The 43381-nt window shown below is 69.5% G+C and carries 44 protein-coding genes; 21 read left to right on the top strand and 23 right to left on the bottom strand.

The window, feature by feature from the left end:
• Window positions 1–255 (top strand): hypothetical protein (locus C2L58_RS51195; RefSeq protein WP_233226337.1); only part of this gene is annotated, 255 nt, incomplete at its 5' end.
• A gap of 109 nt (window positions 256–364) precedes the next feature.
• On the opposite strand, the gene C2L58_RS47300 is transcribed toward C2L58_RS51195, so the two are convergent.
• The gene (locus tag C2L58_RS47300) at window positions 365–1432 is read right to left on the bottom strand and encodes a hypothetical protein (protein ID WP_146073851.1); all 1068 of its coding nucleotides are present in this window, start codon (window positions 1430–1432) and stop codon (window positions 365–367) included.
• Window positions 1433–1775: 343 nt separating this feature from the next.
• Between C2L58_RS47300 and C2L58_RS47295 the strand changes: the two genes are divergently transcribed.
• The 8 genes from C2L58_RS47295 to C2L58_RS47260 all read left to right on the top strand — a co-directional run bounded on the left by C2L58_RS47295 (window position 1776) and on the right by C2L58_RS47260 (window position 10933).
• On the top strand, window positions 1776–2036 hold the full coding sequence (locus tag C2L58_RS47295; protein ID WP_103344165.1) for a helix-turn-helix domain-containing protein: 261 nt from the start codon (window positions 1776–1778) through the stop codon (window positions 2034–2036).
• Between the two features lie 197 nt (window positions 2037–2233).
• The gene (locus C2L58_RS47290; protein WP_103344164.1) at window positions 2234–3205 is read left to right on the top strand and encodes an SMODS domain-containing nucleotidyltransferase; all 972 of its coding nucleotides are present in this window, start codon (window positions 2234–2236) and stop codon (window positions 3203–3205) included.
• 207 nt (window positions 3206–3412) lie between these two features.
• The gene (locus tag C2L58_RS50175) at window positions 3413–3754 is read left to right on the top strand and encodes a hypothetical protein (protein WP_233226336.1); all 342 of its coding nucleotides are present in this window, start codon (window positions 3413–3415) and stop codon (window positions 3752–3754) included.
• Window positions 3751–5034, top strand: coding sequence for a ThiF family adenylyltransferase (locus C2L58_RS47280; protein WP_103344162.1), 1284 nt, complete (start codon window positions 3751–3753; stop codon window positions 5032–5034). Before C2L58_RS50175 ends, C2L58_RS47280 begins: the two co-directional genes overlap by 4 nt.
• Entirely contained in the window at window positions 5019–5552 is a 534-nt protein-coding gene (locus C2L58_RS47275) for a Mov34/MPN/PAD-1 family protein (protein ID WP_199191771.1), read from the top strand. Before C2L58_RS47280 ends, C2L58_RS47275 begins: the two co-directional genes overlap by 16 nt.
• A 41-nt stretch (window positions 5553–5593) precedes the next feature.
• On the top strand, window positions 5594–7021 hold the full coding sequence (locus tag C2L58_RS49115) for an SAVED domain-containing protein (RefSeq protein ID WP_158264265.1): 1428 nt from the start codon (window positions 5594–5596) through the stop codon (window positions 7019–7021).
• An 86-nt stretch (window positions 7022–7107) separates the two neighbouring features.
• Complete coding sequence (locus C2L58_RS47265) at window positions 7108–8280, top strand: protein kinase family protein (RefSeq protein ID WP_199191770.1); 1173 nt, start codon at window positions 7108–7110, stop codon at window positions 8278–8280.
• A gap of 688 nt (window positions 8281–8968) precedes the next feature.
• Window positions 8969–10933, top strand: coding sequence for a right-handed parallel beta-helix repeat-containing protein (locus C2L58_RS47260; RefSeq protein ID WP_103344160.1), 1965 nt, complete (start codon window positions 8969–8971; stop codon window positions 10931–10933).
• Window positions 10934–10958: 25 nt separating this feature from the next.
• On the opposite strand, the gene C2L58_RS47255 is transcribed toward C2L58_RS47260, so the two are convergent.
• The 9 genes from C2L58_RS47255 to C2L58_RS47215 form a co-directional block, all read right to left on the bottom strand.
• Window positions 10959–12071, bottom strand: coding sequence for an MSMEG_0565 family glycosyltransferase (locus tag C2L58_RS47255; protein WP_233226335.1), 1113 nt, complete (start codon window positions 12069–12071; stop codon window positions 10959–10961).
• Complete coding sequence (locus tag C2L58_RS47250; protein ID WP_103344159.1) at window positions 12071–12901, bottom strand: carbon-nitrogen hydrolase family protein; 831 nt, start codon at window positions 12899–12901, stop codon at window positions 12071–12073. Before C2L58_RS47250 ends, C2L58_RS47255 begins: the two co-directional genes overlap by 1 nt.
• A complete protein-coding gene (locus C2L58_RS47245) occupies window positions 12883–13731 on the bottom strand; it encodes a carbon-nitrogen hydrolase family protein (RefSeq protein ID WP_103344158.1) in 849 nt (282 codons plus the stop codon). The genes C2L58_RS47250 and C2L58_RS47245 overlap by 19 nt, the downstream gene beginning before the upstream one ends.
• Window positions 13728–15098, bottom strand: a complete 1371-nt coding sequence (locus C2L58_RS47240) for an MSMEG_0567/sll0787 family protein (RefSeq protein WP_103344157.1) — start codon at window positions 15096–15098, stop codon at window positions 13728–13730. Before C2L58_RS47240 ends, C2L58_RS47245 begins: the two co-directional genes overlap by 4 nt.
• Window position 15099: 1 nt before the next feature.
• On the bottom strand, window positions 15100–16170 hold the full coding sequence (locus C2L58_RS47235; RefSeq protein WP_103344156.1) for an MSMEG_0568 family radical SAM protein: 1071 nt from the start codon (window positions 16168–16170) through the stop codon (window positions 15100–15102).
• Between the two features lie 9 nt (window positions 16171–16179).
• Window positions 16180–16692 carry an MSMEG_0572/Sll0783 family nitrogen starvation response protein gene (locus tag C2L58_RS47230; protein ID WP_086864132.1) on the bottom strand — a complete coding sequence of 171 codons (513 nt, stop codon included), beginning with the start codon at window positions 16690–16692 and terminating at the stop codon, window positions 16180–16182.
• A 4-nt stretch (window positions 16693–16696) separates the two neighbouring features.
• Window positions 16697–17533: an amidohydrolase family protein gene (locus tag C2L58_RS47225; RefSeq protein WP_103344155.1), complete on the bottom strand. Its 837-nt coding sequence runs from the start codon at window positions 17531–17533 to the stop codon at window positions 16697–16699.
• Window positions 17533–18855, bottom strand: coding sequence for an MSMEG_0569 family flavin-dependent oxidoreductase (locus C2L58_RS47220; RefSeq protein WP_103344154.1), 1323 nt, complete (start codon window positions 18853–18855; stop codon window positions 17533–17535). Before C2L58_RS47220 ends, C2L58_RS47225 begins: the two co-directional genes overlap by 1 nt.
• Before the next feature lie 179 nt (window positions 18856–19034).
• A complete protein-coding gene (locus tag C2L58_RS47215; protein WP_103344153.1) occupies window positions 19035–19955 on the bottom strand; it encodes an NADP-dependent oxidoreductase in 921 nt (306 codons plus the stop codon).
• Window positions 19956–20059: 104 nt separating this feature from the next.
• On the opposite strand from C2L58_RS47215, the gene C2L58_RS47210 reads away from it, so the two are divergent.
• Window positions 20060–20986, top strand: coding sequence for an AraC family transcriptional regulator (locus C2L58_RS47210; protein ID WP_103344152.1), 927 nt, complete (start codon window positions 20060–20062; stop codon window positions 20984–20986).
• A 180-nt stretch (window positions 20987–21166) separates the two neighbouring features.
• Here C2L58_RS47210 and C2L58_RS47205 read toward each other — a convergent pair whose 3' ends face one another.
• A complete protein-coding gene (locus C2L58_RS47205) occupies window positions 21167–21703 on the bottom strand; it encodes a hypothetical protein (protein ID WP_146073849.1) in 537 nt (178 codons plus the stop codon).
• A gap of 188 nt (window positions 21704–21891) precedes the next feature.
• Here C2L58_RS47205 and C2L58_RS47200 point away from each other — a divergent pair, with 188 nt between their 5' ends.
• The 3 genes from C2L58_RS47200 to C2L58_RS47190 are packed head-to-tail and all read left to right on the top strand — an operon-like array spanning window position 21892 to window position 23978.
• A complete protein-coding gene (locus tag C2L58_RS47200; RefSeq protein WP_103344150.1) occupies window positions 21892–22323 on the top strand; it encodes a helix-turn-helix transcriptional regulator in 432 nt (143 codons plus the stop codon).
• Window positions 22324–22329: 6 nt separating this feature from the next.
• The gene (locus C2L58_RS47195; RefSeq protein ID WP_199191769.1) at window positions 22330–22818 is read left to right on the top strand and encodes a hypothetical protein; all 489 of its coding nucleotides are present in this window, start codon (window positions 22330–22332) and stop codon (window positions 22816–22818) included.
• On the top strand, window positions 22815–23978 hold the full coding sequence (locus C2L58_RS47190; protein ID WP_103344149.1) for an MAB_1171c family putative transporter: 1164 nt from the start codon (window positions 22815–22817) through the stop codon (window positions 23976–23978). The genes C2L58_RS47195 and C2L58_RS47190 overlap by 4 nt, the downstream gene beginning before the upstream one ends.
• 29 nt (window positions 23979–24007) lie before the next feature.
• On the opposite strand, the gene C2L58_RS47185 is transcribed toward C2L58_RS47190, so the two are convergent.
• Window positions 24008–24616: a TetR/AcrR family transcriptional regulator gene (locus C2L58_RS47185; RefSeq protein WP_233226334.1), complete on the bottom strand. Its 609-nt coding sequence runs from the start codon at window positions 24614–24616 to the stop codon at window positions 24008–24010.
• Window positions 24617–24679: 63 nt separating this feature from the next.
• Between C2L58_RS47185 and C2L58_RS47180 the strand changes: the two genes are divergently transcribed.
• Together C2L58_RS47180 and C2L58_RS47175 are read left to right on the top strand one after the other, a co-directional pair.
• A complete protein-coding gene (locus C2L58_RS47180) occupies window positions 24680–26440 on the top strand; it encodes an acyclic terpene utilization AtuA family protein (RefSeq protein WP_199191768.1) in 1761 nt (586 codons plus the stop codon).
• Between the two features lie 14 nt (window positions 26441–26454).
• Window positions 26455–27999 (top strand): CoA transferase, encoded by a 1545-nt coding sequence (locus C2L58_RS47175; protein ID WP_103344147.1) that lies wholly within the window; start codon window positions 26455–26457, stop codon window positions 27997–27999.
• A gap of 8 nt (window positions 28000–28007) precedes the next feature.
• On the opposite strand, the gene C2L58_RS47170 is transcribed toward C2L58_RS47175, so the two are convergent.
• Window positions 28008–28931 carry a quinone oxidoreductase family protein gene (locus C2L58_RS47170; protein WP_103344146.1) on the bottom strand — a complete coding sequence of 308 codons (924 nt, stop codon included), beginning with the start codon at window positions 28929–28931 and terminating at the stop codon, window positions 28008–28010.
• 142 nt (window positions 28932–29073) lie between these two features.
• Here C2L58_RS47170 and C2L58_RS47165 point away from each other — a divergent pair, with 142 nt between their 5' ends.
• Window positions 29074–30108, top strand: a complete 1035-nt coding sequence (locus C2L58_RS47165; protein WP_103344145.1) for an epoxide hydrolase family protein — start codon at window positions 29074–29076, stop codon at window positions 30106–30108.
• 19 nt (window positions 30109–30127) lie between these two features.
• Here C2L58_RS47165 and C2L58_RS47160 read toward each other — a convergent pair whose 3' ends face one another.
• The gene (locus C2L58_RS47160) at window positions 30128–30934 is read right to left on the bottom strand and encodes a helix-turn-helix domain-containing protein (protein WP_103344144.1); all 807 of its coding nucleotides are present in this window, start codon (window positions 30932–30934) and stop codon (window positions 30128–30130) included.
• On the bottom strand, window positions 30927–31496 hold the full coding sequence (locus tag C2L58_RS47155) for a carboxymuconolactone decarboxylase family protein (RefSeq protein ID WP_103344143.1): 570 nt from the start codon (window positions 31494–31496) through the stop codon (window positions 30927–30929). Before C2L58_RS47155 ends, C2L58_RS47160 begins: the two co-directional genes overlap by 8 nt.
• Before the next feature lie 92 nt (window positions 31497–31588).
• On the opposite strand from C2L58_RS47155, the gene C2L58_RS47150 reads away from it, so the two are divergent.
• Complete coding sequence (locus C2L58_RS47150) at window positions 31589–32491, top strand: alpha/beta fold hydrolase (protein ID WP_103344142.1); 903 nt, start codon at window positions 31589–31591, stop codon at window positions 32489–32491.
• Here the strand turns inward: C2L58_RS47150 and C2L58_RS47145 are convergent.
• From C2L58_RS47145 to C2L58_RS47120, 6 genes are all read right to left on the bottom strand, one after another.
• On the bottom strand, window positions 32475–32684 hold the full coding sequence (locus C2L58_RS47145) for a hypothetical protein (protein WP_199191767.1): 210 nt from the start codon (window positions 32682–32684) through the stop codon (window positions 32475–32477). The two genes, C2L58_RS47150 and C2L58_RS47145, sit on opposite strands and share 17 nt — an antisense overlap.
• 52 nt (window positions 32685–32736) lie before the next feature.
• Window positions 32737–33432 carry an alpha/beta fold hydrolase gene (locus C2L58_RS47140; RefSeq protein WP_103344141.1) on the bottom strand — a complete coding sequence of 232 codons (696 nt, stop codon included), beginning with the start codon at window positions 33430–33432 and terminating at the stop codon, window positions 32737–32739.
• 78 nt (window positions 33433–33510) lie between these two features.
• Window positions 33511–34461: a GlxA family transcriptional regulator gene (locus tag C2L58_RS47135; protein WP_233226333.1), complete on the bottom strand. Its 951-nt coding sequence runs from the start codon at window positions 34459–34461 to the stop codon at window positions 33511–33513.
• Window positions 34458–35588 (bottom strand): epoxide hydrolase family protein, encoded by a 1131-nt coding sequence (locus C2L58_RS47130; protein ID WP_233226332.1) that lies wholly within the window; start codon window positions 35586–35588, stop codon window positions 34458–34460. Before C2L58_RS47130 ends, C2L58_RS47135 begins: the two co-directional genes overlap by 4 nt.
• A gap of 16 nt (window positions 35589–35604) precedes the next feature.
• Window positions 35605–36201, bottom strand: coding sequence for a TetR/AcrR family transcriptional regulator (locus C2L58_RS47125; RefSeq protein WP_103344139.1), 597 nt, complete (start codon window positions 36199–36201; stop codon window positions 35605–35607).
• The gene (locus C2L58_RS47120) at window positions 36146–37102 is read right to left on the bottom strand and encodes an SDR family NAD(P)-dependent oxidoreductase (protein WP_103344138.1); all 957 of its coding nucleotides are present in this window, start codon (window positions 37100–37102) and stop codon (window positions 36146–36148) included. The genes C2L58_RS47125 and C2L58_RS47120 overlap by 56 nt, the downstream gene beginning before the upstream one ends.
• A 100-nt stretch (window positions 37103–37202) precedes the next feature.
• On the opposite strand from C2L58_RS47120, the gene C2L58_RS47115 reads away from it, so the two are divergent.
• Window positions 37203–38063 carry a helix-turn-helix transcriptional regulator gene (locus tag C2L58_RS47115; protein WP_103344137.1) on the top strand — a complete coding sequence of 287 codons (861 nt, stop codon included), beginning with the start codon at window positions 37203–37205 and terminating at the stop codon, window positions 38061–38063.
• On the opposite strand, the gene C2L58_RS47110 is transcribed toward C2L58_RS47115, so the two are convergent.
• A complete protein-coding gene (locus C2L58_RS47110; protein ID WP_146073848.1) occupies window positions 38044–39255 on the bottom strand; it encodes an MFS transporter in 1212 nt (403 codons plus the stop codon). The two genes, C2L58_RS47115 and C2L58_RS47110, sit on opposite strands and share 20 nt — an antisense overlap.
• Before the next feature lie 362 nt (window positions 39256–39617).
• Between C2L58_RS47110 and C2L58_RS47105 the strand changes: the two genes are divergently transcribed.
• Complete coding sequence (locus C2L58_RS47105; protein WP_103344135.1) at window positions 39618–39830, top strand: hypothetical protein; 213 nt, start codon at window positions 39618–39620, stop codon at window positions 39828–39830.
• Between the two features lie 120 nt (window positions 39831–39950).
• Here C2L58_RS47105 and C2L58_RS47100 read toward each other — a convergent pair whose 3' ends face one another.
• A complete protein-coding gene (locus C2L58_RS47100; RefSeq protein WP_233226331.1) occupies window positions 39951–41468 on the bottom strand; it encodes a family 43 glycosylhydrolase in 1518 nt (505 codons plus the stop codon).
• Between the two features lie 303 nt (window positions 41469–41771).
• Between C2L58_RS47100 and C2L58_RS47095 the strand changes: the two genes are divergently transcribed.
• Window positions 41772–42695 carry an alpha/beta fold hydrolase gene (locus C2L58_RS47095; protein ID WP_103344134.1) on the top strand — a complete coding sequence of 308 codons (924 nt, stop codon included), beginning with the start codon at window positions 41772–41774 and terminating at the stop codon, window positions 42693–42695.
• 104 nt (window positions 42696–42799) lie between these two features.
• Window positions 42800–43381, top strand: a 582-nt coding sequence (locus tag C2L58_RS47090) for a GAF domain-containing protein (protein ID WP_103344167.1), incomplete at its 3' end; no start/stop codon positions are given.

Below are 43381 nucleotides of genomic sequence, written 5' to 3'. Positions count from 1 at the left end.
GATCAGCGCCCACAACTCGTCCGGCACCAACCGCAGCGACAACCGATCAACCACAACCAACATCATCGCTCACCAGCGACCGATCACCACGTAAGACACGCTCTAAACCCCAATCCGAATCCGGGCAACGCCGACCAGTTCGCCAAACGATTCAACGGCTTTGATTACTACGAGCAGCAGGACGAGCCATTCCCCACACCTCAGACTCACAACAGTGGAACGTTCTACGTCGACGGAAACGGCGAATACCGATAGCTGATTCGCTGGCCGAGATCGAGCAGATTCACGCAGTGCGCTTCGCGTGTGTCCACGGCTCAGCAGTGGTCGACTTCCACGGCCTCGCCTCAGGCAGCCGCTCTACTTGTCAAAGCATCACTTCGCGGTCGAGTGTCCAGGTGAAGGCCACTCCGGTGGCCCAGGCGTTGGCGCCGAATTCGAGACGAATTGTCTGATTGGCGGCGTCGGCTGGGCTGCGTTCGATGCGCGGCTGTCGCGGGCCGGTGCTGTAGGGCAACACGTTGACATACCGTATGTCACAGTTGGGCGTGTAGGTGAAGTCCAGGCGAAGACCCTTGGTGGCGAGGAAGTCGACATATAGCAGGTGGCCGTGTTGTGTCGCATAGGTTTTGTGCGTGTAGGACACGTCGAAATCGCCAGTGTCTTTGTTGGCCTGTTGGTTTCGGGCGACGCCGAACAGCAGGCCGGCGTCGGTGGCTTGTCGTTCGATGGTTTGCGGGATTCCGTTGATGACGCATTGCAGTAGCTCCAGCGGTTCGTGGTCGACCTCGACTCCCGGCGCCGGGGGCTCGGTTAGCCATGTCTCGATGGAGGACGGATCGTTGAGAAGTGCCCTGTAGGTGCGATGGTCGGACACTGCGGAAAATCGCATGATCTCGGGTAGGCTCGGCGTCCGGTATCGCCCGGTGGTCATCACCTCGAAGAGTGAACCCAGTCCCGTGGAAGGTCCGTGCTTTGCGGGTGTCAGGCTGACGGTGATGTGCGCGTCGTAGCGCCGGGGCCGCAGTGTTTGGCTGATCTGCCATTCCAAATGGCCGGACAGGTCGGTGGCGAGTTCTGCGTCGTTGACGTCGGCGGCAATGCAGTTGCGCACGACCTGAGTACGCACCTGCGGAGCGAGGGATTGCGCCCGTTGCGGCGATCCGGCGAGGCCGTCCAGTACCGCTGCTGCCAGCACCGAGGCTTTGGCGTCGATCGCGGCGGAGAGCCGTTCATCGTTGTCTTTGGAAACATAGAATTCGATTATGATCGGCAAGATGCCTAGGCCGGCGAGCCCGGCGCCTACTTCGATAAACGAAATTGTGCCCCAGCCCCGTAGCGCCGCAATAGTCAGCATGATGACGCCAATGGAAGTCGAAATGCTTGCTATCAGCATGAGTTTGGTTTTGTAGAGACGCTGAAGCACACTCGGCATAGATCAACAATACGCAACGCATTCCAAGGGTGTGCAATATCCACTTTGCGCCGGCTCGAAGGTCTTCTAACATGAGAGTGCCCCGGACCTGATTGACGCAGGTCCGGGGCACCTTCACTCGATCGGCCTAGTAGCCGCCGCGGCCACCACCGCCCCCGCTGCCGCCGCCACCGCCGGCAAAGAGCCTGGTCATAGGTGTCCACCTCCCTCATGTCCTGGATCTACATGCTCCCGGCCGGTCGACCGAGACGGCCGATAATAAGACCCCGTGGAGTAGTACGTCTAGTCTCTATACGCCTAGTCTCTGGATCATCAGTCTCTGGACAGATGAAGTTGAGCCAACATGGCTCCTCCACCTCTCTCGACAGCCACCGCGGCCTTCGGTGCGCGCATCCGCGCCCACCGCCAGCAGCTCGGCTACACCCAAGAGCTGCTCGCCCACCACGCCGGCCTGCACTGGACCTTCATTGGCCAAGTCGAACGGGGCCGACGCAACGTCACCCTCCACAACATCCTCAAGCTGGCGGCTGCCCTCAAGGTCAACCCCGCTGTCCTCGTTGACGGGCTCGAACCACCACCCTCCACCGCCGCAGGGACCGAGTAAGCGGCTCAGTCCACAACTGCGTAGCGACCCCGATACGCTTCGAGCTGGTGTCCGATTCCGGCCCCGTCGGGCGCTGTTTTGTCGGTGGGCGCGCCTATCGTGGGTTCAGCGGTGCGGTGTGAGCCACTCATCCTCGGACTGGAGTCCTGAGTCGCGGCGTACAGCTCCGAAGGTGTTGATCACATACGAGGTGTGGCATGGACTTGAACGCAGCGTTCGATGATTACCAGAAGACCGTGGACGCCGACCCCGAGCAGGTCGCCCTTGCTCGGGAGCGGCGGGACGTATTCAGCGATGCGCTCCGCGCGGAAGGTGACGTCGTAGAGGTCTTCGGCTCGGGGTCGCTGCGCCGTAGCACCCAGCTCAAGCCGGTCCATGATGTCGATCTCATCGTCGTCTTCGACCAGGAGCAGCACACCGACTGGGGCTCGCCGGGTACCTCGTCTCAGGACGCCCTCGATCATGTGCGCAAGCGGGTTAACACGCTGTTGGGGGCGACCAACGGCAGCGTGGACCAGCTGGTCCGGCTGGGCCGGACCCGGGACCGGGCGGTGAAATGCTTCATCGACCCGCCCGAGCAGGACGACGCTTTCACGGTCGACGTCATGCCGGCCCTGCGGCAGCCCGACAACACTCTGCAAGTGCCGAGCACTCGGCAGGGTGAGTGGAACACGGCCGATCCTGAGTACCTGATCCGCGAGGTGCAGCTCCGTCAGGAGAAGTGGTCATACTTCCGGCCGATGGTTCGTGTGCTCAAGCTGTGGCGGCATGGCGTACCGACCAAGGTCAAGTCACTGGTCATCGAGGTGCTCGCGCTCGAGTGCCTGCCTGTGGATAAGAACCGGCCCGAGGCGTTGAAGGCGTTCTTCACCGCAGCAGCTGTGGAGATCGGCTACGGCGTCGAAGATCCGGCCGGGCATTGCGGCGATATACAGCCCGACCTCGACGTGGCTGCCTTGCGCTCTTCCCTGGAGAGTGCACGTGATTTGGCCAAGCGGGCGTGTGCTGCTGCCGCGGACGGCGACACCGACGGTGCGGCGAAGGTCTGGCGGGAGCTGTTCGGTGAGGACTTCCCGGTTCCGGAGGAGAAGAAGACAACCCAGGCAGCAGCGGTGGTCGGTCCCACGTTGCTGCGGCCCCGCCCGATCAAGGACGCGCCGCAAGGCTGACGCATGCCTCTAAATGACGATCAGCCGGTGACTTGGTGGGCGTGTGAGCCGAGACGGCTCGCACGCGACCAAGCAGAGGTCACAGAGCGCTTCCCAGACCTGATCTGGGTCCCAGACGGGCCGGGGCACTGGGAGGGACGGCTGCCGCCGTGGCCGTTCGACCGGACGGAACCGGCCCGTCTGCGGCAGCTGATCGGTGACGCCGGCATGCCAGTCGAAGTCAAGTATGGGCATGCTTACCCGATGGTGCCGCCCGCCATTTACCCCCTCGATCCGGTCCCTGAACCTGTCGAGTACACCCAGGCCCGGTTTCATGTCATGGGCGACGGCAGCCTGTGCCTGCTACAAGATGCAGCGACGTGGACTGGTCGTGACTCGATCACCGACCTGCTGCTGAAGGCCGCAGGGTGGCGAATCGAGTACACACTCCTCAAAGCCGGCGTAATCGAAGCGATGACGATAAACGGAATCGTGACTGACGCCAGCCACGATCACCTGATCGATGAAGCCCTCGCACAGTCGCCACCATCGGATGAGGAGAACGCATGACCGACCTCCTCGTCCTTGTCCCAAACTCTGCCGCGCAACGCATCCGAGACGGTGGGCAGTGGGGTCAGATCACCTACAAAGCTTCCGACACCGACAATGTCGGAGCGGTCATAGCGGTATCGCACGGCAACGATCCGATCCTGCCGGCCGCAATTCAACCCAAGACCCACTTCCTCAGCTCAGCTGATTCCCGTGCCGGCCACCGGTGGTACCGAGTCCCGCCCGAGTTGCATCTTCTTTGGTGGCACCTCCGCAAAATACGAGGTGGTCTGAAGCTTGATGGATTCAAATCTTCCATCGACGCGGGATGGATGAGCCCCGGCGGGGGCAGCTACCTAGCGCTGACGGTTTCCGCCGACGTCCACACCTCCTATCCGGAAGTGGATATTCCAGACATTGCCGCCTGGTACGTTACCCCGACCGCCGTGGAACCCGTGGATCTCGACGTTCAGGCCCCCGACCAGGGTATTCAGCAACTTGCCGGACATTGGCCCGTTGCTGACCTCGCCATGACGTCGGTGCTCGTAGTGGGTGCTGGCAGCATCGGAGGTGCTGCGGCCCATGCGCTGGCTACCTATGGATTAGGGCGTCTGATCCTGCTCGATCCCGACCGACTACTGGGACGCAACCTCGTCCGTCACCTCGGCGACGCCCGGTACGTCGGCCAGCGCAAAGTCGACGTGCTCAAGCGGCAACTCAGCGATCTTCGCCCGGACACCACAGTCGAGGCGCTTCCGCTCGACGTCATTGGTGACGCCGACCGTGTACGAGCCCTTCTGCGACGTGTACACCTCGTGCTGTGTGCGGCCGACGGCGTTGCGCCCCGCCGAGTCGTCAGCCACCTCGCCCGCCGCGCCAACCGCGATGCCGTGCTTGCCTGCGTCCTGGAGGACGGGGGACTTGGTGAGATCATCCGCCTGAGGCCGTGGCTGGATCGTGGATGCCTCGTTTGTCAACGCGAGGCACTGGTCGAAGACGGTGCCATCGATCCCGAACCTGCTTTGGACGCCGACTACGGCACGGGAACAACCCACCGCCCTATGACTGCTGTCGGGTCAGATCTACACCTCGTCGGGCAACTCGCCGCGAAGGTCAGCGTAGCGACGCTATTGGAACGTCGCGGCCATCCCGACCAGACACTTGCTGGGGAACACGGTGTGATCGGGCTGCGGCCCCAGCCGGGTTTAGCGCCACCGTTTGACGTGGAAGGTAGCGCCGCTATTCGCTGGTTGCCGGCGAAACCGCCTCGACCAGGCTGCCCCACATGCGAGCCGGCATGACCCACGCGGGATTGGGGACGATTCGACAGGTCCGGCTCGCCGACGTGGCGGCCCGAACAATCGTCCGCGAGGTCGGCGCTGCCAGCGATGGTCGGGAGACCGGAGGAATTCTGCTCGGCGACATCAGCACAGACGGCGTCGCCGACGTTCGTCACGCCGGCGACCCCGGCCCCGCCGCAGTGCGCACACCCGCCTCCTTCCTGCGTGATCGCGCCCATGCCCAGCAGCTGGCAGATACCGCATTTGAGGCAGACGGCAGTATCTGGATCGGCGAATGGCACACCCACCCGACCACCGAACCTGTTCCCAGCAAGACCGACATCGAGACCTACTGCAGCCTGCTCGCAGACCCAGAACTCCAATTCACCGTGATCCTGTCCATCATCATCGGACCTTTGCCGTCACCCCACGTACCCGACATCGTCATGATCGCCTGGGCCTGTACCTCCAGCACCATCACGGCCATACCGGTCGGCCCCACCGACCACGTTGACGGACAAGGACTCCTGCCGACATGACCCACCCCACCCCTTCCGCAGGACTCCCGTCACGGAGTGGCGTGCGCCGCAGCGGAGACCATTACCAAGATCTCATCGCCTGGGGTGCTGCCCTGCGCGTCATACAGCCACACAACGAGATCACTCAGCTTGAACTCGAGATCAACGGAGCCGGCAACGTCGATGACGTCGTGCTCCGTAGGCCGACACTTGGACACCGATACACGCAGGTGAAGTGGGCAACCACCACAGCCTCGATGATCAATGACAAATACCTCACCGACCGGCCACGCCGCGGAAAATCGGTCCTCGAAAAGCTGTACAACAGCTACCAACTTCTTCGCAATGACGACCAACCGCCAACACTGGAGCTACTCAGCAACCGCGTCCTCGACCCCGAAGACCCCCTGCTGAGCCGAGTCGACGGCAGAACCGAACTCCTCACACCCTTCGCTCGACTCGCCCTGCCGGATTCCGCTGCCGGTCTTCAAGTAGCAGCCTGGGCCGAACACGTCGGCTCCTCCCGCGACGACCTCATCAACATGCTCGACCACCTCACCTTCCGCACCGGCCTGACCGTCGCCAGCGAACGCGACCGCGCGCAAGTACTGATGCTCGCCGCCGGCCTGCGCCACGACGAGGACGCACTCGAGACAGGGATCTTCGCCGCAGCTGAATGGATCCGTGGCGGAAAGCGGATACTCACAGCCCACGACATCCACGACCAGATCGACGAACTCAGACTCAGAGCCGCCAAACCTCGCGCAATTCTCCTCATCCAAGCGATCGACCGCGATCCGCACCCCGAAGACGCCACTGAAACCCTCGACTGGGTCGACCTCTACCACGGCGACAGCCCCATGACCCGCGCGCGACCCACTGATCCTGCCAATTGGGCTGCCATGGCCCGCGACCTCAACGACGCAGTCAACCGCCTCAAAAGTGCCGGTGCCCAAGACATCTTGGTCCGGGGTGCGCTCCGACAAGCAACGTTCTTCTTGGCCGGAGCCCAACTCGCACACGTGACCGGTAAGACCGTCAGCTACGTACAACAAGGCGCCCTGTGGTCCAGCAACACGCCGAGGAAGCCGGTACCGCCTCCCGCTGTCACACGGGTCCCCGTGGATGCAGGGACCGATCTGGCCGTCGCGATCGGCATCGCCGTCGACCCCACCGCCGCCGTTACGCAGTATCTCCGCGATACTGCAATCCCTGTGGGGGAACTGGTTGTATTTTTGCCCACGGACGGCGCCCACGACCAGGCAGTCGGCGGTCCCGGGGAAGCAGTCGCCTACGTCCAGGAAATCCGCAACTCCATCCGTCTCGAACTAGAACGCCGCCCCGCTGAACGTATCCACCTCTACCTGGCCGGCCCGGGCGGACTCGCCCTTCTGCTCGGCCACAGATGGAACCGCCTCGCACCCACCACCGTATATGAACACCTCGGCCCTGGTAGGGGATATGCACCAGCCTTCGTCGTTGAGGCGTAACCGATCGTGCGTTGCTGTCTGCGAGGATCGACAGCGGTGGGGTCGGTATGGTGCGGGTTCGGGCGGTACGAGGAGGTCAACACGACGTGGCTGATCCCGTGGAGCTGATGCTTGCCGACCTCACGGACCAGTACGCGGCAGAGCCCGCCTCAACTGCTTACTTGCGCCTGTACGCCGATGATGAGCGGTTCGGACAGGTTTTTGCGAGCCTGCATCAGCGGTTGAACGACCATTTTGATCAGATCAACGGCAGGGCGAGGTCAACGCGCCACTACTGGGCCGACAACAGCCGGGCGTTGATCGCGTTGATTGACGAGCTGGCTGAGACGATCGGGACACTGCGGCGAGCCGGGTTTGATGTTGCGTTCCGCAGGGACTATGACGCAGCCGTACGGCGGTGCAAACCGTGGCTGTCCATGGGTGGCGGCAGTACAGTGCCAGAGAACTTCGTGCCCATCGAAATTGTCAGGTACGAGCCGGTCTTCGTCCGCTCTGAAACAATGGTAAAACTCAAGAAGCAGGCCCCGACGGTCAAGCTCCAACTGATCGGGGAAGGTTCGTACGCGCATGTCTTTTCCTTCGTCGACCCCGACTACGGAATCAAGATCGCAGTCAAGCGAGCAAAGAAGGGGTTAGACGATCGCGACTTGCACCGATTCAGGGAAGAGTTCAACATCCTGAAGCGGCTCAGCTTCCCCTACGTCGTCGAGGTCTACCAATACGACGAATCCCGCGACGAATACAAAATGGAATTCTGCGACGAGACACTGCGCAAGTACATCAACAGGCGGAACAACAACCTGACCTTCGCCACCCGCAAGCGGATCGCTCTCCAGTTCCTATACGGGATCAACTACATCCACGGGCAAAATTTGCTTCACCGCGACCTCAGCCTCCAAAACGTCCTCCTGAAGGTCTACGCGAGCAAGGCAGTCCTGGTGAAACTTTCCGATTTCGGCCTGGCGAAAGACCACGCGTCGGACTTCACTCACACCAAGACAGAGATGCGCGGCACGATACTCGACCCCACGCTGAACAGCTTCAAGGAGTACAACGTCCTCAACGAGGTGTACTCGATCGGCTGGATACTGTCCTATATTTTCACCGGCAAGGAGTCACTGTCACGCACCGACGACGAGATAAGTCGGATCGTTCAGAAGTGCACCACCAACGATATTGGCCAGCGATACCCTGACGCTCGCACAATCATCCTAGATGTTGAGCGAATGGAATCGCTCCCAGCGGACGCCACAGCCTGACCCGAAGACAGCCGGCGACCAGACCCGACCAGCAGCCCCCAAGGATCGGACGCCCGGCGGTCAACGCCGCAAGCCATCGATACCCCCATGGATACCCGTGGCATGGGGTTGCTATGAGTGCCGATGCGGCCACCATGCGGTGACCGGCGCCCGCCGCAAGCAGCATGGTTAGACGTGGGCGAGACGCTGACGCGTTGCGCGCCAGTGCCCCGCCCTCAAACGCGTAGGCTGCGGGCTACGTACGGCGAGGCGACCGCCCTCCGGCACGCTGCGACAGCTTCTCGACCGCTTCCTCAAGACGTTCCCGCAGGTCAGAGCGGTTCGAATAGCGGCTCCCCAGGTGCACCCGCAGCAATCACACCAGCCTCGACCTACGGGTTTGGCCATCCGGACGACTTCTACGTCCGCCGCGGCTGTCGCGACCTCCTCGATCCGGCCGAACCGCTCTTGCGAGCCGTTGAATGGCCGCGCGGCCATTCAACGGCTTCCCATCCGGCGGCAGAGTGGCCGGCCGGGGCGCGGCGGCCTGGGCATCAAGAAGCAGAGATCCGATGACCGGGACATCAGAGCGCGTATGCGCCCGATTCATACCTTTTATCCACATGAATCATCCGATCAATCGTTGACAGTCCCCCCTACGCCGGTCAAACTCTGAACGCCCAGAGCCTCCGACGAAGGACGGTCATCGGTGCGTACACGAGTCAAGGCGGCACTGTTCGCGAGCGGCCTCGCGTTGACGGCGACCGGGGCGCTGGTCACCCCGGCGACGTCCGCGCCTCAGCAGGTTGTCCATGTTGCGCCGACCGGCGACGACACCCACGATGGCACGAGCGATGCGCAGTCCGTCCGGACACTGCAACGCGCGCAGCAGCTCGTGCGGGGGCTGATCCCGGGCATGACGGGCGATGTCTCCGTCAGCCTCGCCGGCGGCACCTACGCGATGAGCGCGCCGCTGCAGCTGACCGCTGCCGACTCCGGCTCCAATGGTCACCGGGTGCTCTGGACCGCCGCGCCCGGGGCCCGGCCGGTCATCAGCGGCGGCGTGGCGATCACCGGCTGGAAAGTGGCCGACAGCAGCAAGAACATCTGGTCCGCGCCCGCCCCCGCGACGCTGCGGACGCGCCAGCTCTACGTCAACGGTGCCCGTGTCCCGCGGGCGACCGGCGCCCTTCCGGTGACCTTGACCAGGATCACCGGCGGCTACACGACGTCGTCGGCCGCGATGGACAACTGGCGCAACCCCAAGGACATCGACTTCGTCTACACCGGAGGCCTCGGCGCGTGGACGCAGCCGCGGTGCCCGGTGAACACGATCTCGCCGACGACGATCAAGATGGCGCAGCCGTGCTGGGACAACTCGACGAAACGCGTGATGCGCACCGACGACTCCGGTCGCACGGTCGAACTGGTCGGCCGCCAGGCCATCACCGAGCTGCCCACCGCGGTGGAGAACGCCTACGAGCTGCTTTCCGCCGGTGAGTGGTACCTCGACAACACCGCGCACACCGTCTTCTACGTGCCGAAGCCCGGTGAGGACATCACCAAGGAGACGGTGACCGCGCCCGCCCTGGAAACCCTGGTGTCCGGCATCGGCACGGCGTCGACGCCAGTGCACGACATCACGTTCAACGGCCTCCAGTTCTCCTACGCCACCTGGAACTTCCCGAGCACGCCCGAAGGATTCTCCGAGATCCAGGCGAACTACACGCTGACCGGCGCCCACGGCTTCGACCAGCAAGGGCTCTGCCAATTCATCGACAGCGGCAAATGCCCGTACGGCAACTGGACCAAGGAACCGGGCAACGTCTCCTTCGCCTACGACAAGAACATCAGCTTCACGCGGGACGCGTTCGTCCACCTGGGCGCGGCGGGACTCGACCTCGGCACCGGCTCGCAGAACGACCTGGTGCAGGGCAGCGTGTTCACCGACATCTCCGGCAACGGGCTGGAGCTCGGCGGCGTCGACATCACCCTGCCGACCGCGGCGGCGCAGCACACCAGCGGCAACCGGTTGCTCGACAACCACGTGTTCGCCACGTCGGTGGAGTACGCGGGCGGCATCGGGATGGACATCGGCTACACCGAACACACCACGGTCTCGCACAACCAGATCGACCACACCCCCTACAGCGGGATCTCCATCGGCTGGGGCGGCTGGCCGGACAAGGTGAAGATCAAGGCGGAACCCAACTACAGCAACAACAACACCCTTTCCGGCAACCTGATCTTCGACCACATGCAGCTGCTCGCCGACGGCGCCGGGATCTACACCAACGGCAACACCGGACCGAACATGGCCGGCGGCGAGAAGGTCACCGGCAACGTGATCCACGACCAGAAGGGCGCCGGCAAGGCCGTCTACACCGACAACGGCGCGGGGAACATCACGATCACCGGCAACGGCCTGTACAACGCCGATCTCGCCTGGGGCTCGAAGCACACCGACTACACGCTGAACAAGGGCACCTACGACCCGCTCGACATCGAGAACAACTACTGGGAGAACGGCAGCGCCGACTACAACCAGAAAGCCGTGGTGATCAAGAACAACCACGCGATCACCGACGCCGGCGGCATCCCGGCGAGCATCCGCACCAACGCGGGCCTGGAAGCGGCCTACGCCGACATCCTCGGCTGGACCCCGGCCGGCTGACTCGTGGACGCCGCCCGGCCGGGGCTCACCCTCCGGCCGGGCAGCCGTCCGGGGCACGGCTGGAGGGCGCCGGTGACCAGCCACCTGGCCCGGCGGAGCGACGCAGGCCCCGGTAGAAGTTCCGATGGGCTTCGGCGGCCGCGGCCCACGTGTAGTGCCGGGCCAGTGCCCGGCCGGACGCCGGGTCGGTGCCGTCGAGCGCCGCACGCAACTCGCGAGCGAAGCCGGGCGGGTCGGCGGCGAACCGCACGGCCCCGCCGAAGACCTCCCTCAGCACGGGCAGGTCGCGAGTCACCACCGGTACCCCGGCGGCGAGCGCCTCCATCGCGGCCAGCCCGAAGCCTTCTTTGGTGGACGGGAAGGCGAACACCGCCGCCGAAGCGACCAGCGACGGCAGCGCGTCGTGCGCGACCGGACCCAGCACGACCGGCGAGACGCCCAGCTCGGCGGCGCGTTTCTCCCAGCGCGCCCGGTAGTCGCGGTAGTCGAAGAGCGTCTCGCCGCCGGCGATCAGCAGGCGGAGGTCCGGCTCGGCCAGTAGCGCGTACGCCTCCAGCAGGTCCAGCGAGCCCTTCCGCGGCTCGATCCCGCCCACCGCCAGGACGTATCGCCCACGCGAAGGGGTACGCGGCGCGGTCGCGAAGCGGTCGTAGTCGACGCCGTTGGGGATCACCGCCGCCTCGATGCCCCAGCCGTCGCGGATCTCGGCGGCAACCGAGGCGGACACGCAGATGTGCGCGTACGGCCGGACGATCGCGCGTTCGTGGCAGGCCGCCAGCTCCGGCGTCGTGAAGGTGTCGAGGTGGTGGACGGTCCGGACGCAAGTGTCGACGGCGTTCGCGCTGATGCAGTCCTGCGCGTGCACGACGTCGTAGGCGTCCGGGGTGAAGGCCGCGCGCAACACCGCGATGGAGCGCAGGATCCGCTCGCCGACGGACTCGTCCGGGACGTCGGGGAACGGGACGATCGCCAGCCGCACGCGCGGGTCGACCGGCCGGAAGAACCCCGCGTCGCCGCCACGGCCGAGCGTCCACACGGTGACGTCTTCGCCGAGATCCGCGAGCGCCTCGGCCAGGGAAAGGGTGTGCACGACCCCGCCGCGCGGTTTGGTCGAGTAGCTCAGCAGGGCGATGCGCATCAGGCCTCCCGGTACACCGACGGTTTCCGTTCCCCCAGGTGGTGCAGGACGCGCCGGGCGTTGGCGAGCTCCTGCCCGATGTCGAGTTCGGCCACCGCGATCCCGGCCTTCGACCAGGTGCGGGCGAGGATCTCGCCGCCGGGCCCGACGACCTTGGCCTGGCCGAGGAACCGCATTCCGCCCATCGCTCCGGTCTGGTTGGACGAGACGAGCACGACCTGGTTCTCCGCCGCCCGCGCCTGGTCGTAGAGGTCGAACAGGCGCGACTGGCGGTCCTGCGCCATCCGCGGCGCGCGGTTGGTGATGCTGGTCGGCCACGCGCTCAGGCAGGCGACGATGTCGGCGCCGTCGATGGCGAGGGACCGGGCCGACTCGGGGAACGTCTTGTCGTAGTCGATCAGCATGCCCAGCCGCCCGACCGGCGTGTCGAACGCGGCGAACCGGTCGCCCGGCTCGTAGGCGATGCTCTCCCCCGGCGGCTGGTGGACCTTGCGGTGCCGCCCGAGCACCCCGTCGCCGGTGACGCACACCGCGGAGTTGTAGCGCCGCGGCCCGTCGGCCTCGCAGTAGCCCACGCAGACGACCATCTCCGCGGCGAGCGACGAGATGGTCTTGAGCTCCGCGCAGTCCGGGTCGAGCGCCGGGGGCAACGCGTCCGGGTCCGGGTGGCGCAGGTCGGCGAGGTAGCCGCCGAGGGCCGCGTCCGGCAGCACCAGCAGCGCGGCGCCGGACGAGCGCGCGTGGTCGATCAGCGTCGCGATGCGCTGGAGGTCGAAGTCGAGGTCGCGGCCGAAGTGCGCGGCCACGGCCCCTATGCGGATCTGCCCCATCCACGTGACACTAACGCGTAGGCCTCGGGCCGTCTGTCGGCCAAGTGCCCCATCGACCGCCGGGCGGTGGCCAGCGCCACGGGGACGTCCAGCTCGGCGATGGCCATCCCCTCGGCGACGCCGGTGCCGGCGAGGATCTCGCCGCCCGGGTCGACGACCTTGGCGCTCGCGACGAACCGCAGGTCGCCGAAGGTGCCGGACTGGTTGGCCGAAAGCCAGACGATCTGGTTCTCCAGCGCGCGGGCCTGGTCGAACAGGTCGAACCGGCGCTTCCAGCGGTCTTCGGCGAGGTCGGCGGCCGGGTGGGTCCGGCTGCCGGGCCAGGCGCTCATGCAGACGACGATCTCGGCGCCGTCGAGGGCCAGGGCCCGCGCCGATTCCGGGAACGCCTTGTCGTAGCAGATCAGCATGCCCAGCCGCCCGATCGGCGTGTCGAACGCGGCGAACTCGCGCCCCGCGCCGTAGCTGGCGTTCTCGGAGAGGGGCTGGTGGACCTTGCGGTGGTGGCCGAGGACGCCGTCGCCGGTGACGCACACCGCGGAGTTGTAGCGGCGGCCACCGGCGAGTTCGCAGTACCCCGCCGTGACCACCAGGTCGCCGGCCAGTGCGGCCAGCCGCTTCAGCTCCGGGCCGTCGGCGGCCAGCGCGGGCGGCCCCTCGGCGCCGCCGTCGAGGTTGGCCAGGTAGCCGCCGAGCGCCGCCTCGGGCAGGGCCAGCAGCCGGACGCCTTCGGCTTTCGCCTCGCCGATCAGCTTCTCGATGCGGGCGAAGTCGGCTTCGAGGTCGCGGTCGAACGGCGCGGCGACCGCGGCCATCCTCAGTGTCGTCATGAATTCCCCAATCCGGTGACGCCGCCGCCGATGGCGGTCGTCCGTTCGCCGTCGGGCCAGCGCAGCGTGACGCCGGTGCCCGCGACCAGTTCGCCGCAGGCCGCGGTGACCGCGGGCCCGGCGGGGGCCGGGGCGCCGGTGGTCAGCATCGCGAAGCCCGGGAAGCAGGTCAGCCAGTCCCCTGTGGACGCTCCCCGCGGCCGCGGCACGCGTTCGACGTCGAGCACCGCGCCGCAGCCCGACGCTTCGGCGAGCATGCCCAGAGTGCCGGCGATCCCGGCCATCGAGACGTCCTTGGCCGCGGCCGGTCTCGCCTTCGCGACCGAGCCGAGCAGTTCGCGCAGCTCGGGAGTACGACGGAAGCTCGTCGAGTCCCACTGACGTCCCGTGTAGCCGGGCCGCCACCCGCCGCCGAGGTCGGCGCTGAGCCAGACGCGCTGCCCGGGCTGCCCGCCGCCGCCGGGGACCGGGTCGGTGGTCCGGCCGAGCGCCGTCACCGACAGCGAAGCCGGGACGCCGAACTGCGTGTGCCCGCCGAGCACCGGCACGCCGTACGCCTCGCTCGCCTTCCGCAGTCCACTGAGGACACGGGCGGCGAAGGACGCGTCCCGGGCGCCGAGCGCGTCGAGCAACCCGATCGGTGTGGCCCCCATCGCGGCCAGGTCGTTGAGGTTGACCAGCACCGAGCACCAGCCCGCCCATTCCGGGTCGCGTTCGACCATGGCCGGGATGATCGCGTCGCAGGCGGCGACGACATCGGTGCCGGGCAGCGGGACGCCGTCGTCGCCGACGAAGCCGGGCACGCCGGTCAGCCCGCGCAGCAGCGGCCCGAGCGCGGCCTTCGTCGACCGGGCCAGCGCGGCGATCCGGCCGATCGGCCACCGCATCAGCACGTGGTCGTGCCCGGCGACGGTCACCGGCCGCACCCGCTGCCAGCCGAGCCGGGTGAACAGCTTCTCGGTGCGGATCTGGACGGTGGCCTCGAACCGCAGCGCGCCTTCGGCCTCGGCCCGCGCGCAGGCCGCGCGGACCAGCGCCGAGCCGATTCCGGCCGGCGAGCCGGGCGCGACGACCAGGCGCCCGCCCCGCCACCACCCGAGGTCGAGCCCGTCGGTGGCCGGGCCGAGCCGGACCCCGCCGAGCACGTCTCCGGTGGTGTCCCGCGCGACCAGCACGATCGTGCGCGGATCGGTGTCGTGGTCGTCGAGATCGTGCCCGGCGAACAGGCCCTGCCGCGCCACGAACGCCTCGTGGCGCAACGCGCGGTACGCCGTGAGTCCACTGTGGTCGGCGGGCTCGATGTGGAACGCCGGGCGGGCGGCGACGCTGCGGACGTCACCGAGCAGCGCGAGGATGTCGTGGTCCACGTCAGCCTCCCGCCGCGCTGAGCAGCCCGCAGGCACCGCACGCGGCGCAGCCCGCGCCCTGGTCGGCCCCGGTCATCCCGGCCGCCCGCAGCAAGGCCGCGACCCGGCTCGTGACGTCGGCGACCAGCGAAGGCGACGGCGCGGTGGCACCGTCGCGGCGGGCGAGGGTGCCGAGCATCGGCCGCATCGGGACGACGAACGGGTACACGCCCGCGTCGATCAGCCGGCCGGCGCCCTCGACCAGCTCGTCCGGGTCTTCGCCGAGGCCGATCAGCAGGTAGGTCGAGACGCGGTTGCGGCCGAACACCCGGACCGCCTCCGCCCACGCGGCCTCGTACTCGGCCAGCGGCACGGTCGCCTTGCCCGGCATCCAGCGCCGCCGGACGTCGTCGTCGAGCGACTCGACGTGGATGCCGATCGACGTCGCCCCGGCGTCACGCAGTTCGGTGAGCACGCCGAGGTCGCCCGGCGGCTCGATCTGCACCTGGATCGGCAGGCCCGGCACGGCGTCGAGCACCGCCCGGACGCACCGGACGAGGTGCCGGGCCCCGCGATCCGGCCCGGCCGTCGTCCCGGTCGTCAGCACCATCTGCCGGACGCCGTCGAGGCGCACCGCCGCCTCGGCGACCTCCGCGAGCTGCTGCGGTGTCTTCGCGGCCACCGTGGAGCCCGCCCGCAGCGACTCCTCGATGGTGCAGAACCGGCACCGCTGGTCCTCCGCGTACCGGATGCACGTCTGCACGACGGTGGACGCGAGGACGTCCTTGCCGTGCAGCAGCGCGATCTTCCGGTACGCGATACCGTCCGAAGTGGACAGATCGTAGAACCGCGGCCGCGCCACCGGCATGACGCTCAAGCCGAGGTCGGCCGTTCCCCGGTGGATCCGGCCGTCCCGCACTTCGTACGGGCTGTCGTGGTTCAGCGGCAGCGTGGCGTTGGCACCGTCGACGACCAGGTGGCCGTCGTCGCTCGGCCCGGCGCCCTTGCTGCGCTGCACAGGTGCGTCCATGCGCACCCCGCGGACGGCGATGTCGGCGCGGATGTCCAGCTCTTGATCGATGCCAACGCGCACGGACCGCTCCTAGAACATGTAGGTGGAGTTGATGATGGCGCCCTTGCGTGCGTAGTGGATCAACGCGTCCTGCACGTCCAGCGGGTGGGTCGGGATGACGCCCTCGATGAGGTCCTCCTCGCGGGCCCCGTGCAGCGAAAGCCCGAACCGGCAGCAGTAGGCCTTGCCGCCTTCGCTGATGAACGTCTTGAGCTGGTCGTTGATGTTCAGCTCGCCCGGGAACGCGGCGTTGCCGGTGGTCGGGAAGCCGCGGGTGGCCAGGCAGTTCAGCGAACCCGGGCCGTAGAAGTAGATCGCCGCCTCGAAGCCCTTCCGCAGCGCGCGGGTCGCCTGCAGGATCGCGACGAAGCTCACCGACGACTCGTGCGCGATGCCGTGCACGAGCGTGAAGTAGCTCTGGCCGGGTTCGGCCTGGTAGTCCGGGAAGACCTTGGTCCCGCCGTACAGGCTGGAGCCCTGCGGCAGCGACGGGTGCGGGATCTCGTCGAGGCTGGTCTTCTCGGTCTCGGTCAGCTCTGCCATCGGTCTATTTCCCTTTCTTCGGTCCGTACAGCACGTCGAACGTGCCGCGGAAAACCAGGTCGGCGAGCTCGCCGTCGCCGGCCGCGGCGGCCAGCTTGGCGAGTTCGCCCTCGTGATCGCCCCACGGCTCGTCGGAGGCGAAGAGCACGCGGTCGTGGCCGATGCCCCGGCGTGAGATCTCCTCGACGAGCCAGCGGGGCGTGAAGCCGATCGCCCAGGACAGGTCGGTGTAGACCTGCTTCCCGGCGGTGATCCAGTCGAAGAACCGGCCGCCGACGAGCTTGATGTGCCCGCTCATCCCGCCGCCGAAGTGGACGAGGTGCAGCTTGACGTCGCCGGCGTAGGTGTCGACGAGCTTGCCGACCTCGTCGATGTCGGACGCCGCGCCCGGCGAGGTGTGGACGTGCACGACGAGGTCGTGTTCCCGCGCGGTGGCGAAGATCCGGTCCAGCTGGGGCTTGCAGGCGGGGTCGGACGCCCGGCCGCCGAGCAGGAAGCTGAGCTTCAGCGCTCGTACGCCTTCTTCGCCCGCCAGCTTCAGTGCTTCTTCGGTGCGGTCGGCGTCTCCGACCCGCGGAGACACCCACAGCGCGGCGCTGATCCGGTCGTCCTTGCCCGCCGCTTCGACGCAGAGCTCGTTGAAGGAGAACGCGATCGCCGGGTCCGGGACGCCGTAGTTCGGGATCACCAGCGCGCGTTCGGTGCCTTCGCGGTCCAGATCGGCCAGCATTTCGCCGATCGTCGCGCGGCTGCCGATCGCCGGTGCGACCGGCGGACCACCGTAGAACGGGTAGGCCGGGAGCACGCCCAGGTGCCGGTGGGCGTCGTGGGTCCAGCGCATCAGGCCACCGTCCGGGGCGCGACCCAGTCGTCGTCGGCCGGGTAGGTGCTCACCGGCGTGCCGGAGAGCCACCGGACGTCGCCGCCGCGGCCGACGTCGGTGATCCGCCGGGTCAGGTACTCCGCGTCCGCGGCGACGCCGCAGAACCGGCCGGAGCCCCAGGTGTGCTGCCACGGCAGGCCGAGGAAGTACAGCCCGGGACAGCTGGTGACGCCGCGGTGGTGCGTCGGGTAGCCCTTGCCGTCGAACACCGGGACGTCGATCCAGCGGTGGTCGCGGCCGAACCCGGTGCTCCAGACGACGGCCGAAAGCGCTTCCACGTCAAGGGTGCGGGGCCCGCTCGGCGGCTCCCACACGGGCTGGTAGCGCGGTTCTCGCGGCGCCGCGATCCCGCGGTGGGCGATGAACGCGTCGATCGAGTCCTTGATGCCTTCGGACACGGCGTCGGCGGCGTCGAGGTTGCGGCGCAGGTCGTCCGCGAAGCTCAGCTGTCCACTTCGGACGGAGTCGAGCCGGCCGTAGAGCTGCATGCCGTCCGCGGCGAACGCGCGCAGGTCGATGTCGTGCCCGCCGTCGCGGCCGGTGACGTAGTGGTTGGCCCGGAACCGCACGGCGTCCGCATCGGCGAACTCCTCGATCCCCCGGGCGTAGTAGCCCATCTCGTCGAGCCACGCGACGACGTCACGGCCGCGGTAGCGCCGGGCCACCCGCGGCGCCGACCCGACGGCGAGGTGCACGCGGCGCCCGGCCAGGTGCAGGTCTTCGGCGATCTGGCAGCCGGACTGCCCGGTACCGACGACCAGCACCTCACCCTCGGGCAGCTGGGCCGGGTTGCGGTATTCCGCGGAGTGCAGCTGAACGACGTGCTCGGGCAGCCGCTCGGCCAGCCGCGGCTTCAGCGGCACCTGGTACGGGCCGGTGGCCAGCACGACGTGGTCGGCGGTCAGCTCGCCGGCCGACGTCGTGAGCCGGAACCCGCCGCCGGGGAGCTGCCGCAGCCGCTTTGCTTCGACACCCTCGTGCAGCGGGACGTCGAACTCCTTCACGTACGCCTCGAGGTAGGCGACGATCTCGTCCCGGACCATGAACCCGTCCGGATCCTCGCCCACGTAGGGGAACCCGGGCAGCCGGCATTGCCAATTCGGCGTGACCAGGCAGAAACTGTCCCAGCGGCGGGTCCGCCATTCGTGCCCCGCGCGCTCGCGTTCGAGCACCAGGTGCCCGACCCCGGCAGTGGTCAGGCAGTGGGACATCGACAGTCCCGCCTGGCCGCCGCCGACCACGATCACCGGCCGGTGCAGGCCGTCGAGCTGGAGGTTCATGCCGATCAGTGCACCGGCGAACCATTTCCGGACCGTTTCATCCGGAACACCGGCGTGTTACCGGGTCCCGCTGAGTGACAACTTTTCCCCGGTGCCGCTTAACATCCGGCGGCGGCCGCTCCGCGGATTCAGCGGCGCCGCGCGCTGTCAAAGGCGCGACGAGAAGGCCGCGTTGTTCATTAGGGGATGAGCACGATCTTGCCGCGCGTGTGCCGGCGCATCAGGTCGCGATAGGCCTCGCGGACCTCGGTGAGCGGGTAGGTGGCGGCGATCGGTACCTCGAGATCACCCGCCGCCACCAGCTTCACGAGTTCGGTCAGCACCTCGACGGTCGCGGAGCCGACCATGCCCTCGGCCTTGACGCCGGTCCGCGCCGCGCCGGCGAAGTCGATGATGGTGTTGATCCGGTCCTTCGCCACGCCGAGCTCCAGCGCCAGGTCGAGGTAGCCGTCTCCGAAGTTGTCGACGAACGCGTCGACGCCGTCGGTCGCCACCTCGCGGATCCGGTCCAGCACGCCGTCGCCGTAAGCCACCGGGAGCACGCCGTGCTCGCGCAGCCACGCGTGATTGGACTCGCCGGCCAGCCCGATGACGGTGGCTCCGGCGTGGCGCAGCAACTGGACGGTCAGCGTGCCGACCCCGCCGGCGGCACCCGCGACGACGACCGTGTCGCCCGGACCGGCCCCGACGGCCCGCACGTTCGCGTGCGCGGTGGTGCCCGCGACGAACAGCGAACCGCCGACCTCCGACGGCACGGCCGGGTCTCGCGGCACGAGGTGCCCGGCGGGGACGACGACCAGCTCGGCGTGGCTGGCCCGGGTGTCCACCCAGCCGATCACTTCGTCACCGACCGACCAGCTGTGCACCCCGGAGCCGACCTCTTCCACGACCCCGGCCAGGTCGCTGCCCTGCCCGGACGGGAACGCCGCGGGCCACCGCTCGTGCAGCGCGCCGATCCGGATGGTGTTCTCACCGGGGTTGATCCCCGCGGCCCGCACGCGCACCAGCACCTCGCCGGCCGCCGGCGACGGCCTGGGTACCTCCCGCACCTCCAGCACATCGATGTCGCCGTAGTTGTCGAACCGCACTGCCTGGGGCATGTCGCCCCTCCTTCCGCGCTCCTTGTTCCGACCACCAGCAAACCGGAGCCGGAAGGCATGATCCATGCTGGAATCGCGCGAAAAAATATGCGATCGTCTCATGCGTGGACGTTCTGACCGACTTGTTGCAGCGCTCGCGCGCTCGCGGCGCCGCGTTCTCGCACTCGACGGCGCGCGGCGCATGGGGCGTCGAGTTCCCCACGGGTGCCAAGCTGGCGATCCACGGCATCCTCGGCGGCGAGGCGTTCGCGTGGACCGGCGACCCCGGCCGGTCCCGCCGGGTGCTGCCCGGCGACGTCGTCCTGATCCGCGGCCCGGTCCGGCAGTTCATGGCCCACACGCCGGGCGCCGACGTGGTGCCGTTCGCCTACCAGCTCTGCTCCACCTCGGCGGGAGGTGCGCGGCGGATGAAGTTCGGCGACGAGTCGGGTGACCCCACCACGTTCTTCTGCGGCGCGTACACCTTCGAAGGCGAACTCTGCGCCGGCCTGCTCTCCGGGCTACCGGACCTCACCGTGGTGCGCCCACGCGCCGGGTCGAGCCTCCGCGCGATCCTCGACGTGTTCGCCACCGAGATCCTCCGCGACGCACCGGGCCAGCAAGCGTTGCTGGACAGCCTGCTCGACGTCGTCCTCGTCCAGGCGCTGCGCGAACAGCTCACCGCCGACGTCCAGGCGGCGCCCGCGTGGTTCCGCGCAATGCACGATCCGGCGGTCGGCGCCGCATTGCGTGCCGTGCACGAAACCCCGGCCCGCGCCTGGACGGTCGCCGACCTCGCCGCCGAGGCATCTCTGTCACGCGCGACGTTCGCGCGCCGGTTCACCTCGCTGCTCGGCGTGGCCCCGCTGACCTACGTCACCGACTGGCGCATGGCGCTGGCGCGCGAGCAACTGCGAGAAGGCGACTCGAGCCTGGCCGCGATCGCGCATTCCCTGGGATACGCCACCGAATTCTCTTTCGCCGCCGCCTTCAAGCGCCACCACCACTCCCCGCCCGGCCGCTGGCGAACGTCCCAGGCGATCGCAGGATGAGCCGAAGGTCCGCGGAGCCGGGAAGAACCGACCGCGCTCATCGCGCACTCCCCCGCGGACGACGCTCCATCACCAGCAGCACATGGACTCGGATCAGCGGCCGTCTGGCAGGACGATCGGTGTGATCTCCGGGACGGGGCCCTCGCGAGCGGTCCGGGGAACCGCCCGCGAGGGATGGCCTCAGCGCCAGGTTTTGGTGTCCCAGAGAGCACGGTTGTCCGCCGAATAGATGACTACGTTGCTGTCCGGCTGGACATAAATCCAGTCGCCCGGATTACCCCAGGTTTTCGTGTCCCACAGCGCCACACCGTCACGGCTGTAGATGACCACGTTCCCGTCCGACTGGTAGCAGATCGACCAACCACCGTTGTAGGTCTTGGAGTCCCACCGCGGGCTTCCATCGACATAGACGACGAGGTTGCTGTCCCATTGGAACACGAATTCGGTCCGCTGGTTTTCCGCCCACAGGTCGAGGTAGAGCCAGCACCCGGCGGGCCAACCTGCGAAGTTCGCCCTGGGCGAGTTCGTCGCCTTCACGGCCTCTCGCATCGCCGGCGGCGCGTTCGCCGGCAGATCGGCCTCCGTGACCGGCACACCGTTCTTCACGGAGAGGTTCACATTCGGCTTTGCCGGCGCAGCATCGACCGCAACGGATGCCGACCCCGTCATCGCCACAGCAAGAGCCACCGTGACAGCCGCCCCTCGAAACAGACTCATGGAATTCCTCCAGTTGATCCGGAAAGTGAAAAGCCATACCGCAGCCGAGAAAGACCCCCTCCCCCTCATCCCCAGCTTACGATGCCCGGGGCATCCGTAAATCTGAGTTGATGGGAGCATCCCAAAGACGCCGTCCAGTTGTCAACAGCTGACCGCAGGCGCCCCGAGCATCAACTAAGATTGACGGCGTGCCTGACCGAGATGAACCAGCAGCAGGGTTGGCGGACCGGCTGGACCGGCTCTTCCGCACCATGCACCCCGCGGGCCGGGGCGAGTACAGCTACGAAGAAGTGGCCACCGCGATCCGCAACGAGGGCGTGCCGATCTCGCACACCTACATCTGGCAGCTGCGCAAAGGGCTGCGGGACAACCCGACGAAGCGGCACCTCGAGGGGCTGGCCAAGTTCTTCGGTGTGCGGCCGTCCTACTTCCTGGACGAAGACACCAGCGCTGTCGACAGCCAATTGGAGCTGTTGGCCGCGATGCGGGACCAGGACGTCCACAAGGTGGCCCTGCGCACCGCGGGCCTCTCCCCGGCCGGGCTCAAGGCGATCATGGGCATGATCGAGCACGCCAGGGCGATCGAAGGTCTGCCCCCATCCGCAGAGGGCGAGGAGTAGCACGGCATGGCCTGGAGACGGTTGCGCCACACAAGCCAGGCAAGGCTCGCGGGGTTCGAGCTGCCGAACCCGTTCTCGGTGAAGGCGTTGTGCGAGCAGATCTCCTGCAGCCGCCACCGGAAGCTGCACCTGCATCCGTTGCCGTTCGCCGCGTCGCCGGACTTGCCGTGTGGCGTGTGGATCGCCTTGGACGACTCCGACCACGTCTTCTACGCGAACGGCGCCAGCGCACTGCACCAGCAGAACATCATCCTGCACGAGCTCGGCCACCTGCTCTGCGACCACAAGACGGACGCCTCCCTGTTCGGCGACCTGGATCCGGACGTGGTCCGCCGGATCCTCATGCGCACCCGCTACTCGACGCCTCAGGAGGAAGAAGCCGAGATGGTCGCCGCGCTGATCCTCGAGCGGGCCGGCTGGGTGGCTCCGGAACCACCGCCCACCGAGACTTTGGGCAACCTCGCCGCCGTCTTCGACGTCGACCGGCGCCCATGACACTGGCCGTCGTCCTGTCGGTCATGTGGCTGGTCGTGCTGTGGCGCCTGCCGGGTCTCTGGGGCACCCCGCAGCGGCGGATCGGCACGATCGTGCTGCTTGCCGTCACCGCGTCCGCGACCACGCTGCACCTCGACATCCGCCCAGTGGTCGACCGGTTCTTCGGCGTGCCGGACCTGACGATCCTGCTCGGGCACGTTCTCGCACTGGTCACGATCACGACCACGCTGGAGCTGGCCGCCCTGGTCACCAACGCCGACCGTTCGAGGCGGAGTCCCCTGCGCCGGAGCCAGATCGCGCTCAGCGTCGCCATGGTCTGCCTGTGCGTCCTGTTCCCGGTGCTGCCCCGCCGCTTCGAGCAGCCCGACTTCGGCACCTCGCGCGGCGACGACATCAGGGTCTTCGCGTATCTCACGATCTTCCAGGTGTGCCTGGCCATCGGCATGGTCACCGGGCGGTCCTTCCTCGGCAGGCACTGGCGTTCGGCGCGGCCGGGCCCCCTGCGGACCGCGATGAAGCTGCTGTGGCTGGGCAGCACCCTCGTCCTCGGGTACGTCCTCGGCCGGAGCTGGGCGATCCTCACCCAGGGCTTCGGCCTCCACACGCCCGCGGACGACGTCATCCTGGTAACGGCCCGCTACCTCCTCCAGGCGTCCCTGCTCCTGGCCGGTGTGAGCGGCCTGATCCCGCTGGTCCACCGGCTCAGGAGGCTGGCCCGCAGACAGGCGGACTACCAACGGCTCCGCGGCTTGTGGACCACCCTCACCACGGCGGCGCCCGCCACCGTGCTCAGGCCGCCACCGCACCCCCTGGTCACCCTGCTGTCGATCCGGTCGACCGAGTTGCTGCTGTACCGGCGGGCCGTGGAGATCCGTGACGCGCAAGTGGAGCTGGCCGGCCGCGTCCCACCCGAGCTGCGCGACATGACGAAGACCGCCTTGCCCGAGGGCGACGAACTCGCACTCGACGCCTGCGTGCTGCTCGTAGCCCTGGAACTGGACCACGACCAGGCCACCATTTCGGATTCCGACGTGGTGTCCTGGTCCTCGGCCGTCGACCTCGACGGCGAGGTCGCGAGCCTGATGGCTCTCGCCTCACGCATGCGCGACCCAGTGGTCACCGGCGTCGCGGCCCAAGTCAGGTCGTGGGGACGTCCTTGAGGTCCGCGGCTACGAGGCAGCCCGGCCGGCTAAGTGTTCAGTTCAGAGCCAGAGGCTGAATCCAGCCCACCCGGGATCGAAGGTCCACTGAGGACATCGAGGCAGGCGTCGACGCGGCGGCGCAGCAACTCGGCCGTGGCCGGTGCGCCCGAACCTTCCGCCGGCAGCCGGAGGAGTTCGATGATGCCGCCCAGGACGAAATCCGCGAGCGTTGCCGGGTTCGGCAGGTGGTCGACGAGCCGGATGCACGCCGGGTGCAGGAGGTCGCGGTAGGCGTTCGCCGTCTGCTGCGACGCCGCGCTGGGGTAAAGGTTGCGGTAGAGCTCCGCGTGCCGGGCCGAGAACTCGCACAGGCGGTGGATCACCGCGCGCGGGTCTTCCCCGTCACCGGGGGTGAGCTCCCGGAACGAGGCCGCGACAGCCTGCGCGACGGCGTCGTCGCGGTCGCGGAAGTGCTGGTAGAAGACCTGCCTGCTCACGCCGGCGAGCTGGGTGATGTCGCTGACCGAGATCCGCTCCACCCGGCGTTGTTCGATCAGCTCGAACGCGGCCGACCGGAGCCGGTCGCGCACGCGCGCGGCCCGGGGATCGGCGCTGTCGGTGCGGGCGGGCGCCCGCAGACCCTCGTTCGTTGACACTTGTCAACGATAGCAGTAGCGTCCATTTTCAGCGACAGGTGTCAACGAAGCGAGGTGGCCGCCATGGCGCGTCCGGTCCGGATCGCGAACTTCTCCGGCGCGATGGGTGACAGGTTCTCCGCGTTCGAAGAGGCCGTCCAAGGCGATCCGGTGGACGTCGTGATCGGCGATTCGATGGCCGAGATCACCATGTCGATGGTCGTCGCCGGCTTCCACGGCAATCGCGAAGCCCGGCGCGAGTTCTTCTCCGAGTTCTTCCTCCGCCAGCTGCGTCCCCAGCTTCCCGCCCTCGCCGAGAAGGGGATCAAGGTCGTCACCAACGCCGGGATCTACCACCCGGCCGGGCTCGCCGAAGCGGTCCGCACCGAGGTCGCGGCGCTGGGCCTGTCCCTCAAGGTCGCGTACGTGACCGGCGACGACCTCACCGACACCGCGAAGGACCTGATCGCCGACGGGCAGCTGAACCACCTGGAAACCGGCGCCCCGCTGGAGATCGACGACCTGCTGGCCGTCAACGCCTACCTCGGCGGCTGGGGCATCAAGACCGCGCTCGACGAAGGCGCCGACATCGTCATCACCGGCCGGGTCGCGGACGCCTCCCTCGTCACCGGCCCCGCCGCGTGGTGGCACGGCTGGCAGCGCGGGGACCTGGACCGCATCGCCGGCGCGACCGCCGCCGCGCACATCATCGAATGCGGGCCGCAGGCCACCGGCGGCAACTTCGCCGGCTTCACCGGCATCGCCGACAACACCCTGCCCGGCTTCCCCATCGCCGAGGTCGACGAAGACGGCACCTTCGTGATCACCAAACGCGCCGGCGACGGCGGCGCGGTCACCGTCGACACCGTGACCGCGCAGCTGATGTACGAGATCCAGGGCCCGCGCTACCTCAACCCGGACGTCACCTGGCACACCGACTCCATCACGCTCGCCCAGGACGGGCCGGACCGCGTGCGCGTCACCGGCGCCCGCGGCAGCGCCGCCTCCGAGACGACCAAGGTCGGGGTCAACTTCCAGCGCGGCTACCGCGGCGCGACCTGGCTCTTCCCCACCGGCTTGGACGTCGACGCCAAGATCGACGTCCTCAAAGCCCAGGCCGAACGCGCTCGCCAGGACCACCCCGTGGACGAGCTGCACTTCTTCGTCTGCGGACAGCCGGTCCCCGATCCGAAGGACCAGTGGCAGGCCACGGTCGCCGTCCAGGTCACGGCCGCCGCGGCGGAGCAGAAGACGGTTTCGGGGTTCTTGAACCAGTTCTGCTCCTACGGCCTCGGCAGCATCCCCGGCTTCTACATCGACATGACCCAGATGTACTCCATGGGCGGCCGGCCGCGGATCGACTACTGGCCCGGGCTGGTCCGCCAGACCGACCTGCGCCACCAGGTCCACCTGCCCGACGGCCGGGTCCTCGACATCGCTCCCCCACCGGACACCGTCGTCTTCACCGGCCAGCCCGAAACCCCGGCGAGCCCCGCGGCTCCCTCCGGTCCCACCGCGACTGTCCCCTTCGGACAGCTCGTCTACGCGCGCACCGGCGACAAGGGGGCCAACGCCAACCTCGGCGTGTGGGCTCGAGACGATGCCGCGTGGCCATGGCTCGCGGGGTTCCTCACCGCCGACCGGCTCCGCGAGCTGCTGAACTGCCCGGAGGACGTGGCCATCGAGCGCTACGAACAGCCGAACCTGCACGGCATCTCGTTCGTGCTGCGCGGCTACTTCCCGCCCAGCGGCTCGGCGAACCTCGCGCTCGACCAGATCGGCAAGTCCCTGGGCGAGTTCCTCCGCGCCCGCCACGTCGACGTCCCGACCGCCCTGCTGCACTGACCGGAGAGTCCACAGTGGAAACCACCGACCCGCAGGCCCTGCGCGAAGCCATGCTCGAAGCCGTCGGAAAGCGGGCGACCGGCGACGAGTTCGACCCGCACGCCGAGCTCCGCGCCCTCCTCGCCCCGCTCGGCTTCACCCCCGAAGACAGCGGCGGCACCATCACCTTCCACAAGCGCGACCCGCTGATGCCCAGCAGCATCCGCATCGGCGGCGCCGCCGCCGTCGCGCTGGCCCAGCAGTCGGTGATCGCCGCGAAGCTGTGGCGGATGCGCACCGGCCTCGGCCAGGACATCACCGTCGACCTCGGCCAGGCCATCCGCCGCCTCGCCCCGGCGTCGGAGATGAAGTGGGAGACCCTCAACGGCTACCCCGCCGACATGCCCGACCGCAGCGTCTTCGCCTACTTCGGGTTCTACCCCACCCGCGACGGCCGCCGCGTCATCCCGCCGAACATCTACCCCGGCCTCAAGTCGAAGATGCTCGAAGTCCTCGACTGCGCCGACAACCCCGAAGCCCTCGGCCGCGCCATCGCCCGGCACACCGCCGACGAGCTCGAAGCGCTCGGCGAAGAGCACGGGATCGTGTTCGCCAAGGTCCGCAGCGTCGAGGAGTTCGTCGCCGAGCCGGTGTTCGAGCACCTCGCCTCCCGGCCCCTGATCGAAATCGAAAAGGTCGCCGGCACCCCGCCCGAACCACTGCCGGAATGGGGCACCCACCCCCTGTCCGGAATCCGCGCGCTCGGCATGGGCCACGTCATCGCCGGCGCCGGCATCGGCCGCTCCCTGGCTTCGCTCGGCGCGGACGTGCTCAACGTCTGGCGCGTCGCCGAGTTCGAGCAGGACCCCCTCATCGCCACGGCCAACGTGGGTATGCGCTCCACCCGCCTCAACGTCCGCGGGCCCGACGGCCGGGAAACCCTGCGTGCCCTGCTGCGCGACGCGGACATCTTCTTCGCCAACCGGCGACCCGGGCTGCTCACCGAACTCGGCGTCGACGCCGAACAGGCGTTCGCGGTGCGGCCCGGCCTCATCCACGTCACCGCCAGCTGCCACGGCGAAACCGGCCCCTGGGCCCGCCGCGTCGGCTTCGACCAGGTCGCCGGCACGGTCACCGGCATGGTCGCCGCCGAAGGCAGCCTCGACGCCCCGAAGCTGCCCCCGACATCGATCATCAACGACTACCTCGTCGCCTGGCTCGGCGCGACCGGCGCCATGGCCGCGCTGGCCCGCCGCGCCACCGAAGGCGGCAGCTACCGGGTCCACGTGTCCCTGACCCGGGCCGCGATGTGGGCGGTCACCCTCGGCTTCTTCGACTGGGACTACGTCCACCAGGCCGTCGGCAGCGGCGGCGACCACGAACTGCTCGACCCGCAGCTGTTCACCTCGCTCACGCCGCTGGGCATCTACCAGGGCGTCACCGAGAACATCACGCTGTCACGCACGCCGCACCACTACTCGAACGTGCTCTCCCCGCGCGGCGCCGACCAGCCGGTCTGGCTTCCGCGGCCGCAGCAGCCGGACGTCGCCGCGTTGGCCAAGATCCTGGGTCGCGGCTGAAAAGCTGCTCAGGTCACCTTGATGACGACCTTGCCCGCGGCGTGCCCGTTCTCGACGGTGGCGAGGGCAGCCGGGGCGTCGGACAGCGGGTGGACCGCCGTGATCGGAGGCGCGAGGACGCCGTCGAGCGCCAGCCGGGCGGCGCGCTCCAGGTTGTCGCGGTCGAGGCGGCGCTCGACGAACCGGCCGCCGATGTCGGGCACGGACTGATCGCCCACAGCGATGACGTCGCGGGGGTTGCGCGCCAGCGGGGCGACCGCCCGCAGCGAGGGACCGCCGACCAGGTCGACGATCCCGTCGAAGCCGCCGGGAGCCAGCTCACGGGCCGCGGCGACGACGTCCTCGGCGGTGTAGTCGACGAACCGCACCCCGGCGGCCTCGGCCGGCTCGCGTTTGGCGGCGCTGCCGGTGCCGACGACGTGCAGCTCGCGCGCCGCGGCCAGCCGGGCGACCGCGAGGCCGACCCCACCGCCGACGCCGTTCACCAGGATCGTGGCGCCGGCCGGCAGGCCGAGCTGGTCGAGCGCGTCCACCGCGGTCGTCCCGGCCACCGGCAGCGTCGCCGCCACGGTGGCGGACAGACCCGCCGGGATGCGCGCGGTGTTCGGCGCGGACAGCACCGTCGTCTCGGCGTAGGTGCCACCGCCGGTGAGCGCGAAGCCGAAGACCGCGTCCCCCACCTCGAGCCCGTCGACGTCCTCGCCCAGCGCGAGAACGGTGCCCGCGGCCTCCATGCCGAGCACGCGCGGGAACGGACGCCCGCCGTCGAGCCCGGGGACCAGGCCCGCGCGCACGAGGTGGTCGAGGGGGTTCACCCCGGCGACGTCGACCCGGATCAGCACCTCACCGCGACCGGGAGCGGGATCGGGGCGGTCGAAGAACTCCTGCACTTCGGGCCCGCCGTGCCTGCCGAAACCCCATGCCTGTCCCATTTTCCGTGCCTTCCGGGTGACCGGCCCGGTCCTTCCGGGCGCTACGGCCATCCTGACCGCTGACACCGGTGTCAGGGGCAACCGGCTGAGGCGCGGGTCACACCCGCGAAGTAATGTTCCCGGCGAGGAAAGGGGGCTTGCTGTGACCGCCGAGCCGTTCGAGGTCAGCGTCACCGAAGCCGAGATCGCGGACCTGCGGGACCGGTTGCGCCGGACGCGGTGGCCCGAGCCGGTGGACGACTGGTCACAGGGGCTGCCGCTGGCCTATGCGCAGGAGCTTTGCCGCAGCTGGGCCGAGGACTACGACTTCGGGTTCGCCGGACGGCTGAACGCCTTCCCGCAGTACCGCGACACCGTCGACGGGCTCGGCCTCCACTTCCTGCACGTCCGGTCGCCGGAGCCGGACGCCTTCCCGCTGGTCCTCACGCACGGGTGGCCCGGTTCGGTGCTCGAATTCCTGGACGTCCTCGGCCCGCTGACCGACCCGCGCGCGCACGGCGGGGACCCGGCGGACGCGTTCCACGTGGTCGCGCCGTCGCTGCCCGGGTACGGCTGGAGCGACAAGCCGGCGGCGATCGGGTGGGGCGTCACCCGCATCGCGCGCGCCTGGGACACGTTGATGGTTTCGCTGGGGTACCCGCGGTACGGCGCGCAGGGCGGCGACTGGGGTTCGGCGGTGTCCGGTGCGCTGGGCGAGGTGGCGCCCGAGCGGGTCGCCGGCGTGCACCTGAACCTGGGGTCCGTCGCGGCGGGCACGTTCGACGACCCGACCCCCGCGGAGCGGGCGAACCTCGAAGCCGAGCACGAGTTCCGGCGGACCGGCCGGGGGTACTGGAAGTTCTGGGCCTGGACCGACCACGAAGGTCACCCCGGGGACGCGTTGCCGCGGCAGAAGATCCTCGACGAGATCTCGGTCTACTGGTTCACCGCGTCGGCGACGTCGTCGGCACGCCTGTACTGGGAGAGCTTCGCTCACTTCCGGGACAAGGTCACCGCGCCGGCCGGGCTGTCGGTCTACCCGCGCGACATCACGCGCCCGTCGCGGCGGGAGGCCGAGCTGCGGTTCACCGACCTGCGCTGGTTCGAGGAACTGCCGCACGGTGGCCACTTCGCCGCACTGGAGCAGCCGGCGTCGCTGGTCGAGCAGGTACGCGGGTTCTTCCGCCTCGTCCGCTGACCGTCCGGACGCCCGGTCGTCACCCGCCGGGCGGCCCGGCCAGCTCCCGGGCGTGCTCCCGGGTTTCGTCGGTCATCGGGAAGAAGCATTCGATGCGCAGCTCCTGCAGGGTCACGTCCTGGGGCGTGCCCAGCGTCGTCACCGTGGAGAAGTAGTCGAAGCGCCGGCCACCCCGCTCGTACCGGATCGGCACGATCGGGAGGACGGGCGCCGTCGCGTCCAGCGCCCGCAGGTGCGCCGGCACGTCCGGGTAGTCCAGCACTTCGCCCAGGATCCGCTGGGCCCGCTCGTCCAGGACACCCCCGATCGCTTCGCGCCGGGCCCGCCGCACCAGCGCTTCGGCCACCTCCGGCCAGTTCGTCACGTGGGGTCGCACGCCGTCCGGGTGGAACATCCGGCGAAGCACGTTCGCCGCCCCCGGCGGGCCCGCCGGCCGCCCGTCCTGGAGGAAGGCGAAGAACCGGCGGGCGGCGGAGTTGGTGTGCCGGATGTCCCAGCTGCGGTCCATCACCAGCGCCGGGAACGGTTCCTGCTGGGCGAGAATGGTCTCCAAGGCGTCTCGCACCGCGGCCAGGGCCGGTGCGTCCAAGGCGGACTCCGGGTACTCCGGGGCGAAGCCGGCGCTGAGCAGCAAGGTGTTGCGCTCGCGCAGCGGGACGTCCAGGACCTCCGCGAGCTTCAGCACCATGGCGCGGCTCGGGTTGGCCCGTCCCGTTTCGACGAAGCTCAGGTGGCGGATCGACACGGCGGCCTCGGCGGCCAGCGCCAGCTGGCTCAGCCGCCGGGTACCGCGCCACTGTTTCAGCAGGAGACCGACGTCAGGCACCCGCCGAGTATCCCGTCTTCCAGGCGTGCGGCACCACCGCGTCCTCCAGCGGTGGCCAGGCGAGGTTGGCCGTGTAGTTCGTCATCGCCGAGATCGCCACGCCGGTGATCACCTCGAAGACCTGTTCCCCGGTGAAGCCCGCCGCCGTGAACGCGGCCACCTCCGCGGCCTCGACGTGCCCCTTCCGCTCGATCAGCGACCGGGTGAAGGCCGACAACGCCGCCATCCGCTCGTCCGCGGGCCGCTCGCCCCGCCGGATCGCCTCGACCACGGCGGGTTCGACGCCGTCCTGCAGCGACTCCAGCGTGTGGAACGCCACCGCCCACTCGCTGCGGTTGGCGACGGCGTTGGACAGCAGCAGGACCTGCCGTTCGTCCGGGCCGAACGTGCCCCCGCCCCGGAAGTGGCTGAAGGCGGCGAAGAAGGTGTTGATCAGCGCCGGCGAGTTGGCCATGAGGCCGGCCGCGGCGGGCACGAACCCGAAAGCGCCTTCAAGCACCCTGAGCGGCTCCTTCGCGGCGTCGGCGGCGGTGTCTGCGGTGTGGAGCTGGTAACTGGTCATGGTCTCGAGTTTGCCGGGCGGGGTGCGGCGAACCAATTCCCTCGGAGGTAAACATCGCCACGCGGCACGCGCGGGCGTGCGACAATCGGCCGATGGGATTCAGTTCGGCCGGGCGAGCCAGGACGTCCACTTTGGACATCGCGTACGAGCAGGCGGGCCCGGCCGGCGGTCCGCCGGTCATCCTGCTCCACGGCTTTCCCTACGACGTGCGGTCGTTCGACGAAGCCGCGCCCCGGCTGGCGGCTCGGGGCGCCCTCGTCCTCGCCCCCTACCTCCGGGGCTTCGGCGCGACGACGTTCCGCGAGGAATCGACGATGCGGTCGGGACAGCAGGCCGCGCTGGGGCACGACCTCGTCGAGTTCATGGACGCGCTCGAGATCGGCTCCGCGGTCCTCGCCGGTTACGACTGGGGAGGCCGGGCCGCCTGCGTCACGGCCGCTCTGCACCCGGAGCGGGTCACCGGGCTGGTCACCGTGGACGGCTACAACATCCAGGACATCGCCGCCGCGAACGACCCCACGAGGCCGGACTGGGAGCAGGCCTTCTGGTACCAGTTCTACTTCCATTCGGAGCGTGGCCGCCGCGGGCTCGACCGGAACCGCGAAGAACTCTGCTCGTTGTTGTGGCGCAGCTGGTCGCCGAAGTGGGAAGGGGCGGGGGCCGCCTTCGCGGCGAGCGCGGCGAGCTTGCACAATCCCGACTTCGTCGACGTGGTTATCCATTCGTACCGGCACCGCTACGGCCTGGCCGAAGGCGATCCCCGCTACCAGCGGACGGAAGACCTCCTCGCGAAGCAGCCGCCGATCACCGTGCCGGCCGTGCTGCTGGAAACGGGCGCCGACGGTCTCCCGGGCCCGAGCCCGGCCGGCGACCGGGCGTTCTTCACCGGGCCGTATGAACACCGGCTCCTGCGGGACGTCGGGCACAACCCGCCCCAAGAGGCGCCGCGGGAGTTCGCGGACGCGGTGGAGGCACTCCTCAGCGCAACGCCCTGAAGAAAGCCGTGAACCAGTAGACGCTGATGTTCGTCAGCAGCTGGTCCTTGGTGAACCGGCGTTCGACGTCTCCGTCGCAGTCGCTCCACCGGCGGAACTCCTCCACGATCCAGGACGCGAGCCCCGCCGGAGAATCGTTGAGCGACGCGGCCCGGGTCTGCGGCTTGGTGGCCTGGATCGCGCCGTACCCCACCTCGGACGCCCGCCACCGCTCGGCGTCGGGCTCACCAACCCGACCCTAGCCCTCAGCCCGCTGCGCGGAGGATCGTTTCGGCCACCACCTCCGGGTGCACCAGCGGAACGGCGTGCGTGGAGTCGACCTCCACAACGGTGGAGCCGGCTCGCTCGGCCATCCACCGCTGCGCTTCGGCGGGAATGGACCTGTCCTGTGTGGACACCACGGCCCACGACGGCAGGGCGTGCCAGCTGGCGGCGTCCGCGAAGCTGCCTTCGAGGGTGACCGGGTCGAACGGCTTCTGGGCCACGGCAAGGATCTCACGGTCCCGCGCACTGGCGTCGCCAGCGTAGACCTCCCCGAACTTGTCGGGCCGGAGGTAGATCTCCGCGCCGCCGGGGTATTCGCGCACGACGAGGTTGTCCGGAATGAGCAGGCTGCCCGGGAACTTCCCGTTGAGCGCGCCCGCCGTCTCCCCCGCGTCCTGCTGGAACGCCGTGACGAACACGAGCGATCGGACGGCTTCGGTCAAGGCAGCGGGAGACGAGATCACCGACCCGGCGTAGGAGTGGGCGGCGACCACGAGCGGGCCGGTGAGCGTGCCCAGGAACCGCCCGAGGTAGGCGATGTCGCCGTCGAAGTCGCGCATCGGCAACGAAGGCGCGATGACGGTGTGCCCGGCGTCCTGCAGGTGCACGGAGACGCGGCGCCACACCGAAGCATCGGTCAGGGCGCCGTGGACGAGAACGAAGGTCGGCTGGTTCATGTCCTCAGTTTCGGCTCCGCGCCAAGCTCGCGGACAGTGGCAGTCCTGCCGACTATCGAAACCATCCCGCCAACGGGCTCAGCCGCCGTCGAAGGTGAACGATCTCCGGTGTTCGCGGGGCGAAACGTTCGTCGCGCGCCGGAACTGCACCCGCAGGTTGGTCGCCGTGCCGAAGCCGACGCGGCGCGCGATATCCTCTATGGACAGGTCCGAGCTCTCCAGGAGTTCCTTGGCCCGCAAGACGCGCTGGTCACGCAGCCAGGTCAGCGGCGGCACCCCGGCCTTCTCGCGGAAGCGCCGGTGGAACGTCCGCTCCGACATGGCGAACCGGGTGGCCACGTCCTTCACCGACAGGGTCTGCTCCAGCGACACGAGCATCCACTGCTGGGCCCGCGCGATGACGTCGTCGCCGGGCGGGACGACCGCCTTCTCCACGAACTGCCGCTGCCCGTCCGCCGGGCGCGGGGCCATCACGATGCGCCGGGCGACGTGCCGCGCGGCCGCCGGTCCGAGGTCGGCGTTCAGCAGGTGCAGGCACAGGTCCACGCCGGCGGTCACGCCGCCGGAGGTGAGCACCGACGCGGTTCCCGCCACGAGCACCGACTGGTCGACAGTCAGCGCGGGAAACCGCTCGGCGAGGTCCGCGCACAGCGACCAGTGGGTCGTCACGGTCAGCCCGTCGAGGACACCGGCACGCGCCAAGGCGAACGCCCCGGAGCAGATGGACACCATTCGGACGCCCCGCCGGTGCGCACCGGCGAGAGCCCGCAGCAGCGACCCGGGCAGCTCACGCTCCACGGCGTCGGCGTAGCCCGGCACGACGATCGTGTCCGCCCGGCGCAGCAGCTCCAGCCCACCGTCCGGAAGCACCGTGGTGCCCCCGGCCACCGGCACGGGACCGCCACCCACGGACACCGTCACGAGGTCGTACGCCTCCGGCGCCTCGCGGCCGAACACGTGCACCGGGATCGCGTAGTCGAGGGGCAGGACGTGCTCGAGCAGGACGACGACCATCCGGTGCCGGGTCACCGCAGGGCCCGGAAGAAGCCGGTGACGTCGCGGGCGAGCAGTTCGGGTTCTTCGTGGGCGGCGAAGTGGCCGCCGCGGGGCATCGTCGTGTACCTCGTGACGTGGTACGTGCGTTCCGCCCAGCTGCGCGGCGGCTGGGTCAGGTCGGCCGGGAACAGCGCGACGGCGGTCGGCACCTCGACCCGCTCGACCCGGCGGGTCAGGTGCTCCCCGTACTCGTAGTACGGCCGGAACGACGTCGAGATGGTGTTGGTGAACCAGTACAGCGACGCCTGCGTCAGCAGGAAGTCGTCGCTGAACCGCGAGGACAGGTCACCGCCGCTGTCGCTCCACGCGCGGTACTTCTCGACGATCCAGGCGAGCAGCCCGGCCGGCGAGTCGCTCAAGCCGTAGGCCAGGGTGACCGGCCGGGTGCTCTGCTGGTGCTGGTAGGCGCCTTCCCGCGCCGACCAGGTCGCCACCGAGTCGAGGTAGGCCTTCTCCGGCTCGGTGAGGCTTTCGTCGTCGTAGGCGACCGGCCCGGCGACGGCCATCAGGTGGATCCCGGCCAGCGCCTCGGGATGGGCTTCGGCCAGCCGGGAGGTGATGCCCGCGCCCAGGTCCCCGCCGTGCGCCGCGTACCGGGAGAAGCCCAGTTCCTCACTCATGAGCAGGTGCCACAGTTCATGGGTCTGCACGGGGTCCGCGAGCGAAGGGCGTTGCGGGGAGAAGGCGAAACCGGGCAGCGACGGGACGATGACGGTGAAGGAGTCCGCCGCCGAACCACCGTGCTCGGACGGCGTGGCCAGCCGCTGGGCGAACTCGGTCAGCTCCAGGAACGAGCTGGGCCACCCGTTGGTCAGCACGATCGGCAAAGCGTCCGGGGCCTCGCCGTCGAACCGCAGGTAGTGCACCGGCGTCCCGGCGATGTCCGCGAACCGGTGGGGCAGGGCGTTGATGGCGGCTTCGTGCGCACGCCAGTCGTAGCCGGACGCCCAGTGATCGACCAGCCGCCGCAGCTCGCCGGGATCGGTGCCCGCCGACCAGCCGGGTACCGGCCACGGAGCCGGCCAGCGCGTGCCGGCCAGCCGGGTCCGCAGCTCGCCGAGTTCGGCGTCGGTGACCGCGAGCACGGGCCTATCGGACATCATTTTCTCCTCGAGTTCACAGCGAGCCGTCCGGGCCGGGCAGTTCGACAGCCGGATCGATGGCCGCCCGCGCCGCCTCCCGGGACCGCGGCCCGGTCGCCAGCAGGGCGTGCATGATCATCCCTTCGAGCAGCGCGTCCAGGCGTGCGGCGGCTTCCGGGCCGACGAACCGGGCGAGCACCTCCTGGCTGCTCCTCGTCCACGCCTCGGCCAGCACGCGGAGCCCGGGGTCGCGCAGGGCCGCCAGGTGCAGCTCGAATCCGAGCACCGCGCTGCGCTGCCGGGCCGGGCTCGCGTGGACGAGGTCGACCAGCACCTCGACGAACTCCTCGCGGGTCCCGACGTCGTCGAAGAGCCTCTCGAACACCGTGGCCTGCAGCTCGACGAAGCGCGCAAACGCCTGCGCCTGCAGTTCGGCCAAGCCGGCGAAGTGGTAGGTGACCGAGCCGAGCGGCACGTCGGCCCGGGCGGCGACGTGCCGGTGCGTCATCCCGGCGATCCCGCGCTCCACCAGGACGTCCAGCGCGGCGTCGAGAATGCGGATCCGGCGGTCGGGATCATGCCGGCGGGGTCGCCGGCCGGCGGTCCGGTCCCGCACTCCGGGGAGAGCCATAAGAACAAATGTACACACCGTCGTCGGCAGCCGCGTCGGGAGACCGAGGCGCGACGAGTTCAGCCGTCACGTCCCAGAGCCGGCCGGCCAGCTCCTCGTCGAGGCCGTTCTTGCCCGCCCGGCCGAGGGTCGGATCGCCGCGAAGGCCACCGAGACCGCCGGGCCCGACGTAGGCGTTGCCGGGAACGTCCTGGGTCGCGGCATAGAGCAGCGACAACGCACCCCGCTCGGGCGAATTGGTGAGGAACGGGACCCGGTTGACGATGTCCGACCGCGAGTGGGCGGCCAGGCCGGTGCGGGCGATCCCCGGGCTGGCGAGCACCGAGCGGACCGCGCTGCCCTGGGCGTCGAGGCGGCGCTGCAGCTCCAGGGAGTGCAGCACGACGGCGAGCTTCGACGCCCGGTAGGCGGCCATCCCGTGGTACGGGCGGGTGCGCCAGTCCAGGTCGGTCAGGTCGATCCGGCCCTGGCGGTGCAGCTGGCTCGTGACGTGCACGACCCGGTCGGTGACGTGCCCGAGCAGCAGGTTCGTCAGCACGAACGGGCCGAGGTAGTTGGTCGCGGTCTGCCGGTCGAAGCCGTCCGCCGTCCGCGCGGCGGGGATGTCCATGACGCCGGCGTTGTTGATCAGCACGTCGAGGTCACCCGACCAGGCGGCGGCGAAGGCGCGCACCGAGCCGAGGTCGGCCACGTCCAGCGGCCGGACGTCGAAGCGGCCGGGCAGCCCGGCGACGGCACGCCGGCCCCGCTCGAGGTCGCGCACGCCGAGCACAGCCCGGGCGCCAGCCCGCGCCAGCGCCCGGGCCGTGATCAGGCCGAGTCCGCGACCGGCGCCGGTGATCACCACGGTCCGGCCGGTGAGGTCCGGGATTTCGTTTTCTGTCCATTTCGTCTTGGTCATGCAGCCAGTGAACGGACCGCGGCCCGGACGAGGAAGGACGCGCTCAGCCACTGACCGGCAGGTCGTGGTTGAGCGACGCCGGGATCGCGACAATGAGGTCATGGAACGCACGTTCGACGCCGCCACGCTCGGCGCCTTCCTGCGCACCCGGCGGGCGGCGTTGCAACCGGAAGACGTCGGGCTTCGGCGCGGGCCACGCCGGCGCGCGCCGGGCCTGCGGCGGGAAGAGGTCGCGGAGCTGTGCAGCATGTCCGCGGACTACTTCGCCCGCCTGGAACGCGGCGACGGGCCGCAGCCTTCCGAGCCGATGCTCGCGGCCGTCGCCCGGGGCCTGCGGCTCACCCCCGACGAACGTGATCACCTGTTCCTCCTGGCGGGTTACCGCACGGCCCGCCGCGACCTGCGGGCCGGGCACGTGAGCCCGGGCCTGATGCGCGTCATGGACCGCATCGCCGACACCCCGGCCCAGATCATGGGTCCGCTGGGCGAGACGCTGCTGCAGACCCCGTCCGCGGTCGCGCTGCTCGGCGAGCAGACGCGGTACACCGGCCACGCCCGCAGCGCGCCGTTCCGCTGGTTCACCGATCCGGCCGCCCGCGAGCGGTACCACCCCGCCGACCACGCCGGGAACAGCCGCGTCAACGTCGCCCAGCTGCGCGCGGCGGTCACCCGCGACGGCCCCGGTTCGCCCGCCGCGGACCTCGTCGCGGCCCTGCGCGCCACCAGCGGCGAATTCGACCGGCTGTGGGAACGTCACGAAGTGGGCCTCCGGCTCAGCGGGACCAAGCGGTTCGTCCACCCCGAAATCGGCCGGCTCGACCTCTACTGCCAGCTCCTGCTCGAACCCGACGAGGGCCAGTCACTGCTCATCTTCACCGCCACCCCGGGTACCGCGGACCAGGAAAAGCTCGCGCTGCTCACGGTGCTCGGCACCGAACAGTTCACCGTCGGAACCGAATGACGCCGGCCGGGCGATCGGCCTGACCGCGCCCCACGGCCACGAGCGCGGTCACCGCCACCAGCAGGGAGCCCGCGGCCGCCCCCACCACGACGAGCACCGGGCCGAGGCTCGCGCTCAGCGTTCCCGCCACCGCGCTGCCGGCCGGGAAGCCGAGCGCGGAGATCGCCGTCCGGGCGCCCATGACGCTGCCGCGGAGCGCGGCCGGGGTCAGGCGCTGGACCAAGGTGCGCTCGACCGCGAAGTACGGTCCCCAGCACGCGCCCGCCACCGCGACCAGCACGACGGCCGGGACGAGCGCCGCGGTGGTGGTCAGCAACGCGAAGGGCACCGTGCCGGCCAGGACGATGGCCGGCAAGCGCCACTTCGGGCGCAGGCGGGTCACGAGCGGCACGCCGACGACCACGCCCGCCAAGCCGCCGGCACCGGCCGCGCCCACCAGCAGCCCGTAGCCGACCGGACCGGTGTGCAGGACCTCCCGGCTCAACACCGGGTACAGGACCTCGGCCATCCCGCCGAGGAAGAGGAACCCGCACGTGGCCACCGAAGTCCAGAACACGACGGGCAGCCGCAGGATGGCGCCGAACCCGGGCCGCGTGCCGTCGGCGGGCACCGGCGCGATGACCGGCAGGGCGAAGCACAGCGCGCTCATCACGAAGAAGCTCGCCGCGTCGGCAACGAGCGCGACCGGCGCCGTGGCCGCCGCGACGAGCGCTCCGGCCAGCGGCGGCCCGAGGACCGCGGCGGCCTCCCAGTTGGTGGCCAGCGCCGTGTTCGCGGCGTCCAGTTCGGACACCGGGACCAGCCGGGGCACGACAGCGCTCTCGGCGACTTCGGTCAGCACCGACACCACGGCGGCACCGGCCGATAGAACACAAAGGACAGTCACGCTGAGGCCGCCGAGCGACCACAGCACCGGAACGAGTCCGATGAGGACACCGCGGACAGCGTTGTCCCAGCCGAGCAACAGCCGCGGCGGCACCCGGTCCAGCAGGCGCCCGGCGACGGGTCCGGCCACGATCCGGGGAAGGCCCTGGCACAGCACGACCAGCCCCAGCTCCGCGGGACCCGCGATGTCCAGCACCAGCCAGGAGATCGCCACCACCGTGACGACGTCTCCGGCGCGGGAGATCAGCATGCCGAGCCAGAACCGGCGGAACGGCGGATTTCCTTTCAGCACAACGAAAGCACGCACACCGTAACTCCCCTGGTTGCCGGATGCCGCGTCGGAGGAACACCCTGGCAATCCGGACCCGGTCGATTAAAGCGCCGATTTCCGCGAATCGCCGGCCGCGAGGCTCGCCTCGGCGGCCCGGCGTGCCCGCGCCGAGGCCGCCGTTCTCCCCGCGGGAACGCGCGGCGCCGCGGGCGTGGTGTACAGTGAGTGGTGTCCGAGAGTATTCAGTGCGCAAGTGGTCGAACCCGCGCCTTCCTCGGCCCTCAATCCAGCCGATCACCGAGCCACTTCGGCGGCTGAAACCGGCGGAACCACCCCCGGTGACCAGCGCACCCGCTCCGGTGGCGCCCACGAAAGGATCCCCGATCACCACTTCCACGATGGACAGCTCGCTGTTCAGCCACCCCCTCGACGAAGAGCCCCGGCCCGAGGCGCTCACCGCGCCCCAGGAGAGCCGGTACGGCAGCCTGTTCCTCCAGCCGGTGTACACGCCGTCGGCGGCCTTCGAACCCTCGCCCGGCGCGAACGGACGCCCGGAAGCGGAGAACGCACGGGCGCACGACCCGTCCGGACGCCGCGCCCGCCGCCGCTGACCCCGGCCGGCCGTGGCGGGGTGTTTCCGACCTCCAAGACGGCCGGCGCGCAGTGGCGGCGCCTTCGCACCGGCGCCGGGCCGCGAAAACGGTTCCGCGACCCGGCCCCAGTGCCGGGGGTCAGCCGGTCTGCACCAGGCTGAAGTCGTCGACGTTCACCCAGTTGCCCGCGTTCGCGTCGGAGAACACCCCCACCTGGATCGACCCGTTCGTCACCGCAATGCCGGAGACGCTCACCTTCGTCCAGTTGCCGAGCGGCTGGCTGATCGACGTGCTCAGCTCACCCGCGCCGAAGTTCTTCGCGAAAAGGGTCGCCTTCTTCTGCCCGCCGCTGCCCTTCACCCACGCCGACAGCGTGTAGGTGCCGTTCGGCAGGGCGATGTTCTGGTACCTGCTGGCGTTGTAGGCGGCCGACGAACTCTGCGCGAACGCCCACCGTCCGGTGTGGCCGCCCAGCTTGTTGCTGTTCACCGCACCGCCCGTGGTGGTCCAGCCGGCGAGGTCGTTCTGGGCCACCCGGTCGGCCTCGGCGCCCGGGTTGAGGACGTGGTTGTTGCCGCGCCCGGCCGCCCACGTCCCCGCCGCCGCGTCGACGGTCCACTGGTTCAGCGAGTGGAACACCGGCGTGGTTCCGCTGAAGGTGACCGGCACCCAGTCGTTGTACCCGATGCCGTTGCCGGCGAAGTCGCTCCAGCGATCACCGCCGAACATCACGAACGAACCCTGCGAGCCGGTCACCGTGAACGCCAGGCCGGTCTGCGTCACGTGCGAGAAGTCGGCGTCCGTCCCCTGCAGCACGAATTCCGCCGAGTACGGGCCCATGATGTTCTTCGCGCTGATGCAGTACGTGTGGGACGCGTTCCAGCCGTGCAGGTCGGAGGAACAGAAGTAGTACGTCCCGCCGTACTTGAACATGATGTTGCCCTCGCGCCCGCCCGCCGAACTGTTGTAGACGTTCTTGGCCGGGTCGACCTGGAGGAAGTCCGAAGCCCGCAACGTCGAGACGTACAGGTGCGACCGGCCGCTCTTGTTGCTGTAGATCAGGTACGCCTTGCCGTCGTCGTCGGTGAAGACCGACTGGTCGCCGGACATGCCGGTGGAGACACCGCTGATGCTCGACTGCGTGCCCGCCCGGGTGAACTTGCCGTTCGGCGTGCTGCTCGTGGCGAACACCAGCCCGCTGTCCAGCTGCGAGACCAGCACGAACTTGCCGGTGTTCGGGTTGCGTGCCACGCCGATCCGGCCGACCCAGGCACCGCCGAGGTCGGCGGCGGTCAGCGCATTGCCTTCGAACTTCCAGTTCGCCAGGTCGGTCGACGAATAAATGGTGATCGCGCTCAGCGACGTGTCACTGTTCTTCCCGCCCGCCGGGTTGCCGGCGTAGCTCACCGCGCCGTTGTACTTGGCCCCGTACCAGTAATACGTACCGCCGACCTTAAGGACACCGCCGCCCTGGGAGTAGATCGGGGTGCCCGAGGTGTCCTTCCAGAACACGTCGTTCTGGATCGTGACGGACGCGGCCGCGGCGGTGCGCGGGGTGGCCGCGCCGGCACCGGTCGCGCCACCGACGGACGTCAGCGCGACGGAGAGGGGCAGCAGGATCGAAGCGAGCGTTCGCCGGAAGTTCTTTTTCAGCACTTCATGACCTCCGCGATGAGGAGCACTGGGCGATCCATCCGTGGCAGGCATGCGCACCCGGCCGCCTGGAGCAGGACTCGACAGGACCGGTGACGTTGGGAGCGCTCCCAGCGTAACACGCGGTCGCCGTGCCGGAAACCTCTCGTTCACACCGAAGTCGCCCTTCGCCGGAGTGGACCACTCATCGAGTAAGCGCTTTCCCGAGACCGCCGCCGAGACCCGGAGTTGACAGCGCGAACCAGCTTGCTCCAGGCTTATTGGCATTCTGTCAGTAACTCTGGAGTGCCCGATCCGGGAGGCCGCGTGCCGGACGAAGGCCCGATCTCGCTGCGCCACCGGCTCGCCGGGCTGACCCGCCCGGTCCGGCCGCCCACCGGCGACGGCGTGCCCTGGCAACCCGACCTGCCCACCGGACGCATGCTGACCCTGCCCGGGCGAGGCAGCGTGTTCGTGCGCGACAACCTGCACGACGGCTCGCTCCGGGGCCACCCGGTCCTGCTGCTCCACGGCTGGACGCTCTCGCTGGACACCACCTTCTACGGCCTGATGCCCAGCTTGGCGCGCCGCTACCCCTTCGCGGGATTCGATCAACGCGGCCACGGCCGCACGCTTCTCGACGCCCGCCGCTTCACCGTCCCGGATCTGGCCGCGGACGCCCTGGCCGTGCTCGACGAGCTGGGCATCGAGAAGGCCATCGTCTGCGGGTTCTCCCTCGGCGGCCCGGTCGGCCTGCACCTGGCCGTCGCCCGCCCGGACCGCGTTGCCGGACTGGTGCTGTCGGCCGCCGCGCTCAGCTACACCCAAACCCGGCGTGACCGGCTCTTCTGGCGCGCCGTCGCCGTGAGCGGACGGCTCCCCGGCGTCGGTGCCGGGACATCGGCCGCCGCCCGCTACTTCGGAGCCAACCGGCGCGTTCCGGAGTTCGAGGCCCGGTGGCCGTGGCTCCGGCGCGAACTCGCGCGAGCCCCGCTGTCCCAGCACCTGGCCACCGGACGGGCGGTGGCCGGCTACGACCTGCGCGGCCAGCTCGCCCCGCTCCGGGCGATCCCCGCCACGGTCGTCATCACCGAAGGTGACGCGGTCTGCCCACCGCGCCGGCAACGCCAGCTCGCCGGGCAGCTCGGCGCGCACTCGATCCCGGTCCCGTTCGACCACGACTTCCCGGTCGCGCGGCCGGCGGCCTTCGGCGAGGCGATGCTCCGGGCCGTCGACGACATGCAGGCCTGAGCGCGCCCGCAGCACTCGTAGCGGCCGGACCACCCGGGGGGTTACGTTGGTCGCGCGATGGTTGAGAAGGCAGCCGTCTTCCGCGGCAACTCGGGGAGACCGGCATGAGCAGTGACCAGGACTGGCAGCGCGACAAGGAAGAGTTCGTCGCCGACCGCGAGCCCCATCAGGCCGCGCCCGGGCCCTTGGCCGAGCGGTTCGCCCAGCTGACCCGCACCCTGCTCGTCGCGCCGACCGTGGAAGACGTGCTCGAACGCGTCCTCGAAGCCACGACAGTGATGGTCCCGGCCGCCGACCTCGCCAGCTTCACCCTGCTCGACGCCGACGGCCACTTCCACACCCCCGCGGAAACCGACGAGGTCGCCATCGAACTCGACCGGCGGCAATACCGGTTCCGGGAAGGCCCCTGCGTCGAAGCCGCCGACCCCGGTGGCCCCGCCGTCGCGATCGCCCCCGACCTCACCACCGAACCACGCTGGCCCCAATGGGCCCCGGCCGCCACCCAGCTCGGCATGGGCTCCGTCGTCTCCACCGCCCTGATCAGCGGACCACCCCGCGGCGAATCCCACGGCGCCCTCAACGTCTACTCCCGCTCCCGGCACGGCCTGGACGCCGCCGACCGCGACGTCCTGCTGCTCCTCGCGACCCACGCCTCCCTCGCCCTGGCCGCCACCGACGCCGTCACC

This window comes from Amycolatopsis sp. CA-126428, assembly GCF_002904335.1.
Classification (GTDB): domain Bacteria; phylum Actinomycetota; class Actinomycetes; order Mycobacteriales; family Pseudonocardiaceae; genus Amycolatopsis.
The sequence above is the reverse complement of the archived record's forward strand: the minus strand, read 5'-3'. Positions and strand labels throughout refer to the sequence as shown.

What these genes read in the sequence shown, in the direction of transcription:
- C2L58_RS47300 (WP_146073851.1), bottom strand. Translation starts at nt 1,432, where the DNA reads ATGCCGAGTGTGCTTCAGCGTCTCTACAAAACCAAACTCATGCTGATA.
- C2L58_RS47295 (WP_103344165.1), top strand. Translation starts at nt 1,776, where the DNA reads ATGGCTCCTCCACCTCTCTCGACAGCCACCGCGGCCTTCGGTGCGCGC.
- C2L58_RS47290 (WP_103344164.1), top strand. Translation starts at nt 2,234, where the DNA reads ATGGACTTGAACGCAGCGTTCGATGATTACCAGAAGACCGTGGACGCC.
- C2L58_RS50175 (WP_233226336.1), top strand. Translation starts at nt 3,413, where the DNA reads ATGCCAGTCGAAGTCAAGTATGGGCATGCTTACCCGATGGTGCCGCCC.
- C2L58_RS47280 (WP_103344162.1), top strand. Translation starts at nt 3,751, where the DNA reads ATGACCGACCTCCTCGTCCTTGTCCCAAACTCTGCCGCGCAACGCATC.
- C2L58_RS47275 (WP_199191771.1), top strand. Translation starts at nt 5,019, where the DNA reads ATGCGAGCCGGCATGACCCACGCGGGATTGGGGACGATTCGACAGGTC.
- C2L58_RS47255 (WP_233226335.1), bottom strand. Translation starts at nt 12,071, where the DNA reads ATGCGCATCGCCCTGCTGAGCTACTCGACCAAACCGCGCGGCGGGGTC.
- C2L58_RS47250 (WP_103344159.1), bottom strand. Translation starts at nt 12,901, where the DNA reads ATGGGGCAGATCCGCATAGGGGCCGTGGCCGCGCACTTCGGCCGCGAC.
- C2L58_RS47245 (WP_103344158.1), bottom strand. Translation starts at nt 13,731, where the DNA reads ATGACGACACTGAGGATGGCCGCGGTCGCCGCGCCGTTCGACCGCGAC.
- C2L58_RS47230 (WP_086864132.1), bottom strand. Translation starts at nt 16,692, where the DNA reads ATGGCAGAGCTGACCGAGACCGAGAAGACCAGCCTCGACGAGATCCCG.
- C2L58_RS47225 (WP_103344155.1), bottom strand. Translation starts at nt 17,533, where the DNA reads ATGCGCTGGACCCACGACGCCCACCGGCACCTGGGCGTGCTCCCGGCC.
- C2L58_RS47220 (WP_103344154.1), bottom strand. Translation starts at nt 18,855, where the DNA reads ATGAACCTCCAGCTCGACGGCCTGCACCGGCCGGTGATCGTGGTCGGC.
- C2L58_RS47215 (WP_103344153.1), bottom strand. Translation starts at nt 19,955, where the DNA reads ATGCCCCAGGCAGTGCGGTTCGACAACTACGGCGACATCGATGTGCTG.
- C2L58_RS47205 (WP_146073849.1), bottom strand. Translation starts at nt 21,703, where the DNA reads ATGAGTCTGTTTCGAGGGGCGGCTGTCACGGTGGCTCTTGCTGTGGCG.
- C2L58_RS47195 (WP_199191769.1), top strand. Translation starts at nt 22,330, where the DNA reads ATGGCCTGGAGACGGTTGCGCCACACAAGCCAGGCAAGGCTCGCGGGG.
- C2L58_RS47190 (WP_103344149.1), top strand. Translation starts at nt 22,815, where the DNA reads ATGACACTGGCCGTCGTCCTGTCGGTCATGTGGCTGGTCGTGCTGTGG.
- C2L58_RS47180 (WP_199191768.1), top strand. Translation starts at nt 24,680, where the DNA reads ATGGCGCGTCCGGTCCGGATCGCGAACTTCTCCGGCGCGATGGGTGAC.
- C2L58_RS47170 (WP_103344146.1), bottom strand. Translation starts at nt 28,931, where the DNA reads ATGGGACAGGCATGGGGTTTCGGCAGGCACGGCGGGCCCGAAGTGCAG.
- C2L58_RS47155 (WP_103344143.1), bottom strand. Translation starts at nt 31,496, where the DNA reads ATGACCAGTTACCAGCTCCACACCGCAGACACCGCCGCCGACGCCGCG.
- C2L58_RS47150 (WP_103344142.1), top strand. Translation starts at nt 31,589, where the DNA reads ATGGGATTCAGTTCGGCCGGGCGAGCCAGGACGTCCACTTTGGACATC.
- C2L58_RS47140 (WP_103344141.1), bottom strand. Translation starts at nt 33,432, where the DNA reads ATGAACCAGCCGACCTTCGTTCTCGTCCACGGCGCCCTGACCGATGCT.
- C2L58_RS47130 (WP_233226332.1), bottom strand. Translation starts at nt 35,588, where the DNA reads ATGTCCGATAGGCCCGTGCTCGCGGTCACCGACGCCGAACTCGGCGAG.
- C2L58_RS47125 (WP_103344139.1), bottom strand. Translation starts at nt 36,201, where the DNA reads ATGGCTCTCCCCGGAGTGCGGGACCGGACCGCCGGCCGGCGACCCCGC.
- C2L58_RS47120 (WP_103344138.1), bottom strand. Translation starts at nt 37,102, where the DNA reads ATGACCAAGACGAAATGGACAGAAAACGAAATCCCGGACCTCACCGGC.
- C2L58_RS47115 (WP_103344137.1), top strand. Translation starts at nt 37,203, where the DNA reads ATGGAACGCACGTTCGACGCCGCCACGCTCGGCGCCTTCCTGCGCACC.
- C2L58_RS47105 (WP_103344135.1), top strand. Translation starts at nt 39,618, where the DNA reads ATGGACAGCTCGCTGTTCAGCCACCCCCTCGACGAAGAGCCCCGGCCC.